The 55,698-nt window shown below is 72.5% G+C and carries 54 protein-coding genes and 1 pseudogene (2 of these 55 only partly in view); 20 read left to right on the top strand and 35 right to left on the bottom strand.

Annotated features, from left to right (window positions below; all coding sequences use genetic code 11):
- The 4 genes from Sspor_RS34470 to Sspor_RS34485 all read right to left on the bottom strand — a co-directional run.
- Positions 1-1,156: the 5' portion of a DUF885 domain-containing protein gene (locus Sspor_RS34470; protein WP_202202586.1), read on the bottom strand. Its footprint begins 548 nt before the window's first position; only the first 1,156 of its 1,704 coding nucleotides appear in the window; the start codon lies at positions 1,154-1,156; the stop codon falls past the left edge of the window.
- Between the two features lie 300 nt (positions 1,157-1,456).
- Positions 1,457-2,905: a GNAT family N-acetyltransferase gene (locus Sspor_RS34475; protein WP_202202587.1), complete on the bottom strand. Its 1,449-nt coding sequence runs from the start codon at positions 2,903-2,905 to the stop codon at positions 1,457-1,459.
- A 103-nt stretch (positions 2,906-3,008) separates the two neighbouring features.
- Positions 3,009-4,577 (bottom strand): alkaline phosphatase D family protein, encoded by a 1,569-nt coding sequence (locus tag Sspor_RS34480; RefSeq protein WP_202202588.1) that lies wholly within the window; start codon positions 4,575-4,577, stop codon positions 3,009-3,011.
- Positions 4,578-4,796: 219 nt separating this feature from the next.
- A complete protein-coding gene (locus Sspor_RS34485) occupies positions 4,797-5,648 on the bottom strand; it encodes an alpha/beta fold hydrolase (RefSeq protein ID WP_202202589.1) in 852 nt (283 codons plus the stop codon).
- A gap of 287 nt (positions 5,649-5,935) precedes the next feature.
- On the opposite strand from Sspor_RS34485, the gene Sspor_RS34490 reads away from it, so the two are divergent.
- Positions 5,936-6,706: a GntR family transcriptional regulator gene (locus Sspor_RS34490; protein ID WP_202202590.1), complete on the top strand. Its 771-nt coding sequence runs from the start codon at positions 5,936-5,938 to the stop codon at positions 6,704-6,706.
- A gap of 122 nt (positions 6,707-6,828) precedes the next feature.
- Here the strand turns inward: Sspor_RS34490 and Sspor_RS34495 are convergent, their stop codons facing one another.
- From Sspor_RS34495 to Sspor_RS34505, 3 genes are all read right to left on the bottom strand, one after another.
- Positions 6,829-7,983, bottom strand: coding sequence for an ROK family transcriptional regulator (locus Sspor_RS34495; RefSeq protein WP_202202591.1), 1,155 nt, complete (start codon positions 7,981-7,983; stop codon positions 6,829-6,831).
- Positions 7,984-8,082: 99 nt separating this feature from the next.
- On the bottom strand, positions 8,083-8,733 hold the full coding sequence (locus Sspor_RS34500) for a response regulator (protein ID WP_030388177.1): 651 nt from the start codon (positions 8,731-8,733) through the stop codon (positions 8,083-8,085).
- Positions 8,734-8,737: 4 nt separating this feature from the next.
- Positions 8,738-9,913: a sensor histidine kinase gene (locus Sspor_RS34505; RefSeq protein ID WP_202202592.1), complete on the bottom strand. Its 1,176-nt coding sequence runs from the start codon at positions 9,911-9,913 to the stop codon at positions 8,738-8,740.
- A gap of 108 nt (positions 9,914-10,021) precedes the next feature.
- Between Sspor_RS34505 and Sspor_RS34510 the strand changes: the two genes are divergently transcribed.
- Genes Sspor_RS34510 through Sspor_RS34520 form a run of 3 tightly spaced genes read left to right on the top strand, consistent with a single transcriptional unit; the run spans position 10,022 to position 12,201 of the window.
- Positions 10,022-10,933 (top strand): ABC transporter ATP-binding protein, encoded by a 912-nt coding sequence (locus tag Sspor_RS34510; protein ID WP_202202593.1) that lies wholly within the window; start codon positions 10,022-10,024, stop codon positions 10,931-10,933.
- A gap of 37 nt (positions 10,934-10,970) precedes the next feature.
- Positions 10,971-11,720 (top strand): ABC transporter permease, encoded by a 750-nt coding sequence (locus Sspor_RS34515; protein ID WP_202202594.1) that lies wholly within the window; start codon positions 10,971-10,973, stop codon positions 11,718-11,720.
- Between the two features lie 40 nt (positions 11,721-11,760).
- Complete coding sequence (locus Sspor_RS34520) at positions 11,761-12,201, top strand: hypothetical protein (RefSeq protein WP_202202595.1); 441 nt, start codon at positions 11,761-11,763, stop codon at positions 12,199-12,201.
- On the opposite strand, the gene mug is transcribed toward Sspor_RS34520, so the two are convergent.
- From mug to Sspor_RS34545, 5 genes are all read right to left on the bottom strand, one after another.
- A complete protein-coding gene (mug, locus tag Sspor_RS34525; protein WP_202204040.1) occupies positions 12,198-12,761 on the bottom strand; it encodes a G/U mismatch-specific DNA glycosylase in 564 nt (187 codons plus the stop codon). The two genes, Sspor_RS34520 and mug, sit on opposite strands and share 4 nt — an antisense overlap.
- Complete coding sequence (gene purB / locus Sspor_RS34530) at positions 12,758-14,191, bottom strand: adenylosuccinate lyase (protein ID WP_030008636.1); 1,434 nt, start codon at positions 14,189-14,191, stop codon at positions 12,758-12,760. Before purB ends, mug begins: the two co-directional genes overlap by 4 nt.
- 71 nt (positions 14,192-14,262) lie before the next feature.
- Positions 14,263-15,042: an SGNH/GDSL hydrolase family protein gene (locus Sspor_RS34535; protein ID WP_202202596.1), complete on the bottom strand. Its 780-nt coding sequence runs from the start codon at positions 15,040-15,042 to the stop codon at positions 14,263-14,265.
- 65 nt (positions 15,043-15,107) lie between these two features.
- Complete coding sequence (locus Sspor_RS34540) at positions 15,108-16,133, bottom strand: hemolysin family protein (protein WP_202202597.1); 1,026 nt, start codon at positions 16,131-16,133, stop codon at positions 15,108-15,110.
- Complete coding sequence (locus Sspor_RS34545; RefSeq protein ID WP_202202598.1) at positions 16,130-17,464, bottom strand: hemolysin family protein; 1,335 nt, start codon at positions 17,462-17,464, stop codon at positions 16,130-16,132. The genes Sspor_RS34540 and Sspor_RS34545 overlap by 4 nt, the downstream gene beginning before the upstream one ends.
- Positions 17,465-17,801: 337 nt before the next feature.
- On the opposite strand from Sspor_RS34545, the gene Sspor_RS34550 reads away from it, so the two are divergent.
- A protein-coding gene (locus Sspor_RS34550; protein ID WP_371589749.1) for an IS5 family transposase occupies positions 17,802-18,631 on the top strand; the annotation gives its coding sequence in 2 pieces (ribosomal slippage) (positions 17,802-18,140 and positions 18,143-18,631; 828 coding nt in all).
- A 162-nt stretch (positions 18,632-18,793) separates the two neighbouring features.
- Here Sspor_RS34550 and bioD read toward each other — a convergent pair.
- Genes bioD through bioB form a run of 3 tightly spaced genes read right to left on the bottom strand, consistent with a single transcriptional unit; the run spans position 18,794 to position 22,121 of the window.
- A complete protein-coding gene (gene bioD, locus Sspor_RS34555) occupies positions 18,794-19,546 on the bottom strand; it encodes a dethiobiotin synthase (protein ID WP_202202599.1) in 753 nt (250 codons plus the stop codon).
- A 9-nt stretch (positions 19,547-19,555) separates the two neighbouring features.
- Positions 19,556-20,878: an adenosylmethionine--8-amino-7-oxononanoate transaminase gene (locus Sspor_RS34560; RefSeq protein WP_202202600.1), complete on the bottom strand. Its 1,323-nt coding sequence runs from the start codon at positions 20,876-20,878 to the stop codon at positions 19,556-19,558.
- Positions 20,871-22,121, bottom strand: a complete 1,251-nt coding sequence (gene bioB, locus Sspor_RS34565) for a biotin synthase BioB (RefSeq protein WP_202202601.1) — start codon at positions 22,119-22,121, stop codon at positions 20,871-20,873. The genes Sspor_RS34560 and bioB overlap by 8 nt, the downstream gene beginning before the upstream one ends.
- A gap of 157 nt (positions 22,122-22,278) precedes the next feature.
- Between bioB and Sspor_RS34570 the strand changes: the two genes are divergently transcribed.
- Entirely contained in the window at positions 22,279-23,460 is a 1,182-nt protein-coding gene (locus Sspor_RS34570) for an 8-amino-7-oxononanoate synthase (RefSeq protein WP_202202602.1), read from the top strand.
- 83 nt (positions 23,461-23,543) lie between these two features.
- Here Sspor_RS34570 and Sspor_RS34575 read toward each other — a convergent pair whose 3' ends face one another.
- Both Sspor_RS34575 and Sspor_RS34580 read right to left on the bottom strand, forming a co-directional pair.
- Positions 23,544-23,765, bottom strand: a complete 222-nt coding sequence (locus Sspor_RS34575) for a DUF397 domain-containing protein (protein ID WP_202202603.1) — start codon at positions 23,763-23,765, stop codon at positions 23,544-23,546.
- Between the two features lie 12 nt (positions 23,766-23,777).
- Complete coding sequence (locus Sspor_RS34580) at positions 23,778-24,662, bottom strand: helix-turn-helix domain-containing protein (RefSeq protein ID WP_202202604.1); 885 nt, start codon at positions 24,660-24,662, stop codon at positions 23,778-23,780.
- Between the two features lie 196 nt (positions 24,663-24,858).
- Here Sspor_RS34580 and Sspor_RS34585 point away from each other — a divergent pair, with 196 nt between their 5' ends.
- The gene (locus Sspor_RS34585) at positions 24,859-25,308 is read left to right on the top strand and encodes an ATP-binding protein (protein ID WP_202202605.1); all 450 of its coding nucleotides are present in this window, start codon (positions 24,859-24,861) and stop codon (positions 25,306-25,308) included.
- Between the two features lie 75 nt (positions 25,309-25,383).
- Here the strand turns inward: Sspor_RS34585 and Sspor_RS34590 are convergent, their stop codons facing one another.
- A complete protein-coding gene (locus tag Sspor_RS34590; protein WP_202202606.1) occupies positions 25,384-25,776 on the bottom strand; it encodes a VOC family protein in 393 nt (130 codons plus the stop codon).
- A gap of 314 nt (positions 25,777-26,090) precedes the next feature.
- Here Sspor_RS34590 and Sspor_RS34595 point away from each other — a divergent pair, with 314 nt between their 5' ends.
- The 7 genes from Sspor_RS34595 to Sspor_RS34625 all read left to right on the top strand — a co-directional run bounded on the left by Sspor_RS34595 (position 26,091) and on the right by Sspor_RS34625 (position 32,597).
- Positions 26,091-26,393, top strand: a complete 303-nt coding sequence (locus Sspor_RS34595; RefSeq protein ID WP_202202607.1) for an urease subunit gamma — start codon at positions 26,091-26,093, stop codon at positions 26,391-26,393.
- A 16-nt stretch (positions 26,394-26,409) separates the two neighbouring features.
- Complete coding sequence (locus Sspor_RS34600; RefSeq protein WP_202202608.1) at positions 26,410-26,721, top strand: urease subunit beta; 312 nt, start codon at positions 26,410-26,412, stop codon at positions 26,719-26,721.
- Positions 26,714-28,435, top strand: a complete 1,722-nt coding sequence (locus Sspor_RS34605) for an urease subunit alpha (protein ID WP_202202609.1) — start codon at positions 26,714-26,716, stop codon at positions 28,433-28,435. Before Sspor_RS34600 ends, Sspor_RS34605 begins: the two co-directional genes overlap by 8 nt.
- A 16-nt stretch (positions 28,436-28,451) precedes the next feature.
- Positions 28,452-29,126, top strand: a complete 675-nt coding sequence (locus Sspor_RS34610) for an urease accessory protein UreF (RefSeq protein WP_202202610.1) — start codon at positions 28,452-28,454, stop codon at positions 29,124-29,126.
- 62 nt (positions 29,127-29,188) lie between these two features.
- Complete coding sequence (gene ureG, locus Sspor_RS34615) at positions 29,189-29,884, top strand: urease accessory protein UreG (RefSeq protein WP_202202611.1); 696 nt, start codon at positions 29,189-29,191, stop codon at positions 29,882-29,884.
- Between the two features lie 65 nt (positions 29,885-29,949).
- Complete coding sequence (locus tag Sspor_RS34620) at positions 29,950-30,741, top strand: urease accessory protein UreD (RefSeq protein ID WP_372499808.1); 792 nt, start codon at positions 29,950-29,952, stop codon at positions 30,739-30,741.
- Positions 30,742-30,923: 182 nt separating this feature from the next.
- Positions 30,924-32,597: an alpha/beta hydrolase gene (locus tag Sspor_RS34625; protein ID WP_202202612.1), complete on the top strand. Its 1,674-nt coding sequence runs from the start codon at positions 30,924-30,926 to the stop codon at positions 32,595-32,597.
- A gap of 36 nt (positions 32,598-32,633) precedes the next feature.
- Here the strand turns inward: Sspor_RS34625 and Sspor_RS34630 are convergent, their stop codons facing one another.
- The 6 genes from Sspor_RS34630 to Sspor_RS34655 form a co-directional block, all read right to left on the bottom strand.
- Positions 32,634-33,344, bottom strand: a complete 711-nt coding sequence (locus tag Sspor_RS34630; RefSeq protein ID WP_202202613.1) for a lysophospholipid acyltransferase family protein — start codon at positions 33,342-33,344, stop codon at positions 32,634-32,636.
- 84 nt (positions 33,345-33,428) lie between these two features.
- Entirely contained in the window at positions 33,429-33,587 is a 159-nt protein-coding gene (locus Sspor_RS34635) for a hypothetical protein (RefSeq protein ID WP_189973553.1), read from the bottom strand.
- 32 nt (positions 33,588-33,619) lie between these two features.
- On the bottom strand, positions 33,620-34,582 hold the full coding sequence (locus Sspor_RS34640; protein WP_202202614.1) for a cytochrome c oxidase assembly protein: 963 nt from the start codon (positions 34,580-34,582) through the stop codon (positions 33,620-33,622).
- Positions 34,583-34,684: 102 nt separating this feature from the next.
- A complete protein-coding gene (locus Sspor_RS34645) occupies positions 34,685-35,710 on the bottom strand; it encodes a 6-phosphofructokinase (protein WP_161292904.1) in 1,026 nt (341 codons plus the stop codon).
- A 215-nt stretch (positions 35,711-35,925) separates the two neighbouring features.
- The gene (locus tag Sspor_RS34650; RefSeq protein ID WP_030841891.1) at positions 35,926-36,654 is read right to left on the bottom strand and encodes a type 1 glutamine amidotransferase; all 729 of its coding nucleotides are present in this window, start codon (positions 36,652-36,654) and stop codon (positions 35,926-35,928) included.
- Between the two features lie 20 nt (positions 36,655-36,674).
- Complete coding sequence (locus Sspor_RS34655) at positions 36,675-37,913, bottom strand: MurT ligase domain-containing protein (protein ID WP_202202615.1); 1,239 nt, start codon at positions 37,911-37,913, stop codon at positions 36,675-36,677.
- Between the two features lie 123 nt (positions 37,914-38,036).
- On the opposite strand from Sspor_RS34655, the gene def reads away from it, so the two are divergent.
- Positions 38,037-38,603 carry a peptide deformylase gene (def, locus tag Sspor_RS34660; RefSeq protein WP_202202616.1) on the top strand — a complete coding sequence of 189 codons (567 nt, stop codon included), beginning with the start codon at positions 38,037-38,039 and terminating at the stop codon, positions 38,601-38,603.
- Between the two features lie 97 nt (positions 38,604-38,700).
- Here def and Sspor_RS34665 read toward each other — a convergent pair whose 3' ends face one another.
- Complete coding sequence (locus tag Sspor_RS34665) at positions 38,701-39,345, bottom strand: TetR/AcrR family transcriptional regulator (RefSeq protein WP_202202617.1); 645 nt, start codon at positions 39,343-39,345, stop codon at positions 38,701-38,703.
- Between the two features lie 215 nt (positions 39,346-39,560).
- Here Sspor_RS34665 and Sspor_RS34670 point away from each other — a divergent pair, with 215 nt between their 5' ends.
- Positions 39,561-40,790, top strand: a complete 1,230-nt coding sequence (locus Sspor_RS34670) for an acyl-CoA dehydrogenase family protein (protein WP_202202618.1) — start codon at positions 39,561-39,563, stop codon at positions 40,788-40,790.
- 105 nt (positions 40,791-40,895) lie between these two features.
- Complete coding sequence (locus Sspor_RS34675) at positions 40,896-41,528, top strand: GNAT family N-acetyltransferase (RefSeq protein ID WP_202202619.1); 633 nt, start codon at positions 40,896-40,898, stop codon at positions 41,526-41,528.
- A 67-nt stretch (positions 41,529-41,595) separates the two neighbouring features.
- Here Sspor_RS34675 and Sspor_RS34680 read toward each other — a convergent pair whose 3' ends face one another.
- Positions 41,596-42,033 (bottom strand): SRPBCC family protein, encoded by a 438-nt coding sequence (locus Sspor_RS34680; RefSeq protein WP_202202620.1) that lies wholly within the window; start codon positions 42,031-42,033, stop codon positions 41,596-41,598.
- Positions 42,034-42,188: 155 nt separating this feature from the next.
- Between Sspor_RS34680 and Sspor_RS34685 the strand changes: the two genes are divergently transcribed.
- On the top strand, positions 42,189-42,374 hold the full coding sequence (locus Sspor_RS34685; RefSeq protein ID WP_202202621.1) for a DUF5999 family protein: 186 nt from the start codon (positions 42,189-42,191) through the stop codon (positions 42,372-42,374).
- Positions 42,375-42,526: 152 nt separating this feature from the next.
- On the opposite strand, the gene Sspor_RS34690 is transcribed toward Sspor_RS34685, so the two are convergent.
- Positions 42,527-44,623, bottom strand: coding sequence for an ATP-binding protein (locus tag Sspor_RS34690; RefSeq protein WP_237404154.1), 2,097 nt, complete (start codon positions 44,621-44,623; stop codon positions 42,527-42,529).
- Positions 44,624-44,685: 62 nt separating this feature from the next.
- Positions 44,686-45,651, bottom strand: coding sequence for a fibronectin type III domain-containing protein (locus Sspor_RS41195; protein ID WP_272934855.1), 966 nt, complete (start codon positions 45,649-45,651; stop codon positions 44,686-44,688).
- Positions 45,652-45,884: 233 nt separating this feature from the next.
- Between Sspor_RS41195 and Sspor_RS34700 the strand changes: the two genes are divergently transcribed.
- Positions 45,885-46,079 carry a hypothetical protein gene (locus Sspor_RS34700; protein WP_202202622.1) on the top strand — a complete coding sequence of 65 codons (195 nt, stop codon included), beginning with the start codon at positions 45,885-45,887 and terminating at the stop codon, positions 46,077-46,079.
- A 187-nt stretch (positions 46,080-46,266) separates the two neighbouring features.
- On the top strand, positions 46,267-47,775 hold the full coding sequence (locus Sspor_RS34705; protein WP_372499807.1) for a hypothetical protein: 1,509 nt from the start codon (positions 46,267-46,269) through the stop codon (positions 47,773-47,775).
- Between the two features lie 32 nt (positions 47,776-47,807).
- Here Sspor_RS34705 and Sspor_RS34710 read toward each other — a convergent pair whose 3' ends face one another.
- The 7 genes and pseudogenes from Sspor_RS34710 to Sspor_RS34740 form a co-directional block, all read right to left on the bottom strand.
- On the bottom strand, positions 47,808-49,451 hold the full coding sequence (locus Sspor_RS34710; RefSeq protein ID WP_202202624.1) for a DUF6297 family protein: 1,644 nt from the start codon (positions 49,449-49,451) through the stop codon (positions 47,808-47,810).
- Entirely contained in the window at positions 49,442-50,242 is an 801-nt protein-coding gene (locus Sspor_RS34715) for an ATP-binding cassette domain-containing protein (protein ID WP_202202625.1), read from the bottom strand. Before Sspor_RS34715 ends, Sspor_RS34710 begins: the two co-directional genes overlap by 10 nt.
- Before the next feature lie 43 nt (positions 50,243-50,285).
- Positions 50,286-51,426 (bottom strand): annotated as a pseudogene (locus Sspor_RS34720) (LLM class flavin-dependent oxidoreductase).
- 11 nt (positions 51,427-51,437) lie between these two features.
- Entirely contained in the window at positions 51,438-52,499 is a 1,062-nt protein-coding gene (locus tag Sspor_RS34725; RefSeq protein WP_202202626.1) for an LLM class flavin-dependent oxidoreductase, read from the bottom strand.
- Positions 52,496-53,884 carry an NtaA/DmoA family FMN-dependent monooxygenase gene (locus Sspor_RS34730; RefSeq protein WP_202202627.1) on the bottom strand — a complete coding sequence of 463 codons (1,389 nt, stop codon included), beginning with the start codon at positions 53,882-53,884 and terminating at the stop codon, positions 52,496-52,498. The genes Sspor_RS34725 and Sspor_RS34730 overlap by 4 nt, the downstream gene beginning before the upstream one ends.
- A 25-nt stretch (positions 53,885-53,909) precedes the next feature.
- Positions 53,910-55,103 (bottom strand): LLM class flavin-dependent oxidoreductase, encoded by a 1,194-nt coding sequence (locus tag Sspor_RS34735; RefSeq protein ID WP_237404155.1) that lies wholly within the window; start codon positions 55,101-55,103, stop codon positions 53,910-53,912.
- Between the two features lie 127 nt (positions 55,104-55,230).
- Positions 55,231-55,698 carry the 3' portion of a GNAT family N-acetyltransferase gene (locus tag Sspor_RS34740; protein ID WP_202202629.1) on the bottom strand. 276 nt of this gene lie beyond the right edge of the window, so the window shows 468 of its 744 coding nt (coding positions 277-744); its start codon lies off the right edge, out of view; it ends in the stop codon at positions 55,231-55,233.

Genomic DNA, 55,698 nt, shown 5'->3' on the forward strand with positions numbered 1-55,698 from the left:
GGTACCAGGTCGACACCAGGTCGTACACGGGGAAGCGGGTCAGGCCCATCGTGGGCAGCCAGGTGCGGCCCGGACGGGAGAAGTCCTCCGACGGGGACGTGTAGTACGGGGCCGCGGGGCCGCCCGGCGGGGCGATGCGGGACTCCACCTCGCGGACGCGCTCGGCCAGTTCGAAGTGCGTGCCGTCGAGGTTCGCGATGGCCTCGTCCATCAGGCCCTGCAGCCAGGCCTGGACCTCCTCCACGCCCTCGATGTGCGTGCCGTGCTCGTCGAGGTGCTTCAGCGCCTCCCAGGGGCCTGCGCCCGGGAGGATCTTGGCCGCCTCGGACTTCATCTCGGCGAGCAGCCGGTGGTACTCCGACCAGCCGTAGGCGTAGGCCTCTTCCAGGTCCAGGTCGGTGCCGTTGAAGAAGCGGGCCCAGCGGGAGTAGCGCTCGCGGCCCACGGTGTCGGGCCTGCCCTCGACGGCCGGGGCGTACACCGAGCTCATCCAGTCGCGCAGTTCGACGACGGCGGCGGTCGCGCCGGCCGCTGCGGCGTCCAGTTCGGTCCGAAGGGACTCCGGGCCGGCGGAGACGAAGCCCTCGAAGAAGGCCGCCTCGGAGCCGTCCTGGCCGGCCCAGGTGGTGAGCTGGCCGATCATGGTGGCGGTGGCGCGGGGGCCACCGTACAGGCCGCGCTCCAGGCCGAGTCCGAGGCTCTCGCGGTATCCGCCGAAGGCGGCGGGTACGGCGCGCAGGCGCTCGGCGATCGCCGCCCAGTCCTCGTCGGTGTCGGAGGGGGTCAGGGAGAAGATCTCACGGACCGAGTGCGCGGGGCTGTGGATGTTGCTGACCGCGCACAGGTCCTCGTCGGCCTCCAGGACGGCGAGCTCGGCGGTGAGGCGCTCGCGCAGCAGCCGGGCGCAACGGCGTTCGGCGTCGCTGTCGGCGCCGGGCGCCGACTCGGCGGCGTCGAGGCGCGCGAGGGTCTCGCGAATGAGCTCGGCCACGGCCGCGCGGCCCGCCGGGGAGAAGTCCGGGAGCTTGCTCGAACTCGCGGCGACACCCAGGTAGGTGCCCGTGATCGGGTCGAGGGCGATGAGGTCGTCGACGTACGCGTCGGCCACCTGGCGGGGCAGCCGCGGAGCACTGCCGTTGTGGAGGGTCTCTGACATGCGGACATCTTCGTATGCGGGACGGGTTCTCGTCATCACCGATTGCCGTCGGACTGCTGACGCGGGCTGGGGAGGCATCGGTATTGTGTACGGAAAATCCTCAACGACCCTGCTGTAGAGGCGAATTCGCATACTCAGGGTGGTGGTCGCCCGGGGGCGGGGCGTTGCAGCTTGGCTGGATTTCGACGGAGCCCGGCGGGGCCCGATCGAGTACGGCGGGGCCTGGTCGAGTACGGCGGAGCCCGCCCGGGCCGGACCCGGTCAGGGGCGCGGTCCGGGCGGGTCGCCCCGGGGACGGCTTCAGTGGCGGTGCCGCGGGGCCGACTGCTCGTGCGGGAGCTCGCGGCGAAGCTCGTAGGGCAGCCGCGAGCCGACAGGGGTCGCGTCCAGCCGGGCCGTGATCACCAGGGTGCCCTCCTCGATCTGGTAGTCGAGGGGGAGGCCGAGGCCGCGCATGGCGGCGACCATGCCGGTGTTGGAGGCCTGGGTGACGGCGTACACGCTGTCGCACCCGGCCTCGACGGCCATCGCGAGGAGTCGGCGCAGCAGTTCGGAACCGATGCCGCGGCGCTGCCAGTCGTCCTCGATGAGCAGCGCGACCTCGGTCTCGTCGCCGTCCCACAGCAGGTGGCCGAGGGCGACGAGCTTCCCGGAGGCGGTGGTCGCGGCGAGGGTACGGCCGAAGCGGGGGCTGAGCAGGTGCCCGAGGTAGCGGTCGGCGTCGTTGACCGGGCCGTGGTAGCGCAGCGACAGGGTGCGCTCGGAGCAGCGGTCGTGCATGGCCCGGGCGGCTGCCTGGTCGGAGCCGTCGGCGCGGCGCACGGTGATCTCGTTGCCCTCGGGCAGGGTCAGCACGTCCTGGCTGCGCGGGACCCGGGGGCCGAGGCGGGCATCGAGCTCGACGAGGGCGCGGGCCCGGGCGAACTCGGTCGGGGTGAAGGGAAGGTAGGGCCGCTCCACGGTGATCGCACCGCCGGAGGGGTCGCGCAGCCGCATGACGGTGGCCTCCAGGACCCCCTCGACCGGGGCGTCCGCCCCGGCGTTGGGCCGGCCGGAGAGGGTGGTCGCCGGGATCGAGTGGATCGTGCAGCGGCCGAGCAGCTGGCGCAGGGCGAGGGGCAGCTCGGCGGCGTCCAGGGCGGTGCGGGTGGCGAGGCCGAGGACGCGCGTCGGGGTGTCGACCAGATCGTGGGCGTCGGCGCGCTCGATCCAGGTGCTGTGGCCGCCGGCCCGGGAGACGGCCCGGGTGAGGTCGGCGGAGGGCAGTTCCTGCGGGGCGCGCAGCAGGAACTCGTCCACCGTGCCGCCCTCGGGGAGCGGGTGGGTCTGGAGGGTCAGGATGTCGACACTGTTACGGGCGAGGGTGGTGCAGAGGGCGGCCAGCGAGCCCGGCTCGTCCCGTACGGTCGTACGCATCCGCCAGAGCGTGGTGCTGCTCGCGGTCGCGGTCGCGGACGTGGACGTGTCGGAGCCCGTCGACGGGAGCGGTTCCGGATCGGTGGGGGCCGTGCTCCGCGGCGGGGGCGCATGGCTGTGTCGCCGGGCCCACCAGGTGTGGAAGGCCGCCGTCACCAGGAGTGTGACGGCCGAGGCCACGAGCAGGATCGGGCCCCTCGGGCCGTGCACGACAAGATTGGCGATGGCGTCGGCGACCGCGACGGCGCAGAACATTGCGGCGAGTTCGACGACGTCGCGGCGCCAGTGGTGACGGTGGGAAGGGTGGGCGGAGGCGGGGTTACGGTCAGTCATGCACACCACTGTGGCCCAGGGGTGTTGCGTGATCACGAACGATCTGTGACCGCCTGGTTAAGTGTCCATCTGGCCGATTTCATCCAGTTGTCCGGCCGGGGCGTCACTGGCCCACACGCCCGGGCTGGAGCGTCCGGGTGAAGAGTACGCCCCCTCCCTGGCGGCGCAAGCGGACGGTGAGCTCCCCGCTGCCGCCGTCGATGTCGACCTCGCCGTAGTACGGAGGGTTCTCGGACGGTGACATGTTGGCGAAGGGAGCCGACTGCACGTAGGCCGTCTCCGGGCCGAAGGTGGCATCGAGCCGCCCGGCCGGGAAGCCGCCGGCGCCGATGGGGCCGGACACGAACTCCCAGAACGGTGCGAAGTCGGTGAAGGCCGCCCGCTCCGGCGCGTAGTGGTTCGCGGCGGTGTAGTGCACGTCGGCGGTGACCCAGACGGTGCCCGTGATGCGCTGGTGCTTGATGTGCCTCAGGAGTTCGGCGATCTGCAGCTCGCGGCCGAGCGGGGCGCCCGGGTCGCCCTGGGCGACGGCCTCGAAGTTCGCGGCCCCGTCGGGGACGACGATGCCCAGCGGCATGTCGGCGGCGATGACCTTCCAGGTGGCGCGGGAGCGGGACAGCTCGCGCTTGACCCAGGCCAGCTGCTCGGGGCCGAGGATGCCGATGGGGTCCTCGGTCTGGGTACCGGGGGAGTTGGCGTTCCGGTAGGTACGCATGTCGAGCACGAAGACGTCGAGCAGCGGGCCGTACCGCATCACCCGGTACATCCGGCCCTCGGCGCGGCCTCCGCGCAGGTCGGTGACGGGGAAGTACTCGCCGAAGGCCTGGCGGGCCCGGGCGGCGAGGATGTCGGCCTCCTTGACGGTGTAGCGGGGGTCGTCGATCAGCTGGCCGGGGTACCAGTTGTTGCGCACCTCGTGGTCGTCCCACTGGGCGAGGACCGGGACCTGGGCGTTGAAGCCGAGGAGGTTGCAATCGAGCAGGTTGTAGCGGAAGTTCCCGCGGAACTCGGCGAGCGTCTCGGCGACCTTCGCCTTCTCCTCGGTGGTGACGTTGCGCCAGAGGCTGCCGTCGCGCAGGGGCGCGGTGGCGCCGATCGGCCCGTCGGCGTAGATCGTGTCCCCGCTGAAGAGGAAGAAGTCGGGGTTGCGCTGCCGCATCTCCTCGAAGACGCGGTAGCCGCCGAGATCGGGGTTGATGCCCCAGCCCTGGCCCGCCAGGTCGCCCGACCACAGGAAGCGTACGTCGTGGCGGCGGGAGACGGGGGTGGTGCGGAAGGTGCCCTGGACCGGCGAGGAGCTGCGGCGGGGGTCGTCGGGGTCGGTCAGGACGACCCGGTAGTGGATCTGCTGGCCGGGCGGCAGATCGCGCAGCACGGTGGTCCCGGTGAAATCGCTGGACGGGCCGAGCAGCGGGCCGCGGTGGCGGCGTACGGCGTAGCGGAACGCCTCGCTCGGCGAGGTCTCGACGTACATGCGCGCCAGGCGGTCGGAACGGGTCCACACGGTGGCCGAGTGGGCGGTGATCTCGCCGGACTGGACGCCCCAGAGCGCGTCCGGCCGGCCGGAGCGGGCGAAGGCGGGGACGGCGAGCGCCGGGGCGGCGATCAGTGCGGAGGACAGGGCGAGGGAACCGCCGATGAGGGATCGTCGGGTGTGCGGGATCGATGCCATCGGTACGTCTCCTGAGGCCGGCGAGGACGGGTCGGACCAGCGTGCCGTCGTACACCGGCCCGGCCGCGTCGCCCACGCGAACCGCGGATGAACAGCCGTCAGCCGCTCATTCGTTCGCCTGTTCGTCTGTTCGCCTGTGCGTCCGTTCAGGGTCGGTGTGCGCGGCGGATCCGGTCGATCCGGGACCCGATCCCGCCGACACGGGATCAGGTCCGTCCTTCAGGCGGTCACGAGCCGCGCGCTGCGAGCCGTGTCCAGCACCACCCGGGACACGAGCGCCGGATCGTCGTTCATCGGCACGTGGCCGCAGCCCGGGAGCCGGACAAGCCGGGCTCCGGGGACGGTGTGCTTGGCGCGGACGCCCTGGCGGCGCAGCAGCAGCCGGTCGCGGGTGCCCCAGGCGATGGTGACCGGCAGGCCGGGCACGTCGTCGGCGAAACGTACGGAGCTGCCGGCGGCCAGCGTGTCCTCGAATCCGGTGGCATCGCGCAGGGCGAGGGTCTCGGCGACGACCGCCTCGGCCGGGCGGCGGGCCGGGCGGGCGTAGATGGTGCCGGTGAGTGCGGCGCGGCCGACGGCGGTGCGCGAGAGCCTTCGGACGGCCGGCAGGGGCAGCGCCTTGGCGCCGGCGCGCATCGCGAGGAGGGTGGCGAAGGCGTAGCGGCGCTCGGCCTCGGTCCAGAACCCGGCGGGGGAGAGGGCGGTGACGGAGCGGACGAGGTTGCTCCGGCCCATTTCGAGGGCGAGCAGACCGCCGAGCGAATTGCCCGCGACGTGCGGGCGTTCGACGCCGAGGGCCGTGCAGAGCGCCCCGAGGGCCGGGGCCACGGTCCCCAGGGAGTACGGAACGCCCTGGGGCAGGGGCTCCGAGGCGCCGAAGCCGGGCAGGTCGACGGCGATCACGTCGTGCTCGGCGGCCAGGATGTCGATGACCGGGTGCCAGGCCTGGAGGTGATGGCCGATGCCGTGCAGCAGGAGAAGGGGTTCGCCGGCGCCTTTGCGCTCGTAGGCGATGGTGGTGGGGCGGGGGCCGAGCGGCGAATCGATCGTGAAGGAGACCGTGGCGGTCATGCTGCTCCTCGTCGGTTGGACGCGTGCGAGACGGGATGTCAGTAATGCCTACGCCATGATTACCGTCCGGTAGCCCTTGACTACAAGCCTTCCGTGCCCACGAGAACATCCCGTGAACGGCTTGATACATATGCCCGTTCTGCCCGGCAAAGGTACGAGCATTGGTCTTGACCAAGGGGGTGTGCCGTCCTATCGTCGCAGGGATAGTGCAGGAACCTTTAATAAACAAAGGCGCGGAACTGCCGCTGGAACACACGGCGAGTGCAGCGATGGCAGGAGGAGTCAGGGTGGGGACCACGCAGCTCGAAACGGCACCGGAGCCGAAGTACTGGCACCTCAAGACCGTCCTCAGCGAGGCACTCGACCAGGACTTCGCCGTCGGCGAGGTGCTGCCCAACGAGCGTGAGCTCGCCGCCCGTTTCGGTGTCGCCCGTGCGACGCTGCGTCAGGCGCTTGAGCAGCTGGAGCTCGAAGGCCGCCTGCAGCGCCGCCGTGGTGTGGGCACCACCGTCGCCCCGCCGCGCGTCGGCGTCGCCGTGGGCAGCGCGCAGCACAGCTGGCCCGGCGAGAGCGTCGACGGCTGGGAGCCGCTCGACGCGGCCGAGACCCTGCCGACGGCCGCGGTGCTGAAACTCCTCGGTACCGGTGGCGCCTTCGCCGCCGACCAGCCGGTGCACACGGTGCGCCGTACCCGGATGAACCACGGCCAGGCCGTCGCCGCCGAACTGCTCTACGTCCCCGCCGCATCGGTACCCGGCCTCCCCGCCATCGAGGCCCCGGCCGGACCGGCCCGCGCCCGCGCCGTCCTGCGTGAACTGCAGCGGCTGGTGCTCGACGGCCAGGACCGCTCGGTGGAGCTCGGCTCCGCCCGGGCCGACGACGCCAAGGAACTGGACCGCCTGCCCGGCGCCCCGGTGCTCCTGGTCACCACGCGTTACTTCACCACCGCGGGCACGGCGGCCGTCTCGGTGGCCACCTACCGCGCGGACACCTGCCGCCTCACCTTCGGCGACTCGGGCGACGTCGAGATCACCCACGAGCCGCGCGTCGCCTCCTGACCCCGCACGGGGCCGTCCCGGGCCCCGAGTGCTCGGACCATGCGTACATGTGGCTGCGGCCCGGCCCCCCAGCAGCTGGGGGGCCGGGCCGCAGCCACATGTACGGGAGGCGCGGGGCGGGGTCAGCGGCGGGCCGTGACCGTCTTCTCCACCGCGAAGAGCTCCTCCTCGACGTGGTCCAGCGCGAGCCGGAGGGCGCCGGTCGCCACCGCTGCCTCGCCGAGCATCGACTGGGCCACCCGCGGCGGGCGCAGGCAGTAGCGCTCCAGCTCCTGGCGGAGGGGCTCCAGGACCCCGTCGAGGCCAGCCGCCCAGCCGCCGACGACCACCAGCTCCGGGTCCATCGCCAGGACCAGCGCCGCCACGTCGTGTACCAGCCGCTGCAGGAACCGCTCCACGGCGGCCACCGCCCGCTCGTCGCCCCGCTCGGCCATCGCGAAGACCTCGGCCACGGCGGCCTCGTCCAGCGGATGCAGCGGCTCGCCGGTGGTCGACAGCAACCGCTCGGGCGTGACCTCGCGGCCCAGCAGGTGCAGGGCGCCGATCTCGCCGGCCGCACCGCCGAAGCCCCGGTGCAGCCTGCCGCCGATCAGGGAGCCGGCGCCGGGGCTGAGCCCGGCCATCACGAACACCATGTCGCCGGTGTCCCGCGCGGCACCCTTCCAGTGCTCGGCGACCGCTGCCGCGTTGGCGTCGTTCTCCACCTGGACCGGGCAGCGGAAGGAGCGCCGCAGCCGTTCTCCGAGCGGCAGCCCGGTCCAGCCGGGCAGCGCGGTGCCCAGACGGACCGTGCCGTCCGCCTCCACGATCCCGGGGCTGCCGACGCCTACGGCCCGCAGCGAGTCCCGCGGCACTCCGGCGCGGCGCAGCAGGTCGGCGACGGCCGCCCGTACCCGCTCCAGCCGCTCATCGGCGGACGCCGTCTCCGAGACGTCCTTGGTACCGGCACCGATGACGCGGCCGTCCAGCCCGGACAGCAGCACCGCGATCCGGTGCGAGCCGATCTCGATGCCCAGCAGGTGCCCCGCCTCGGTGCGGAAGCGGAACCGCCTGGCCGGTCGGCCCTGGCGCCGCGCCCCCTCCTCCGCATCCGCCTCGACGACGAGCCCGGTCGCGATCAGCCCCTCCACGACACCCTCGACGGTCGGCCGGGAGAGCCCCGTCAGCCGCGTGAGGTCGGTGAGGGTCGGAGAACCGGCCGTCCGCAGTGCGCGCAGCACCACGGCGGAATTGATCCGCCGGAGCAGAGAGGGGTCCCCGCCGGTCAGCTGCCCCAACGTGTGTCCTCCCAGGTAGCGAGCTTGTCAGCCGGATCGTACTGCCCGCCCGGTGCGTCGGCGAGAAGCAGCCCCCATCGGCCGGAAGCAGACCTTCCCTCATGCGGGGGAGACGAACCCCGACTCGTACGCCGTGATCACCGCCTGCGTCCGGTCCCGCGCCCCCAGCTTCGCCAGGATCGCGCTGACGTGGGACTTGACCGTCTCCGTGCCGATGATCAGCTCGGCGGCGATCTCCACGTTCGTCAGCCCGCGTGCCATCAGCCGCAGGACCGCCTCCTCCCGCTCGGTCAGGGCGGCCCGCTCCAGCACCGCCCGGGCCTGCCGGTTTCCGTACTCCGCGGCCAGGGCCCGCACGGCCGCCGGGAAGAGCAGGGTCTCGCCCTCCGCCACCAGCCGTACCGCGTGCACGATCTCCGAAGGCCTGGCCCGCTTCAGCAGGAACCCGTCCGCCCCGGCCCGCAGCGCCTGATAGACGTACTCGTCGTTCTCGAAGGTGGTCACCACGAGGATCTTCGGCGGGGAGTCCACCGTCCGCAGCACCGCACGGGTCGCCTCGATCCCGTCGAGGAGCGGCATCCGCACGTCCATCGCCACCACGTCCGGACGCAACTGCCGGACCAGGGGGATCACGGAGGCCCCGTCGGCCGCCTCACCCACCACCTCGATGTCGGGCTGGGCGTCCAGGACGGCGCGCAGACCCGCACGCACCAGGGGTTCGTCGTCGACGAGCAGTACGGTAACCGGCATCCGGTCAGCGTATTCGCTCCAGCGGCAGCCGGGCGCGCACTCTCCAACCGCCCCCGCACAGCCCGGTCTCGGCCTCCCCGCCGAGCAGCGCGGCCCGCTCACGGATCCCGCGCAGCCCGCTTCCGCCGCCGACCGTGACCGAAGGGCGTTCCGGCAGCGGGTTCGTCACCTCCAGGTCCAGCCGGCTCGCGGTCATCTCCACCCGCACCCGCACCGGCACCGGACCGCAATGGCGCAGCACATTGGTCAGCGCCTCCTGCAGGATCCGGTAACCCTCCCGGGTGACCGGCTCCGGCAACTTCTCCAGCGGACCCGTCAGTTGCGCGTCCACGACAGAGCCGGAGGCCCGGGCCGAATCCAGGAGCCGGTCGGCCTCCGCCAGCGTCGGCCACTGCGACGGGCGCTGTCCCGACTCCCGCAACACCCCCAGCACCCGCTCCAGATCCTCCAGCGCGGCCCGGCCCGTCTCCTCGATCGCGCACAGCGCCCGATCGGTGAAGGCGGGATCACCGGCGGCGCGTGCCGCTCCCGCCTGCACGACGGCCACGGTGAGCGCGTGCCCGATGGAGTCGTGCAGTTCCCGCGCGATGCGGGTGCGCTCCAGCAGCTGCTCCGTACGGGCCTCCAGCGCGGTCAGCCGCTCGGTGGCGGACGGGCTGAGCAGGCGGCCGGCAGCCGTGGTGATCAACTCGCCGAGCAGGGCCACGATGGCGATGAGGACGACCAGCGGCACGGGCACGAGCAGCGCGGAGGCCCAGCGCCCGGGCACGAACGGCACGAAGTACTCCGGCCCCGGGGGATGCCCGATCGCGATCGCCACCAGCTCCACAGCCATGCCCGACAGCCAGACCGTGGCGCCGAATGCACCGACCGCGACGACCATCCGTGTCTCCAGCCACAGCACGGTGCGCCAGCGGTCTCCCCAGTGCGCCGACGGAGCGAGACTTATGGCGCCGTCGGAGGAGCCGCGGTCGTACGGGGTGAGCAGGAACTGCGCCTGAAGACCTTCCGCCAGCCGTACCCAGGGCACCAGCCCGAACGGCAGGACGAGCAGCAGTGGCACCCAGGGCCACCGGGGCATGATGAACATCCATACCGCAAGCAGCAGAAGCGGCACGCACAGGTGCAACCAGCGTGAGTAGGTCACCGGTTGGAACGGGGCGCGCAGCAGTCGGTTCATGAGCCCATGGTGGCAGCGCCGCGTCCAGGGCCGTCTCCCCCACGTGGGGGAGACGCCACCCTCGCACGGGGGAGGGAAGGGGGTGGGGCCGGCGGCGAGTCTTGAGCCATGAACAGCATCGAGATCCGAGAACTCACCAAGCGATACGGCCCCCGATATGCGGTGGACGGCCTCACCTTCGACGTCCTGCCCGGGCGGGTCACCGGATTCCTGGGTCCCAACGGCGCGGGGAAGTCCACGACGATGCGCCTGCTCCTGGGCCTGGACCGGCCCACGTCCGGCACGGCCACCATCGGAGGCCGGCGGTACCTGGACCTCCCGGACCCGCTGCACCAGGTGGGCGCCCTCCTGGACGCCCAGGCGGCCCACGGCGGGCGCACCGCGCACGACCACCTCCGGCTGCTGGCCGCGGCGGGCCGTATCCCACTGCGCCGGGTGGACGAGGTACTGGAGCAGACGGGCATGGCCTCCGTCGCGAAGCGGCGGATCACGTCCTTCTCGCTCGGCATGCGCCAGCGCCTCGGTATCGCCGCCGCGCTCATCGGGGACCCCGGAGTGCTCCTGCTGGACGAGCCCACCAACGGACTCGACCCCGAGGGCATCATCTGGATCCGCGAGCTGATGCGTTCCCTCGCCGCCGAGGGACGCACCGTCCTCGTCTCCAGCCATCTGATGTCGGAGACCTCGGCGCTGGCCGACCACCTGATCGTGCTCGGCAACGGCAAGCTGCTGGCCGACAGCTCGATGGAGGAGTTCATCGACGCCCGCAGCACCCCGAGAGCACTCCTGCGGACCTCTGACCCGGGCCGGCTGCGGGCCGCGCTGGCCCTTGACGGCTTCGAGCTGGTGGCCGCGGACGACGGGCGATGGACCGTCGCGGGCATACGGGCCGAGGAGCTCGGCTGCCTGGCCGCCCGCGAAGGGGTTCCCCTGCTGGAACTGTCCGACGGGCGCGCCTCACTGGAGCAGGCCTACCTCGACCTCACCGCCGATCACGCGCAGTTCAGCGCGGCCCACTGACCGTCCACCCGCTCACCTGCCTTCAGGAGGATCCGCCATGAGCACCGCTCTGCCCACAACCCCCGTACTGCACTCGGAATGGATCAAGATCAGGTCCCTCCGGGGCACCCTCTGGTCGCTGATATCCGTGCTCGTCCTCACGGTGGGCATCCAGGTGCTGGCGGCGGCGGCCCTGGGCCGGGGCGAGGAGGACGGCATGGGGGAGGATCCGCTCCTCGCGGCCTTCTACGGACTCAACTTCGGGCAGATAGCGGCCATCGCCTTCGGGGCCACCGCCTTCTCCGCCGAGTTCCACAACGGAGCCCTGCGCACCAGTCTCACGGCCGTGCCCGACCGCACGCGGTTCTACCTGTCGAAGATCGCGATGCTGGGCGTGCTCGCCCTCGTGGCCGGCCAGCTCGCCGGACTGCTGACCTTCGTGGCCGGACAGGCCGTCATGGGGCGAGGCGCCCTGCGACTGGGCGACCCCGGTACTGTGCGGGCCGTCGTCGGATGCGGCCTCTACCTGATGCTCATGACGCTGTTCGCGGCCGGGCTCACGGCGGTGCTGCGCAGCGGGGTGGCTGTCCTGGGCATCCTCATACCCTTCGTCGTCATGGTGTCCTTCATCGTGGGTGCGGCGGCGACCGGGGTGGGTCGGTTCATGCCGGACCGTGCCGGGCAGGCGATGATGCGCGGCGAGCAGTACGGCGACCTCGGTCCGTGGGCCGGGCTGGGTGTGCTGGCGCTGTGGTCGCTGACCGCGGTTCTGGGCGGCTGGCTGGCGGTGTGCCGCCGGGACGCATGACGCCGGGCCAGTTGTCAGTGCCCCTCGGGATACTGACGGTATGACCACGGCAGAGCACCTCGACACGATCGACCGGCTCCGGGAGAAGGAGTTCCCGCCCGAGCCGGTCCGGACCGGAGGAAGCAGCAGCGGCCCGGGATTCCACCTGGTCCAGCTCGCCCGGACACGGGACTTCTGGGACGACGACGGTGCTGCGGGCCGGATCGAGGAGGCCGACCAGATCGGTGCCGAGTACGGGGCGCTCGCGCAGGCCGCGACCGACCGGTGGGGGGAGCCGCAGATCTTCGGCCTGGGGACGCTGAGGGACCGCGGGTTCGCCGGGGAGGAGATACCGCAGCCGTGGGACGAGCTGGGCAGCAGCACCGACCACGTGCACCTGTGGCGGGCCGGCGCCCACTGGATCGTGCTCTACGTGGCGCAGTGGGCCTGCGACGGCGCCTACCAGCTGATGGCCGGGGTCACCGTCACCGACCCGCCTTAAGGTGCCTGGCCTTCGGGGGTGTCGGCGGCTTCGGCGGCGGTGCGGAGGCGGGCGTACTCCTGGGCCATGGACTCGGCGGTCCAGTGGGCGTTGAGACCGCTGGGGTTGGGCAGGGCCCAGACGCGGGTGGAGCCGATGGTCCGTTCCTGGGGGCCGATCTGCGCCTTCCTCTCGCCGAAGGCGGTGCGGTAGGCCGTGACACCGACCACTGCCAGCCACTGGGGGCGCAGCAGTTCCACCTTGGCCGTCAGGATGCGGCCGCCCTCGCGGAACTCCTCGGCGCTCAGTTCGTCGGCGCGGGCCGTGGCCCGGGCCACGACGTTGGTGATGCCGAGACGGTAGGTCAGCAGCTCTTCCTGCTCCGCGGGGTCAAGCCGGCGGGGGGTGAAGCCCGAGAGATGCAGAACAGGCCAGAAGCGATTGCCGGGGCGGGCGAAGTGGTGGCCCGTCGCGGCGGAGAGGAGACCCGGGTTGATCCCGCAGAACAGCACACGCAGACCGCCCGCGACCACGTCCGGGAGGACGCGGTCACGGGCGGCGTTCAGCTCGTCGGGCGTCAGAGGATCGACCCCGGCGCGTACCCGGCGGCCTCCGGGTGCTGCTTGGCGATCGCCTCGATACGGGAGACCACCACCGCGACCTGGTCGCCCGCGGCGCCCGTGAAGGACAGCTTGTCGGCCATCAGCGCGTCGAGCTGGGCCCGGTCCAGTGGCATCCGCTCGTCGGCGGCCAGCTTGTCCAGCAGCTCGTTGCGCTCGGCGCCCTGCTCGCGCATGGCGAGCGCGGAGGCCACCGCGTGCTCCTTGATGACCTCGTGGGCGGCCTCGCGGCCCACCCCGGCCCGCACCGCGCCCATCAGGACCTTGGTGGTCGCCAGGAAGGGCAGGTAGCGGTCCAGCTCGCGGGCGACGACGGCGGGGAAGGCGCCGAACTCGTCGAGGACCGTCAGGAAGGTCTCCAGCAGGCCGTCGAAGGCGAAGAAGGCGTCCGGCAGGGCCACGCGGCGGACCACGGAGCAGGAGACGTCGCCCTCGTTCCACTGGTCACCGGCCAGCTCGCCGGTCATCGAGGCGTAGCCGCGCAGGATGACCATCAGGCCGTTCACACGCTCGCAGGAGCGGGTGTTCATCTTGTGCGGCATCGCGGAGGAGCCGACCTGGCCGGGCTTGAAGCCCTCGGTCACCAGCTCGTGGCCGGCCATCAGGCGGATGGTCTTGGCGATCGACGAGGGGGCGGCGGCCAGCTGCACCAGCGCGGTGACCACGTCGTAGTCGAGCGAGCGCGGGTAGACCTGGCCGACCGAGGTGAAGGCCTGGGCGAAACCGAGGTGGGCGGCGATCCGCTGCTCCAGGTCGGCGAGCTTGGCGGCGTCACCGCCGAGCAGGTCGAGCATGTCCTGGGCGGTGCCCACGGGGCCCTTGATGCCGCGCAGGGGGTAGCGGCCCAGCAGGTCCTCAAGACGGTCGTAGGCCACGAGCAGCTCGTCGGCCGCGGTGGCGAAGCGCTTGCCCAGCGTGGTGGCCTGCGCGGCCACGTTGTGGGAGCGACCGGCCATGACCAGCTCGGCGTGCTCGCCGGCCAGCTTGCCGAGGCGGGCGAGCACGGCGACCGTGCGGTCCCGCGCGAGTTCCAGCGAGAGCCGGATCTGCAGCTGCTCGACGTTCTCGGTCAGGTCGCGGGAGGTCATGCCCTTGTGGACGTGCTCGTGACCGGCGAGGGCGTTGAACTCCTCGATACGGGCCTTCACGTCGTGGCGGGTGACCTTCTCGCGCTCGGCGATGGAGGCGAGGTCGACGGTCTCGAGGACGCGCTCGTAGTCGGCGAGGGCCTCGTCCGGGACCTCGATACCGAGGTCCTTCTGGGCGCGCAGCACGGCGAGCCACAGCCGCCGCTCCAGCGTCACCTTGTACTCGGGGGACCACAGGACGGCGAGCTCCGCGGAGGCGTAGCGGCCGGCCAGGACATTGGGGATGCGGGGCTTGGCAGTCACGTGGAGGGATTCTACTTGGGCCACGGCTGTGTGTTTACGCAGGTAGGGCCACCACTCAGGATTGTGCCTTGCTACGAGGCGGTGTCCCCGTACGGCAGCAGTTCGGGGCGCTTGGCCGGGCGGCCGTCGCCGGAGGAGCGGCCCGTGAGGCGGCGGCCGATCCAGGGCAGGAGGTGCTGCCGGGCGAAGCTCAGGTCCTGGGCCCGGCGTACGGTCCAGCCGGGGGGAGCGGTGGCGGCCAGTTCGGTGCGCCAGTCCAGCTCGGCGGGCAGGTCCAGCGCCTGCCACACGGCCTCCGCCACCCGGCGGTGGCCCTCGGCGGTCAGGTGCAGCCGGTCGACGTCCCACATCCGGGGGTCGGCGAGCGCGGGGGCCCCGTAGAGGTCGACCACCACGGCGCCGTGCCGGGCGGCGAGCTCGTCGATGGTGGCGAAGAGCTCTTCCATGCGCGGCCGGAAACGCTCCATCACCGGTCCGTTGCGTCCGGGGGAGCGCATCAGGACGAGGCGCTTGCAGGAGGGGGCCAGGAGTTCCACGGCCGACTCCAGGTGGGCGCGGACCCGGCCCATGTCCACCTTGGGGCGCAGGGCGTCGTTGAGCCCGCCCACGAGCGTCACCACGTCGGCGCCCATCCCCGCGGCCACCGGGACCTGGTCCTCGGCGATCTGGCCGATCAGCTTGCCGCGGACCGCGAGGTTCGCGTACCGGAAGCCCGGCTCCCGGGCGGCGAGACGGGCGGCCAGCAGATCGGCCCATCCGCGGTAGGAGCCGTCCGGCAGCAGGTCGGACATGCCCTCGGTGAAGGAGTCGCCGACCGCGACAAAACTGGTGTAAGAGGCATTCATCTCCATGGCGCAGTGATGTTACCGCGCGGTACCGCGGCCCCGCAGGGCCGGGGACCCCACGCCTCGAAGGATCAGGCGGACGCGGGCCTGCCGAACAACTCCCGCAGTACGTCCTCCATCGTCACCAGACCCGTCATGGCGCCGTCCGCCCCGAGGACCGCCGCCAGGTGCGTACGGCTGCGGCGCATGGCGGTCAGCACGTCGTCCAGCGGGGTCTCCGCCCGCACCTGGGCGATCGGCCGCAGCGCCGTCACCGGGAACGGCTCGTCGCGCTCCTCGTCGTCCGCGTCCAGGGCGTCCTTCACGTGCAGGTAGCCCAGGATCTTGTGCTGCGCGTCGATCACCGGGAACCGGGAGTACCCGGACTCGGCCGACAGCAGCTCCAGCCCGGCCGGAGTGATGCCCTCACGGGCCGGGACCACCTGGTCCGCGGGCAGCACCACATCGGTCACGGGCCGCCGGCCCAGCTCCAGGGCGTCGTGCAGGCGCTCGCTCGCCCGGTCGTCGAGGAGCCCCGCGTCACTGGAGTCCTTGACCATCCGCGCCAGCTCGTCGTCCGAGAAGGTCGCCGCGACCTCGTCCTTCACCTCCACCCGCAGCAGCCGCAGCAGGGTGTTGGCGAAGGCGTTGATCGCGAAGATCACCGGTCGCAGCACCTGCGTGAGGGTCACCAGCGGCGGCCCCAGCAGCAGCGCGGTGCGTACGGGCTCGGACAGCGCCACATTCTTCGGCAGCATCTCGCCGAAGAGCATGTGCAGGTACGTCGCCAGCGTCAGCGCCACCACGAAGGAGACCGCGTGGGTCACGCCCGTCGGCACGCCGACGAGGTCGAACAGCGGGGTCAGCAGATGCGCGATGGCCGGCTCGGCCACCACACCCAGCACCAGGGTGCACAGCGTGATGCCCAGCTGGGCCGCCGCCATCAGCGCCGACACGTGCTCCAGGCCCCACAGGACGGCGCGGGCCCGCCGGTCGCCCTGCTCGGCGTACGGTTCGATCTGGCTGCGCCGGACCGAGATCAGCGCGAATTCCGCGCCGACGAAGAAGGCGTTGACGACGAGGGTCGCCAGGCCGATCAACAGCTGGATGACGGTCATCGGGCCTCCTCCGTTCCCGCGGTGGGCTCGGCCGGGGCGTGCAGCAGCACCCGCGCGGCCCGTCGCCCGCCGGCGTCCACCACGTCGAGCTGCCAGCCGTTCAGGTCCATGCGGTCTCCGACCTCCGGGATCCGGCCGAGCACGGTCGCTATCAGGCCGGCCAGGGTCTCGTACGGACCGTCCGGCACGCGCAGTCCGATCCGCCGGAGCTGGTCGGTGCGGGCCGCGCCATCGGCGGCGTAGAGCAGGCGCCCGGAGTCGTCCGTACCGGCCGGGGCCAGGTCCGGGGTCTCGTGCGGGTCGTGCTCGTCACGGACCTCGCCGACGACCTCCTCGACGATGTCCTCCAGCGTGGCCACTCCGGCCGTGCCGCCGTACTCGTCGATGACCACGGCCATCGTCTGCTTGCCGGACAGCCGGTCCAGCAGCCGGTCCACGGTCAGCGACTCCGGTACGAGGAGGGGCTCGCGCAGCAGTTGCGACACGGGACGGCGGCGGCGCTCCGCGGCCGGCAGGGCCAGGACGTCCTTGATGTGGACGATGCCGACGACTGTGTCGAGGCTGCCCCGGTAGACCGGGAACCGGGACAGGCCGGTGGCCAGCGTCGCGTTCGCCACGTCCTCGGCGGTGGTCTGCACGTCGAGGGCGGTCACCTGCACGCGCGGGGTCATCACGTTCTCCGCGGTCAGGTCGGCGAGGTTCAGGGTCCGGACGAACAGCTCGGCCGTGTCCTTCTCCAGCGCGCCCGCCTTGGCGGAGTGCCGCGCGAGGGCGACCAGCTCCTGCGGGGTGCGCGCGGAGGCCAGCTCCTCGGTCGGCTCCATGCCGAAGCGGCGCACCAAGTGGTTTGCGGTGCTGTTGAGGTGGCTGATCAGCGGTCTGAAGGCCCGGCTGAAGACCCGCTGGGTGGTCGCCACGCGCTTGGCGATCGCCAGCGGGGAGGAGATCGCCCAGTTCTTGGGCACCAGCTCGCCGACGACCATCAGGACGACGGTCGAGATCGCGGTGCCGAGGATCAGGGCGGCGCTGGAGGCGGTGCCGGCCGACAGGCCCATCGCCTCGAAGGGGCCCTGGAGCAGGGCGGAGATCGACGGCTTGGAGATCATGCCGATGACCAGGCCGGTGACGGTGATGCCGAGCTGGGCGCCGGAGAGCTGGAACGTCAGGGTGCGGACGGCGGCGAGGGCGCTGTCGGCGCCGCGCTCGCCGCGCTCGACGGCCCGTTCGAGCTCGCTGCGCTCGACGGTCGTGAGCGAGAACTCCGCCGCGACGAAGACTCCGCAGGCAAGGCAGAGCAGCAGTGCCACGACGAGCAGGAGCACCTCGGTCATCGGTCGATCACCTCCGTCCCATGGTCGGCCAGGAGGAGGGGGACCGCGCGATGTCGCGCACGCGTATGTCGTGGACCGGGAGGCTCGCCCATGGGCGGACGCTCACACCTTTCGCTCAAGAGGGACCTTTCACCACATGGTAAAGGACGAGCAAAGGGAACGGATCATTCTTTTGGCGGAGCCGCAACGAGCGGGTGCACCGGGTGCGCGGCGCGGTGGGGCTACCGGCCCGAGGAGCGGTGGACGCGGTGGGTGAAGCCGTTTCGCTAGAGCGTGTCTCTTTGATGGGTTGGTCAGTTGATCGGATGTGTCTGTCCGATTAGTGATCACTGATGCGATGTGGGGCCGGATCGAGCCGCTGATGCCGGCCGATCCGGTCCGCGGCCGGCGGTGGGCCGACCACCGCCGCACCCTTGAGGCCATCGCTTGGAAGTACCGCACGAGCTCGCCCTGGCGGGACCTGCCCGACGAGCTCGGGTCGTTCCAGACCGCTCACAAACGACTGCTCAGATGGGCCGTCGACGGCACCTGGGAGAAAATCCTCGCCTCCGTCCTGGCAGCGGCGGACGCCGACGACGACATCGACTGGACCGTGTCAGTGGACTCCACGGTCGTCCGGGCCCACCAGCACGCGGCCGGCGCACGCAAAAGGGGGCGGCCCGCTCCGGCGAGCCCTCCGATCACGCGCTCGGACGCTCACGCGGCGGGCTGAGCACCAAGGTTCACCTGGCCGCGGACGGTGGGGCACGGCCGCTGGCATTCACCGTCACCGCAGGCCAGGCCGGTGACGCACCCGCCTTCGAGACGGTGATGGCCCGCATCCGGGTGCCCCGCAGAGGCACGGGCAGGCCGCGGACCCGCCCCTTCGTCGTTCTGGCCGACCGGGCCTACTCCTCCCGAGCCATCCGCAGCCACCTGCGACGCCGGGGCATCCGCGCGGTCATCCCGCAGCCGTCCGACCAGATCGGCCACCGCCTGCGGCGAGGCCACCGAGGCGGCCGCCCGCCTGGCTTTGACCGAGAGGTCTACAAGCAGCGGAACACGGTCGAACGCTGCATCAACCGGCTCAAGCAGTGGCGCGGCCTGGCCACACGAACCGACAAGCTCGCCATCGCCTACCAGGCCGCACTCCACCTCGCCGGCATCCTCATCTGGACCCGACGCTGACCAAAGAGACAGAACCTAGCCGCGGGTGCCCGTGCCCGTGCCCGTGCCTGGGCCGGTGGGTGCGGCCGTCCGTGGTCGGGCGGCCGCACCTCAAGGACTCGGGGCTCCGCCCCGGACCCCCCCTCAAACGCCGGCGGGGCTGAGAGAGCGGGGCCCCGCGCCTCACACGCTGGCGGGGCTGGGTTCGGTGAAGGGCTGGGGGGACCAGGTGGAGAGGAAGGATTCCGCCGACCAGGTGCCCGACAGGGTCGGGGCCAGCCAGGACGGGGCCGCCGTGCGGAAACGGTCCGGCGCGAGGTTCCCGGAGCCCTCCGGCACCGCGCCCAGCAGCGGCAGGCCCGAGGACTTCGACAGGTCCGCCAGGTTGCACCGCGCCGCGAGGTCCGGGCTCTGCGGCCAGCTGCCGACCACCACGCCCAGCGGGGTCAGGTCCCGCGCCCGCAGGGCCTCCGCCGTGAGGGTGGTGGAGTTGAGCGTGCCGAGACCCGCCGGGGCGACGATCAGCGTCGGCGCGCCCAGCAGGCGGGCCGCGTCGGCCAGCGTGTTGCCCGCCTCGTCGAAGCGGACGAGCAGCCCGCCCGCGCCCTCCACCAGGACCAGGTCGTGGTCCAGCGAGAGCCGTTGGGCGGCCTCCGCGATCTGCGCCGGGGCGAGCGTCGCCAGCCCCGAGCGGCGGGCCGCCGTGTCCGGGGCCAAGGGCTCCGGATAGCGGGCCAGTTCCACCGCCGTGACGGAGGGCCCGGCCAGCCGGACCGCCTCCGCGGCGTCCCCCGGCTCCTGCGGGCCCACACCCGTCTGCGCGGGCTTGAGCACCGCCACCGAGCGCCCGGCGGCGACCGCGGCAGCCGCGATCGCCGACGTGACCACCGTCTTGCCGATCTCGGTGCCCGTCCCGGACACCATCAGTACGGTCATCGCAGCATCTCAGCCTTCCTGCGCCGCCGCGCACACCGCACGGCAGATACGGGCCACGTCCTCGTCGTCGGTCACGAACGGCGGCATCACATAGATCAGGTCCCGGAACGGCCGTACCCACACGCCCTCGCGCACCGCCGCCCGGGTGGCCGCCACCACGTCGATCTCGTGGTCGAGCTGGACCACGCCGATGGCGCCCAGGACGCGTACGTCCCTCACCCCGGGGATGCCGGCCGCGGCCGACAGGCCCTCGCGCAGCCCCGCCTCGATCCGCTTGACGTCGGTCGCCCAGTCCCGGCCGAGCAGCAGCTCGATCGAGGCCAGGGCCACGGCCGTGGCCAGCGGGTTGCCCATGAAGGTCGGCCCGTGCGCCAGCACCGGGACCTCGCCCTGGGAGATGCCGTCCGCCACCCGCGGCGTGCACAGGGTGGCCGCCAGGGTGAGGTAGCCGCCGGTCAGCGACTTGCCCAGGCACATCACGTCCGGGGTGATCCCCGCGTGATCGGCGGCGAAGAGCGCGCCCGTACGGCCGAAGCCCGTGGCGATCTCGTCCAGGATCAGCAGGACCTCGTACTCGTCGCACAGCTCGCGCAGCACCCTCAGGTAGCCGGGGTGGTGGAAGCGCATGCCGCCCGCGCCCTGCACCACCGGCTCCACGATGACCGCGGCCAGCTCGTCCGCGTGCGCGGAGACCGTCGCGCGCAGGTGGTCGGCGTACGCCGGGTCCACGGGCGCGTCGAAACCGCCGGGCGGCGCGTCCGCGAAGACCTGCCGCGGGAGGTGACCCTGCCACAGCTCGTGCATCCCGCCCTCGGGGTCGCACACGGCCATCGGCTGCCAGGTGTCCCCGTGGTAGCCGCCGCGCCAGGTCAGCAGCCGGGTCTTGCCCGTCCGCCCCAGCGAACGCCAGTACTGCAGGCACATCTTGACCGCGACCTCGACGGACACCGAGCCCGAGTCGGAGAGGAAGACGTGCTCCAGCCCCGCCGGGGTGATCTCGACGAGCTTCGCGGCGAGCCGGACGGCGGGCTCATGGGTGAGCCCGCCGAACATCACGTGCGACATCAGACCCAGCTGCGCGGTGGCCGCCTCGTTGAGCACCGGGTGGTTGTAACCGTGGATCGCCGACCACCACGAGGACATGCCGTCGACCAGCTCTTCGTGACCGTGTCCCTGGGACGGGTCGGCCAGCCGCAGTCGCACCCCCGAGGCGGAGGCGATGACCAGCGGCTCCTGCCGCCCGGGCATCGGACCGTACGGGTGCCAGACGTGCTGCCGGTCCAGCGCGAGCAGTTCCGCGCCGGCCGACAGCGGAGCACGCTGGTCAGGCATTGGGCGCGACGTCCGTCCCCGCGCCGCGCCGGCGGACCGCCACCAGCTCCGGACGGACCTCGCCGGCCTCGGCCTGGACCGGTGCGGGCGTCCGGGCCGCCGGCGCGTGGCCGGAGCAGCCGCCGCAGGCCGAGCCGCAGCCCGCGGCCTCTTCGCCCTCGGCGGGCGCGCCCGAACCGCAGAGCGAGGCGCCGCCGTTCGAACCGCAGCCCCCGCCGGTGGCGGCGGCCGCGACGTCGGAGCGGTGCGCGGGAAGGGTCGACGTACCGGCGCCCTCCACCTCGAAACCGGCGTCCGCGATCATGTCGAGGTCGGCCTGACCTGCCTGGCCCTCACTGGTCAGGTAGTCGCCGAGGAAGATCGAGTTGACGATGTGCAGGGCCAGCGGCTGCATCGAGCGCAGGTGCACCTCGCGCCCGCCCGCGAGGCGGACCTCGACGTCGGGGCAGACGAACCGCGCCATCGCGAGGATGCGCAGGCAGCGCTGCGGGGTGAGGTTCCACTCCTTGGCCAGCGGGGTGCCCTCGAACGGGATCAGGAAGTTGACCGGCACCGAGTCCGCGTCCAGCTCGCGCAGCGAGAAGACGACGTCGACCAGGTCCTCGTCGCTCTCGCCCATGCCCGCGATCAGACCGGAGCACGCGGACAGACCGGCGCCGTGCGCCTTCTGGACGGTGTCCACGCGGTCCGCGTAGGTGTGGGTCTTGGTGATCTGCCCGTACGTGGCCTCGGAGGTGTTGAGGTTGTGGTTGTAGGCGTCCGCGCCCGCGTCCCGCAGCCGCTCCGCCTGGCCGTCCGAGAGCAGGCCGAGGCACGCGCAGACCTCGACGCCCTCGTTCTGCTCCTTGATCGCCGCGATCGTCTTGCCGACGCGGTCCACGTCCCGGTCCGTCGGCCCGCGGCCGCTCGCGACCAGGCAGACCCGCTTCGCGCCGCCCGCGACACCGGCGGCGGCGGCCTGGGAGGCCTCCTCGGGCTTCAGCCACGTGTACTTGAGGATCCCGGCCGTCGACCCCAGGCGCTGGGAACAGTAGGAGCAGTCCTCGGGGCACAGGCCCGACTTCAGGTTGACCAGGTAGTTCAGCTTGACGCGACGCCCGAACCACTGGCGGCGCACCTTGCCGGCCGCGGCCACCACGTCGAGCAGTTCGTCGTCAGAAGTCGCCAGTACGGCGAGCGCTTCTTCGCGGGTCGGCAGCTCGCGCCGCAGCCCCTTGTCCACCAGGGTGTTCAGCAGGTCCATGGACCAGATCCTGTCCCACACCCCCGCTCCCGGCCAAGGAGAGATCGCACAACATGGCCGGATGGGTGTGTGTGTATCACCACACCTGGCGCAGCGGCCCCGCGAGCTAGGGTCGGGGCAGGTCTGTGGACTGCCGACAAAACACGAGGACGTGCCGATGCCCCAGCTCACTCCCGACCCGGTGGACGTCTTCGCGTGGATCGACGACGCGGAGCGCGCGCGGGAGGAGGCCGGCCTCGTCCGTACGCTGCGCCCCCGGCCGCCGGTGTCGCCGCTGCTGGACCTCGCGAGCAACGACTACCTCGGCCTGTCCCGGCACCCCGAGACCGTCCGGGGAGCGCAGGAGGCGGCCGAGCGCTGGGGCGCCGGAGCCACCGGTTCCCGGCTGGTGACGGGTACGACCGAGCTCCACACCGAGCTCGAGCGGGAGCTCGCCGCTTTCTGCGGTTTCGAGGCCGCGCTCGTGCTGTCCTCGGGATACGCGGCCAATCTCGCCGCCGTCACCGCGCTCAGCGGCCGGGGCACGCTGGTCGTGTCCGACGCCGGGAACCATGCCTCGATCGTCGACGGCTGCCGGCTCTCGCGCGCCGAGACCGCCGTGGTCCCGCACGCCGACCCGGACACCGCCCGCAAGACGCTCGCCGCGCACGAGGGCCGGGCCCTGCTGGTCAGCGACTCGGTGTTCTCCGTGGACGGGGACGCCGCCCCGCTCGCCGAGTACGCCGCCGCCTGCCGGGACGAGCGCGCGGCCCTGGTCGTCGACGACGCCCACGGGCTGGGTGTCCTGGGCGAGGGCGGCCGCGGCGCGCTGCACGCGGCCGGGCTCGCGGGCGCGCCCTATGTGGTCGCCACCCTGACCCTCTCGAAGTCCCTGGGCAGCCAGGGCGGAGCCGTGCTCGGCCCGGCCAGGGTGATCAGGCACCTGGTCAACACCGCGCGCACCTTCATCTTCGACACCGGACTGGCCCCGGCCGCCGCCGGAGCGGCGCTGGCGAGCCTGCGCCTGCTCCAGCGCGAACCGGAGCGCGCGGACCGCGCCCGCGAGGTGGCCGCCCAGCTGTTCGGGCGGCTCACCGCGTCCGGCCTGACCGCGGCCCGGCCGGACGCGGCCGTGGTGTCGGTACGGGCCCCGTCGGCGTCGGCGGCACTGCGCTGGGCCGCCGACTGCCGCGAGGCGGGTCTGTTCGTGGGGTGCTTCCGCCCGCCGTCGGTGCCGGACGGCATCTCCCGGCTGCGGCTGACCGCCCGGGCCGATCTCACGGGGGACGAGATCGATCGGGCGGTCGGGACGATCCTGGCGACCGCACCCGCGGGAGCCACGGACGGCCAGGGCCGGTAGGCCGTATCGGCCGGGGTCCCGGGCGTTTCCCGTGTGCTGGGCGTTCCCGGGTCCAGGGCGTTCCCGGGGGGTTCCGGACGGGGCTACGCGTGCGCGCCGGCCCGTACCGAGGCGAGGAAGCCGGTCCAGGCGGGCCCGGTGAAGAGCACGGCCGGGCCGTCCGTCCGCTTGGAGTCACGGACGGCCAGCAGACCGCCGTCCAGGACGGCCGCTTCCACGCAGTTGTTCATTCCGGTGCTGCGGCTGCTCCGCCGCCACCGCGCGCTGATCAGAAGTCCGCTGTTGGATAAGGGGGTTGCGGACACGGGGGTGCCTCCTTACGCGTCGTCAGCGAGTGAGCTGATGAGATCCGACGAGTCCTGGGGCGGGAGGGCGTGCGCCTGGATGGTGCGGAACGCGGCGCCGTACGCCTCAAGGTCTTCCTTCCGCTCCAGATAGAGGCTACTCGTCAAATGGTCGAGTACCACCACATCCAGATCAGCGATGTCCGGAAATGAAAAAATGACGAACGGTCCGGTCAGGCCGAGATGCCCTCCGACGCTGAACGGAAGTACTTGCAGGCGTACTTGCGGCAGTTTCGACACCTCCGCCAGGTGTCGCAATTGCTCGGCCATCACCCCGGGGCCGCCGATCTGCCGGCGCAGCACCGCCTCGTCCAGTACGGCGCTCAGCTCCAGCGGGGGATCGGCCCGCAGCACCGACTGCCGGGCCAGCCGTACGTCGACCAGCGCGTCCACCTTCGGCTCCGGCAGCCCGCCCAGCGCGGCCCGGGTCACGGCCCGCGCGTACCCGGGGGTCTGCAGCAGCCCCGGCACCACGGACAGCTCCACCGTGCGGGCCGATCTGGCCCCCGCCTCCAGGCTGATGAAGTCCCGGTACTCCTGCGGCAGCAGCCCCCGGTAGTCGTGCCACCACTGGCGCCCGCGCCCGGTGTCGCCCGATGGCCCGGGGCCGGCGGCCGAGGCCGACAGCGCCTCCAGCAGCGCGCGCTGCTCCGGGCTCACGATCTCCCCGTAGGCGTCGAGCAGGAGCCGGATGTCCTCCGGCTTCACGCCGCTGCGGCCTGTCTCGATGCGGCTGATCTTCGACTGGTGCCATCCCATGATCCGGGCCGCCTCACCACTGGTGAGTCCGGACCGGTCACGCAGGGCACGCAGTTCCTCGCCGAGCTTGCGTCGGCGCACCGCGGGACCGTGCTGCACACCCGCCTCCTTCCACCGGCACAGCTCGCACCAGTCTGCCGTCCAAATACGCTCTTCCGTAGCAGAGTTCACCGCAACGAGCGACAGATATATGCATATCTTGGGGGAAAGGCAGATGTGACGGCACGATGGGTGGCACTCTGGCGTCCAGCACAGATCCGGGGCTTTTCGCCCCGGTGGGAAAGGGACCGTCGCCATGGCAGATCACCAGGAAGCATCCGTCACTCTGCCGAGCGATCCCGCCTCGGTCGCCACTGCCCGGCGCTATGTCGCGGAGGTACTGGGCGAGTGGGGACTCCCCGATGACGCCGACACCGCGGACAGCGTCCGGCTGATCGTCTCGGAACTCGCCACCAACGCCGTGCAGCACACTTTCGGCCAGTCGCCCACCTTCACCGTCGACGTCCGGCTGGAGCGCCAGGAGTGGTTGCGCGTCGGGGTGACCGACAGCCATCCGCGCTGGCCCAAGCGGCTCCCGGCCGCCGTCCAGCAGGACAACGGCCGGGGCATGGTCATCATCCGCTGGCTGACGGCGGAGGCCGGCGGCCGGCTCTCGGTCACCCCGACCGAGGACGGCGGCAAGACGGTGTGGATCGCGCTGCCCTGGAGCGTCGGGGCCCCGGCGCGGAGCGCCACCGGCCGCTGACCTGCGGGACCGCGGCCCGGACCCGGACGGAGGCCCGGAGCCGGACGGGGGCTCGGCCCCGGAGGCGGCTGCCGCTCAGGCGAGGCCGCGTTCGACCGCGCTGCGTTCGATGCACAGCTCGTTGCCCTCGGGGTCGGCGAGCACGACCCAGCCCGCGACACCGTCCGCGTCGCGGCGGTCGTCCACGAGCTTCGCGCCGAGCCCGATCAGGCGCTCGACGGTCTCGTCCCGGGTGCCGGCGGGCGGCTGGATGTCCAGGTGGACCCGGTTCTTCACGGACTTGGCGTCCGGGACCCGGATGAACAGCAGGCCCGGCACCTCGGGCCGGCCGGACTCCAGCATGACCTCGTCGTCCCCCTCGACGTCGTCGGGGTGGAAGGTGAAGCCGGTCACCGCGGACCAGAACTCGGCGACCCGGTAGGGGTCGAGGGCGTCGAAGGTGATGTGCCGGACGGGGTTGACGAACATCTGTCTCCTCGATGGGGAATCCGCGTGCGGAGCCGTATACGGAATCGGGCCCGCGGCGCACCGGAGTTGAACCGGGTACCTGCCCGAAACGTGGGTTAACTCAGCGGTAAAGCAGAGCGCTTAGCGTGGCGGCCACGTTCGACCGCCAATGATCATCCATGATCCGGTAAAGCCGTGGTGGTCGGGGCGGAAAGTCTTGCCCGGCGTTGGGCAAGACTCGGTCGGTTCGGATATGCGCAGGTCAACAAAGTGTTGAAGCTCGATAGGGTCGCCCCGCTCCATGTTGATCTTGTCCCGGAAGCTTGGTGATACGAGTGCAACTGACACCGCACGAGCAGGAAAGACTGCTCATCCACGTGGCCGCGGACGTGGCCGAGAAGCGACGGGCGCGCGGGGTCCGCCTCAACCATCCGGAGGCGGTCGCGCTGATCACGTCGCACCTCCTGGAGGGGGCCCGCGACGGCCGGACCGTGGCCGAGCTGATGGCCTCGGGCCGCACCGTCCTGACCCGCGAGGAGGTCATGGAGGGCATCCCCGAGATGATCCACGACGTCCAGGTCGAAGCGACCTTCCCGGACGGCACCAAGCTCGTCACGGTCCACGACCCGATCGTCTGAAACGGAGTACCCCCGCATGATCCCCGGCGAAATCGCCTTCGGGGACGGCCCGGTACCCCTCAACGAGGGCCGTCCCGTCACCCGTCTCACCGTACTCAACGCCGCCGACCGGCCGGTCCAGGTCGGCTCCCACTACCACTTCGCCGAGGCCAATCCCGGCCTCGACTTCGACCGCCCCGCCGCCCGCGGGCTGCGTCTCAACATCGCCGCCGGTACGGCCGTCCGCTTCGAGCCGGGCATCCCGGTCGCGGTGGAACTCGTACCGCTGGGCGGACTGCGTACGGTGCCGGGGCTGCGCGGCGAGACCGGAGGGCCGCTCGATGGCTGAGCTCTCCCGGCAGGTGTACGCCGACCTCTTCGGGCCGACGGCCGGTGACCGGATCCGGCTCGCCGACACCGACCTCTTCGTCCGGATCGAGGAGGACCTCAGCGGCGGCCCCGGGCGGGCCGGCGACGAGGCCGTCTTCGGCGGCGGCAAGGTCATCCGCGAATCCATGGGACAGGCCCGTACCACCCGGGCCGAGGGCGCCCCCGACACCGTGATCACCGGGGTCGTCGTCCTCGACCACTGGGGCATCGTCAAGGCCGACCTCGGCATCCGCGACGGCCGGATCTGCGGCATCGGCAAGGCGGGCAACCCCGACACCATGGACGGGGTCGACCCCGCCCTGGTCATCGGACCCGAGACCGAGATCATCGCCGGCAACGGGAAGATCGTCACCGCCGGCGCCATCGACGCCCACGTGCACTTCATCTCCCCGACGATCATCGAGGAGGCGCTCGCCTCGGGGATCACCACCCTCGTCGGCGGCGGCACCGGACCGGCCGAAGGGAGCAAGGCCACCACCGTCACCCCCGGGCCCTGGCACCTTGCCCGGATGTTCGCGGCGCTGGAGGCCTACCCGGTCAACATCGGCCTGCTCGGCAAGGGCAACACCATGTCCCGCGAGGGGATGTACTCCCAACTGCGCGGCGGCGCCCTTGGATTCAAGATCCACGAGGACTGGGGGGCCACCCCCGCCGTCATCGACGCCTGCCTCCGGGTGTGCGAGGAGACCGGCGCCCAGGTCGCCATCCACACCGACACCCTCAACGAGGCCGGCTTCGTCGCCGACACGCTCGCCGCCATCGCCGGGCGGACCATCCACTCCTACCACACCGAGGGCGCGGGCGGCGGGCACGCCCCCGACATCATCACCGTGGTCTCCGAGCCCAACATCCTGCCCAGCTCCACGAACCCCACCCGGCCGCACACCGTCAACACCGTCGAGGAACACCTCGACATGCTGATGGTCTGCCACCACCTCAACCCGGCCGTCCCCGAGGACCTCGCCTTCGCCGAATCGCGGATCCGCCCCTCGACCATCGCCGCCGAGGACATCCTCCACGACCTCGGGGCCATCTCGATCATCTCCTCCGACTCCCAGGCCATGGGCCGCGTCGGCGAGGTCGTGCTGCGCACCTGGCAGACCGCCCACGTGATGAAGAAGCGCCGCGGCTTCCTCCCCGGCGACGGCCCCGCCGACAACCACCGGGCCCGACGCTACGTCGCCAAGTACACGATCAACCCCGCCGTGGCCCAGGGGCTCGCCCGCGAGATCGGCTCGGTCGAGACCGGCAAACTCGCCGACCTCGTGCTGTGGAACCCGGCCTTCTTCGGAGTCAAGCCCGAACTCGTCATCAAGGGCGGCCAGATCGCCTACGCGCAGATGGGCGACGCCAACGCCTCCATCCCCACGCCGCAGCCCGTCCTGCCCCGGCCCATGTTCGGCAGCCACGGCCGCGCGCCCGGCCTGAACTCCCTGAACTTCACCGCGCAGGCCGCCCTCGACGACGGACTGCCCGAACGGCTCGGACTGGGCAAGCAGTTCGTGGCCATCGAGAGCACCCGCGAGCTGAGCAAGGCCGACATGCGGAACAACGACGCCCTGCCGAGGGTCGAGGTCGACGCCGACACCTTCACCGTCACCATCGACGGGGAGGCCGTGGAACCGGCGCCCGCGGCGGAACTGCCCATGGCCCAGCGCTATTTCCTGTTCTGAGAAGAGGTCCCTGCCGATGAGCCGCGCCGCGCTGCTCGTCCTCGCCGACGGCCGCTTCCCTGCCGGGGGCCACGCCCACTCCGGCGGGGCCGAGGCCGCCTGCAAGGCGGGCCGGATCCATGACGCCGCCACCCTGGAGGACTTCTGCCGGGGCCGGCTGCACACCGCCGGCCTCACCGCCGCCGCGCTCGCCGCGGCCGCCGCCCTCGGGCTCGACCCGGCCGTGCTCGACGCCGCCGCCGACGCCCGTACCCCCTCGCCGGCGCTGCGCACCGCGACCCGGCGGCTCGGGCGGCAGCTGATGCGCGCCGCCCGGGCCACCTGGCCCGCCGCCGAACTCGACGCCCTGGCCGCGGCGTTCCCGCGCGGCGCCCACCAGCCCGTGGTGCTCGGCGTCACCGCCCGGGCGGCCGGGCTCGGGCCCGGGGACGCCGCGCACGTGGCGGCGTACGAGAGCGTCGGCGGGCCCGCCACCGCGACCGTGCGGCTGCTGGGCCTGGACCCCTTCGAGGCGAGCGGGGTGCTGGCCCGGCTCGCCCCCGAGCTCGACGCCGTCGCGGCCCGGGCGGAGCGGGCCGCTCTGAGGGCCCGCTCGCAGGGCCCGGACGCGCTGCCCGCGGCCTCCTCCCCGCTGCTGGACATCTCGGCGGAGGTCCATGCCGACTGGCCGGTCCGCCTCTTCGCTTCCTGACCCCCTGACCTCCCGACGTCCCGACCTCCTGGCCTCCTGGCCTCTTGAAGGAGACACCCCCCATGCACCTCGACCACGCCGTGGCCCACCCCCACCGGCACACCCACAGCGCCGATCCCCTTCGGCCGGACGGCACCCGGCGGGCCCTGCGCATCGGACTCGGCGGACCCGTCGGCTCCGGCAAGACGGCCACCGTCGCCGCCCTGTGCCGTGCGCTGCGCACCGAACTGTCCATGGCCGTCGTCACCAACGACATCTACACCCGCGAGGACGCCGAGTTCCTGCTCCGCGAGGCCGTCCTGCCGCCCGAGCGGATCACCGCCGTCGAGACGGGGGCCTGCCCGCACACCGCCATCCGCGACGACATCTCCGCCAACCTGGAGGCCGTGGAGGAACTGGAGGACGCCTTCCGGGACAACGGCCGACTGGACCTGATCCTCGTCGAGTCCGGCGGGGACAACCTCACCGCCACCTTCTCCCGCGGACTCGTCGACGCCCAGATCTTCGTCATCGACGTGGCCGGCGGGGACGACATCCCCCGCAAGGGCGGCCCCGGCGTCACCACCGCCGACCTCCTCGTCGTCAACAAGACCGACCTCGCCCCCCACGTCGGCTCCGACCTCGACCGGATGGCCCGCGACGCCGCCGCACAGCGCGGCGAACTCCCCGTCGCCTTCCAGTCGCTGCGCGGCCCCGAAGGGGTCGGCCCGGTGGCCGCCTGGGTGCGCGAGCGGATCGCCGCCTGGTCCCCGCGGTGAGCGGCACGACCACCACCGGCACGACCACCAGCACCGGCACGGCGCCGGCGCCCGCGGCGCCCCCGGTGCCACCGCCGCCTCTGACGCCCCCGACGCCCCCTGCGGGCCTGCGGGCCACCGCCCGCATCCACGCCGTGGCCGACGGGCGGGGCGGCACCGCCCTGCCGCTGCTCGCCGGGGAGGGGCCGCTCGCGCTGCGCCGCACCCGCTCGTCGTCGGGGGCGGAGGCCGGGGTCATGCTGGTCGGCGCGATGACCGCCCCCCTCGGCGGCGACCACCTCACCGTCGAGGCCACCGCCGGTCCCGGGGCCCGCCTCGCCCTCGCCTCGGCGGCGGCCACCCTGGCACTGCCCGGCCGGTCCGGCGAGCCCGCGCGCTACGACGTGCACCTCACCCTGGAGGACGGTGCGTCGCTGCGGTGGCTGCCCGAGCCGCTGGTCTCGGTGCGCGGCAGCGACCTGAGGGTGCGCACCCGCGTCCGACTCGCCCCCACGGCACGGCTGGTGCTGCGCGAGGAGCAGGTACTGGGCCGCACCGGGGAGGCCCCGGGCCTGCTGCGCAGCCGCCTCACCGTCGAGAGCGGGGGCCGCCCGCTGCTGGACCAGGAGCTCGCCTGCGGTCCCGGCGCGCCCGGCGGCTGGGACGGTCCGGCGGGCCTGGCCGGACACCGGGCGCTCGGCCAACTCCTCGTCGTGGACCCGGCCTTCGCCGCGCAGCCGCCCGCCGCGGCGGTGCTGGGGGAGTTCGCGGCGGTGACACCGCTGGCCGGTCCGGCCGTCCTGGTGACGGCCCTGGCCGCGGACGCCCTGCGGGTGCGCGAGCTGCTCGACGCGGCCTGCCGTACCTACGGGTGGTGAAAGCGGGACGCATCAGACACCGCTCAGCGGTACACGCCTCGCCGGTTATCGGGTTGGCAAAGAAGTCGATCCGACCCTGTCGCCGGGTCCCGCCCAGACGACAGGATCCCCCTGCACGCCGACGACCGAACCCGACCAACCCGGCCGCCCACGGCGGCACCTGACGCAGGGGGAACAACCACGTGATACGCAACGCGGCGCTGGGGAGCGCCGCCACACTGATCACCGGCACACTCGCGGCGAGCCTGCTGCTGGCCCCGCCGGCCGCGGCGACCTCCGCCGGCAGTGACGGCAGGCTGCCGGAGGCGCTGGGCGTTCAGATCGCCGCCGCCCGCGCCGCCCGTGCCGGGATCGACTGGAAGGACTGCCCGGCGGACTGGGGCTTCGAGAAGCCCATCCAGTGCGGCTGGGTGAAGGTTCCGCTCGACTACGCGAAGCCGTACGGCAAGACCATCGACATCGCCGTCGACCGGATCGGCAGCACGGGGACCAAGGAGGAGCGCCAGGGCGCGCTCGTCTACAACCCCGGCGGCCCCGGTGGTTCCGGCATGCGCTTCCCGCGCCGCGTCACCACCAAGAGCCCGCTGTGGGTCAACACCTCCAAGGCCTACGACTTCGTCGGCTTCGACCCGCGCGGCGTCGGCCACTCGGCGCCGATCTCCTGCATCGACCCGCAGGAGTTCGTCAAGGCCCCGAAGGCCGACCCGGTCCCGGACACCGAGGCCGACAAGCGCGCCCAGCGCAAGCTCGCCGCCGAGTACGCGGACGGCTGCAAGGAGCGCAGCGGCGAGATGCTGCCGCACATGACCACGCCGAACACCGCGCGCGACCTCGACGTGGTCCGGGCCGGCCTCGGCGAGAAGAAGCTGAACTACCTCGGCGTGTCCTACGGCACCTACCTGGGCGGGGTCTACGCGACCCTCTTCCCGACCCACGTGCGCCGCATGATCGTCGACAGCGTGGTGGACCCGTCGCAGGACAACATCTGGTACGAGGCCAACCTCGGCCAGGACGTCGCCTTCCAGATGCGCTGGAACGACTGGCAGGACTGGGTCGCCAAGAACGACGCGGCCTTCCACCTCGGCGACACCCGCGCCAAGGTCGAGGCCCGCTACCAGAAGCTGCGCGCCAAGGCCAAGGCCGCCCCGCTCGGCGGGGTCGTCGGACCGGCCGAGCTCATCGGCTTCTTCCAGGGCGCCCCGTACTACGACTCCTCCTGGGTGCCCGTCGCCCAGACCTGGGCGGCGTACGAGGCCGGTGACGAGCAGGCGCTCGTCGACGCCATCGCCCCGGACATGACGGACGTCAAGGGCAACGCGGCCGCGGAGAACGGCAACGCCGTCTACACCGCGGTCGAGTGCGCCGACGCCAAGTGGCCCACCAGCTGGTCCAAGTGGGACCGGGACAACACCAAGCTGCACCAGAAGTACCCGTTCCTGACCTGGTCCAACGCCTGGATGAACCTGCCCTGCGCCACCTGGAAGGCCAAGCAGAGCACCCCGATCGCCGTCGGCGCCAAGCGCGGGCTGCCGCCCGTACTGATCGTCCAGTCCGAGCGGGACGCGGCCACGCCGTACAAGGGTGCGGTCGAGCTGCACCGCAGCCTCGCCGGCTCGCGTCTGATCACCGAGAAGGGCGCCGGCTCGCACGGTGTCACCAGCCTGGTGAACCCCTGCATCAACACCCGGGTGGACAGCTACCTGCTCACCGGCAAGGTCGACGCCAAGGACGTGACGTGCACCCCGCACGCCACCCCCGTGGCACCGGCCCCGGCCGCGGCGAAGTCCCTGTCCTCCGACGCCCCGGCCGAGTCCTCGGTCCTCCCGGCGCCGGAGGAGCTCCCCGCCGTCCGGTAAGGACCGGCGGGAACGAGCGGACGAGCGGGAGAGGGCTCAGCGCGCGGTGCGCCGGGCCTTCTTCCGCTGTTCCTCCTCCTCGGCCTTGACCTCGGCCGCGTACCGGTCGACGTACTCCTGGCCCGACAGCCCGAGGATCGCGTACATGATCTCGTCGGTGACCGCCCGCAGGACGGCGCGCTCGCCCTCCATCCCGGCGTACCGGGAGAACTCCATCGGCTCGCCGAAGCGGATCGTCACCCGGCGGATCTTCGGGATCTTCTTCCCGGGCGGCTGGATCTCGAAGGTGCCGACCATCGCGCAGGGGATCACGGGCACCCCGGCGCCGAGGGCCATCGCGGCCACCCCCACCTTGCCCTTGTAGAGCCGCCCGTCGTGCGAGCGCGTCCCCTCCGGATAGATCCCGAGCAGCTCCTCCTTGGCCAGCACGCCCAGGCCCTCGCGCAGGGCCGCCTGTCCGGCGTTCTTGCCGGAGCGGTCCACGGGGATCTGCCCGGCGCTGCGGAAGAAGAACGCGGTGAGCCGGCCCTTGACCCCGGGGCCGGTGAAGTACTCCGCCTTCGCGAGGAAGGTGATCCGCCGCTTGAGGATGGCGGGCATCAGGAAGTGGTCGGAGAAGGACAGGTGGTTGCCCGCGACGATCGCGGCACCCTCGGCCGGGATGTTCTCCAGACCCTCGATCCGCGGTCTGAACAGCAGCCGCAGCAGGGGGCCGAGCAACACGTGCTTGAGCAAGTGGTAGAACACCAGGCCGCTCCCGTCGATATCCCGTTGTCACGTCCAGTTTACGGACGGTGAGCCGTGGGATGCAGGGGGCGGAGGGGACCTTGCTCAGACATTGCGCGTGGCGGCCATCCCGGCGGTCAGCAGCCCCAGCACCACCCAGCCGAACCACAGCCAGCCGTTGCTGCCGAGGGCCACGGAATACGCGGCGACGGCCACCAGGGCGGCGAAGGTCATGACTGCCATCGCCTTAACGGATCCGGTCATGCCCCATGGTGGCGCGCGAAGGCGGTGTCGCGCTACTGGCCACGCGCTTGGAGCGACGCCAGATACGCGTTGTACGCCTCCAGCTCCTTGTCACCGCTGCGGTCCTCGGCCCGGTCGGACCGGCGCGCGGCCCGCTGTTCGGAGTGGTACCACTGGTAGACGAGGGCGATCAGGACCAGGACCGAAGGGATCTCGCTGAAGGCCCAGGCGATGCCGCCGCCCCACTGCTGGTCGAGCAGCGGGTCGATGCCGAGGGACGCCGGCGGGTTCGCGTACGTCTTGATCATCGGCTGGCTCGCCATCATCAGGGCGATGCCGAAGAAGGCGTGGAAGGGCATGCCCGCGAACAGCTCCAGCATCCGCATCACGTAGCCCGGCCGGTGCGGGCCCGGGTCGATGCCCATGATCGGCCAGAAGAAGATCAGGCCGACGGCGAGGAAGTGCACCATCATCGCGATGTGCCCGGTCCGGCTCTCCATCAGGAAGTCGAAGAGCGGCGTGAAGTACAGGGCGTAAAGGCTCGCGATGAACATCGGGATCGTGAAGGCCGGGTGCGTGATCACCTTCATGTACCGGCTGTGCAGCAGCATCAGCAGGAGCTCGCGCGGCCCCTTGTGACCGCGGGCGGCGGGCGGCAGCGCGCGCAGCGCCAGCGTCACCGGTGCGCCCAGCAGCACCAGGATCGGGGTGACCATGCTGATCACCATGTGCTGCACCATGTGCACGCTGAACATGACCATGCCGTAGTCGTTCAGCTTGGTGCACATCACGAGGAGCACGGTCAGCACGCCCACGGTGAAGGCGGTGGTCCGGCCCGGCGGCCACGCGTCCCCGCGCCGGCGCAGCCGCAGCACGCCCCACCCGTACAGGGCGAGCGCGGCCAGCGAGCCGATCAGGAAGAAGGCGTCGAAGGAGAACTCCAGCCCGCGCCCGAGAGTGAACGGCGGCAGGTCCATGTCCATGTGCATGTCCATGCCGTGCCCGCTGTGATCCATCTGTTCACTCCCTTGACCGTGCTGCCCCACCACACTAGTGCCGCCCCCGCACGCTCGTGCGCGCGGGGGCGGCCCAGGGCAAAAGGGACACGCGAAAGGGCGTTACAGAACGGTCTGCGCCTCGTCGTACCGCTCGGCCGGAACCGTCTTGAGGGTCGAGGTCGCCTCGGAGAGCGGCACCATCACGATGTCCGTCCCGCGCAGCGCGGTCAGCATGCCGAACTCGCCCCGGTGCGCCGCCTCCACCGCGTGCCAGCCGAAGCGGGTGGCGAGGACCCGGTCGTACGCGGTGGGCGTACCGCCGCGCTGGACGTGGCCCAGGATCACCGGCCGGGCCTCCTTGCCCAGGCGGTTCTCCAGCTCCACGGCGAGCCGGTTGCCGATGCCGGCGAACCGCTCGTGGCCGTAGATGTCCTTGCCGCGCTCCTCGAAGTCCATCGAGCCGGGCTTGGGCTTGGCGCCCTCGGCGACCACGACGATCGCGAACCTCTTGCCCGCCGAGAAGCGCTCGCCGACGATCTCCGTCAGCTCGTCGATGTCGAACGGGCGCTCCGGGACGACGATCGCGTGCGCGCCGGCCGCCATACCCGAGTGCAGGGCGATCCAGCCGGTGTGGCGGCCCATGACCTCCACGACCATCACGCGCTGGTGGGACTCGGCAGTGGTCTTCAGCCGGTCCAGCGCCTCCGTGGCGACCCCGACGGCGGTGTCGAAGCCGAAGGTGACGTCGGTGGAGGCGATGTCGTTGTCGATGGTCTTCGGGACCCCGACGATCGGCAGACCGGCCTCGGAGAGCAGGTGCGCGGCCTTCAGGGTGCCCTCGCCGCCGATCGGGATGATCGCGTCGAGGCCGAGGTCCGCGACATGGCCGCGGGCGCGCTCCACACCGTCGCGCAGGTGCGCGGGCTGGACCCGGGAGGAGCCGAGGATGGTGCCACCGCGGGCGAGGATGCCTCCGACGGCGTCGAGGTCGAGCTTGCGGTAGTCCGCCTCCAGCAGGCCCTTCCAGCCGTCGAGGAAGCCGATCACCTCGTCGCCGTGGTCGACGACGGCACGGTGCACGACGGAGCGGATGACGGCATTGAGACCGGGGCAGTCGCCACCGGAAGTGAGCACACCTATGCGCATGGCAGGAACGGACCTTTGCAACGTGGGCCGACGACCGGACCACGTCGTCCGGTTGGAACTACGGCCACCCTACAAGCGGTGGAGAGGTGGACTGAACCATCCTCCACATGCTGGTCGTACTCGTCGTGCGAAACCACGTCGGCCCGGTTCCCCCTAGGGAAAACCGGGCCGAACAGATGATGGCGGGGCCGCCCCGATGAGCGGTCCGCGGGGCGCTACGCGGGCTGCGTCGCGGCGGCGATGCGCTCCGCGCGCAGCGCCTCGTACCACCGGTCGTCTATGGCCGGCAGCGCGTTCACGTCGAGGGCCAGCTTCAGCAGCAGGTCCGCGATCTGAGGGTTGCGGGCCATCACGGGACCGTGCATGTACGTGCCGAACACCGTGTCGTTGTACGCGCCTTCGGTGCCGTCACCGGTGCCGTTGCCACGGCCCATGGTCACCCGGGCGAACGGCTTGGCCGTCGGGCCGAGGTGGGTCACGCCCTGGTGGTTCTCGAAGCCCGTCAGCTGCGGCAGGCCCAGGCGCGGGTCGATGTCCGCGAGGACGTCGCCGACGCACCGCTCGCCCTCGCCGCGCAGGGTGACGACGTCCAGCAGGCCGAGGCCCTCCTGGCGCTGGCCCTGGTCGTTGACGAACTCCTTGCCGAGGATCTGGTACCCGGCGCAGACGGAGAAGACGATCGCCCCGTTCGAGACGGCCCGCTCCAGACCGCCGTCACGCAGCAGACGCTCCGCGGCCAGGCGCTGCGGCCGGTCCTCGCCGCCACCGATCAGGTAGATGTCGCCCGAGGTGGGGATCGGCTGGTCGCTGCGCACGTCCACGCGCTGCACGTCCAGGCCGCGCTGGCGGGCCCGGCGCTCCACCACGAGGGCGTTGCCCTGGTCTCCGTACGTGCTCAGCAGGTCCGGGTAGACCCACACCAGACGCAGGCTGTTGTCGCTCATGCTCTTGTCCTTTATGGGTACTAGTTGCCGACGCGGCGGCGCACGTCCTGGAAGGCGGTGTAGTTGGCGATCAGCTCGATCTGTCCGGGCGGCGCGAGCTGCACGGCCTCGTCGAGGGTCTCGCACACCCGGAACTCCAGGCCCGCCACCTCCAGGCGGACCGCGAGGTCCAGCTTGCGGTCACCGATCACGAAGATCGGGTGTCCGGCCAGGCGCGGGTAGTCCACGTCCCACAGCCAGGAGGTGTCCGTGCCGTCGGCGCCGCGCGCGTTCACCGAGAGGATCACCGGGGTCGGCGGGGGATCGATCAGCGAAAACGTTTCGAGCCAGCCCGCCGGGTTCTTCGCGAGCAGCAGCCGCAGCTCACGGCCCTGGAAGGTGACCACGTCGTAGCGGCCGGCGACGGCCTGCACCTGGTACATCCGCTCCAGCGCGACCTGCGGCGGGACGCCGAAGACGGCGGCCACGGCGGCCGAGGTCGCGGCGTTGGCCTTGTTGGCGCGGCCGGGCAGCTGGAGGTGGATCGGCCAGGCCGAGCCGTGCGGGTCCAGGACGTGGTCGCCGGAGAGCACCCAGGTCGGGGTCGGGCGCCGGAATCCGCACTCCCCGCAGAACCAGTCGTCGCCGGGGCGCTGCATGACGCCACCGCAGGAGGGGCACGACCAGGCGTCGTCCTTCCACTCCTGGCCGGCCGCCACCCACACCACGTTCTGGGAGGAGGAGGCGGACCACACGATCAGCGGGTCGTCGCAGTTGGCGACGATGACCGCCTTGGAGCCCTGGAGGCCCTCGCGCCACTTCTCCGCGAGCATGCGGGTCTCGGCGGCGCGGTCCAGCTGGTCGCGGGAGAGGTTGAGCAGGGCGATCACCTTGGGGGTGACGTCCCGGGCCACTCCGGCCAGGTATTTCTCGTCGACCTCGATGACGCCGTACTTCGCGTCCGAGCCACCGGCCAGCGCGGAGGTGATGCCGGCCGGCATGTTGGCGCCGAGGGCGTTGGAGACGACCGGACCGCTGGCCCGCAGGGCCTCCGCGATCAGCCGGGTCGTCGTGGTCTTGCCGTTCGTCGCGGAGACGAGGACGACATCGAGATGTTGCGCCAGCGCGCCGAGAAGATCGGGGTCGAGCCTGAGTGCGACCTTGCCACCGATCACCGATCCGCTTCCGCGTCCCGCGGCCCGCGACACCGCCGCCGCGGCCTTGCCCGCCGTCACGGCCAGCTTGGCCCGCGGCGAAAGCGGCTCCGTGTTGCCTGCCATCGTCCCTTGTCCTCCTTGCGTCGGTCGGCCCCAGCCTATCCAGTACCGGCCGGAGCCTTGACCGCGGCGCCCCCGCCCCGCCGCGGATCTCCTCATATAGTCGCCCGTCGTAGGGTTGAGGCCATGCGACAGCGCCTCATCCCCGGTACCACCGGCCTCGTCCGCACCATGAGCCTGCTGGGTGATCCGGTGCTCCGTTCCGCGTGCGCGGAAGTCACCGCATTCGGCCCGGATCTCGACCGGCTCATCGAGGACATGTTCGCCACGATGTACGCCGCCGAGGGGGTCGGGCTCGCCGCGAACCAGATCGGCGTCGGACAGCGGGTGTTCGTCTACGACTGCCCCGACGACGAGGAGGTCCGACACGTCGGGCACATCGTCAACCCGCGGTTGGTGAGCGCCGACGGGGACGAGTTCCGCGGGCCGGAGGGATGCCTGTCCCTGCCGGGGCTGGAGGCGGGGACGGTCCGCTTCGACCACGCGGTGGTGGAGGGCGTGACGTCGGACGGGGCGCCGGTGCGGATCTCGGGGACGGGGTTCTTCGCGCGGTGCCTCCAGCACGAGTGCGACCACCTCGACGGGACGGTGTACGCGGACCGCGTGACGGGCCTGCGGGCCCGCCGCCTGCGGCGCGCCATCCGGAAGACCCCCTGGGGAGCCAAGGGTATGTCCAGCCTCGCCGGCGCTTGAGGCGCGGGGTCCGGGGCGGCGCCCCCGGAAACCCGTCTCCGCCGGGCACCGGGCTCCGCCCGGACCCCGCCTCAAACGCCGGCGGGGCTGGGTCTGGCTAGAAGCCCGGGCCGTCCTCGCGGTTGCCGGCGTTGGCCAGGCGGCCCCAGAGGAGGTCGGTGAGGCCGGCGACCAGGTCCGCGCGCTCGCAGGGGCGTTCGCCCAGCCACCAGTCGCCCGCCGCGTGCATCATGCCGACGATGCCGTGGCCCCAGATCCGGGCGAGGCGTTCGCCCCCCGGGCCGAGGTCCACCCGCTCGCCGATCACCTCGGCCAGCTCCTCGCCGAGCCTGCGCAGCAGCGGTGCCGAGTGCAGGCCGACGTCGAAGCCGCGTTCCGCGCTGTGGGAGTCCTCGGCCGGGTGCATGAGGAAGCGGTAGACCTGCGGGCGGGCCTCGATGGCGGCGAGATAGGTGTCGAGGGTCGCCTCCACCCGGCGGCGCCGCTCGGCGGGGGCGTCGAGCGCCGCCCGCAGCGAGTCGAGCAGGGCGTCGGTGTGCCGGACGGCCAGGGCCTGGTAGAGGCCCGCCTTGTCCCCGAAGTGCCGGTAGAGGATGGGCTTGGTGATGCCGGCCTCCGCCGCGATCGCGTTCATGGAGGCCTTGGGGCCGTCCCTGAGCACGACCCGGTCGGCGGCTTCGAGCAGCTCCCGACGGCGGCGTTCGGCCGCTCCCGGCTCGCCGGCCTGCTGAGTGGTCTCCATGACGTGTTTCTCTCCCCGCCCTTGCGATGTGCGTGACGCCCACGCAACGTAACACCCCGCACACCCTGTCGATCGACTCGGCGGTCGCCCCGTCCGCGTCACGGCCGGTGCGGGCGGTGCTTGACAGTGCTTACTCGCCAGTAACAGACTGTGGTCTTCGCGTAGGTTACCGCTAGTAACTTCCGCAGGGACGAGTACAGACAGGTGGAGGGGACATGGCGGAGTTCACCATGGAGCTGAACGACGACCAGAAGCAGGTGCGGGACTGGATCCACGGCTTCGCCGCCGATGTGATGCGACCCGCGGCCGCGGAATGGGACGAGCGCGAAGAGACTCCCTGGCCCGTCATCCAGGAGGCCGCCAAGGTCGGGATCTACTCGCTGGACTTCTACGCCCAGCAGTTCTTCGACCCGACGGGCCTCGGCATTCCGATGGCGATGGAGGAGCTCTTCTGGGGCGACGCGGGCATCGCGCTGTCCATCGTCGGCACCGGACTCGCGGCCATCGGCGTCGTCGCCAACGGCACCGAGGAGCAGATCGGCACCTGGATCCCGCAGATGTACGGGACCCCGGACGACGTGAAGGTCGCCGCCTTCTGCTCCTCCGAGCCGGACGCGGGCTCCGACGTCGGCTCGATGCGCACCCGCGCGGTCTACGACCAGGCCAAGGACGAGTGGGTGCTCAACGGCACCAAGACCTGGGCGACGAACGGCGGTATCGCCAACGTCCACATCGTCGTCGCGGTCGTCGATCCCGCACTGGGGACCAAGGGGCACGCCTCCTTCATCATCCCGCCGGACACCCCCGGCCTGTCCCAGGGCCAGAAGTTCAAGAAGCACGGCATCCGCGCCTCGCACACCGCCGAGGTGGTCCTGGAGGACGTGCGGATCCCCGGCTCCTGCCTGCTCGGTGGCAAGGAGAAGCTGGACGAGCGCCTCGCGCGGGCCCACGAGCGCGCCCGCAGCGGCGGGGGCGAGCGGGTGAAGAACGCGGCCATGGCCACCTTCGAGGCCTCCCGCCCGGCGGTCGGCGCGATGGCCGTCGGCACCGCGCGCGCGGCGTACGAAGTGGCCCTCGACTACGCGAAGACCCGTACGCAGTTCGGCCGCCCGATCATCGACAACCAGGGCGTGGCCTTCCAGCTCGCCGACATGCGCACGCAGATCGACGCGGCCCGGCTGCTGGTGTGGCGCGCGTCCTGGATGGCGGTGGCGGGCCGGCCGTTCGAGTCGGCGGAGGGCTCGATGTCGAAGCTCTTCGCGAGCGAGGTCGCCAAGAAGGTCACCGCCCAGGCGGTCCAGATCCTCGGCGGCAACGGCTTCACCCGTGAGTACCCGGTGGAGCGCATGCACCGGGACAGCGCCATCTACACGATCTTCGAGGGCACCAGCGAGATCCAGCGCCTGGTGATCGCCCGCACGATCTCCGGGATGCCGATCCGCTAGGACAGACACGTACAGTGCGGTGGCAGGGGAGTCCGGGCCGGCCTTCGGGTACCGGCCGGGGACTCCCCGCCTCATGTCCGCAGGCGTGTCCCGGGAGGTGGCCGGATGTGGGAGACCGCACGGTCGTGGGTCGAAGGATGGGCCGTGTGCCGGGGGATGCCCGCGCCGGTGGACGTGCCGTGGGGACTGCGGATCGGGGCCGGAGCGCCGTCCCGCGCGGTCCGTCACGTCCTGCTCGACACCGACGCCGCGACCGCCCGCGAGCTCATCGGCACGATCACCGAACCCGCCACCTGCGTCAAGGCGTTCCTCCCGGCGGGCGAGATGGACCCCTGGTTCTCGTCCGCGTGGGAGCCCACCGAGCCCTGCTTCCTGATGGCCGTCGATCTCCGCCCGTCGCGCGTGCACGTGCCGGACGGGTACACCGTCACCGTCGAGGCCGCCGGCGGTGTCATCCACGTGCGCGTCCTGAGTGCCGACGGGGACCTGGCCGCCTGCGGCCGGACGGGTCTGACCGGTACCGCCTGCGTCTTCGACCAGATCGTCACCGAACCGGCCCACCGGCGCCGCGGCCTCGGGACGGTGGTGATGGGCGCACTCACCGGCGCGGCCGCGGGGAGCGGGGCGTCCGAGGGCATCCTGGGCGCGACCGTCCAGGGCCGGGCGCTCTACGAGGCGCTGGGCTGGAAGGTCCTCGCGCCGCTGAACGGATTCGTGTACGAGCCCGTGCCCCCGTGACCGTCCACGGCGCACCGGCCTCCTCAGGGCCGCAGCAGCCGTGACCGTCCACGGCGCACCGGCCTCCTCAGGGCCGCAGCAGCCGTGTCAGGGCCCGGCCGAAGAGGAGCCGGCCCGCCGCCGCGACCACGGGGTCCAGGGCGCGGGGGAGGCCGCGCAGCCGCAGTTCCTCACGCCACTGGATCTCCGAGCCGCCCGCGGTGAGGGGGCGGATCTCGATCTCCGCCCACCCCGTCACCGTCCGGCCGCGCTTCTCCAGCCGGACCAATCCGTACAGACCCTCCGCCGGAGGCCGCCACACGACGACTTCCATGCGATCGTCGAATGTGATCCTCCTCACGCCCGTGCGCGCCGTGAAGATCGTTCCGACGTGGGTCGGGGGCTCCGTCTCGATGATCGTCCGGGTGAGCGGTACCTGGGCGCCGTGGCGCTCCCAGTCCGTGAGCATCGGCCACGCCTCGACCGGCGGCAAAGACGTGCGGTGAATGATCCGGATAGCGGGCATGAGCGCATGGTAAGCGGGCATACACACCGTGAACTGGACGGCCGAAATGGGTTCCGTCCGGGGGCGGCGATCAGTAATACTCACCGCCACCGTGGATCGCGGATTCGACCGGGTGACCACCGGCGCTCCCGCCCCACTTCGCGAGGAGGTGCGCCATGTGCTCCCACCAGCCACCCTGCCCGACCGCCGACAGCGCCGATCACGACGCCGCCCGCATCGTGGCTCCCCACCCTGAACAGGGCTGGAGCCTGCTGTGCAACGGAGTCGTGGTGTTCGACGACACCGGTGAACTGCTCCCCGACAGCCGCACGGTGGAACCCCGCCGCCCGGCCCTGGTCTGAGCGAGGAGGCAGCATGCGCCAGCAGCTGATCCGTAAGCCCGTCCCGAAGCCTGCCCCCCGAGACCTGGACCTGCGCACACCGTCGGGCAGACCCCTCCCGTACTGACGGGAGCCCAGGATTTAGGCCGTGTTCCGAACCCATCGGCCGAGACTCAGCCGGTGGGGGCGGCCGCGCCGCCCAGGAACGCCGTCTCGTAGGCGGTGTCCCCGATCGCCGCGCGGGCCTGCCGCTCGCCCTGGTCCCGCAGGGCCGTCAGCGAGGGCGAGCCCATCTGCGGCCGGCCCACCGTGCGCCACCAGGCGTGCCCGGTGCCCAGCAGCCGTGCCGCCAGTTCCCCGTCGCCCAGCCCGGCCACGGCGGCGGCCAGCAGGTCCAGGCCGAGCGCGATGCCGAAGCGGTCGCCGAGCAGCCGTTTCCCGGAGAGCATGGCCCGTACGTGCCGGGCCGCCTCCCCGTGGTCACCCAGGCCCAGCGCGGCCACCGCCAGGACGTAGTCCGCGTAGGCCCGCAGCCAGCGCTCGCCCAGCTCCACGCAGGCCTCCCGCAGGGACCGCGCCTCCTCCGTCGCCTCCTCGAAACGCCGCAGGTCGCACAGGGCGTAGCCGGTGGCCAGCTTGCACAGGAGCCAGCCGGCGCCGCTGGTCCGCCCGCCGTGGCCGGCCCGGGCCCGCGGGCCGGCGAGCTTCAGGGCCCGTACGGGGTCGCCGGGCATGAGGACCGAGACCGCGTGCAGATAGGCCGCGCGCAGCTCCCGCTCGGGATCCGCGAGCCGGGCCGCGTCGCGCGTGCACTCCTCGCCGAGCTGCCGGGCCGCGTCCATGTCGCCCTGGAGCATCGCGGTGAGCCCGAGGGCCCACATGGCCTGGTTGTACGCGGCCGCGGTGCGCGGAGCCGCCCGCAGGGCCCGTTCCAGGAAGCCGCGGCCCTCGTGCACGTGCCCGCACGCGAACCAGTAGAACCACAGGGCCCCGCTCATCTCGAGTGCCGCCGTGGGGTCGGCGGTGAGCAGGTGTTCCAGGGCGGTACGCAGCTGCGCGTGCTCGGCGGTGATCCTGCGGTACCAGTCCACCTGCCCCGGGCCCATCCAGCCCCGGTCGCCGGCCTGGGCGAGCGCCGCGTACCAGTGGGCGTGCCGGTCGGTGACGATCCCCACCTCGCCGAGCTCGCCCAGCCAGTCGTGTCCGTACTCGCGGATCGTGTCCAGCATCCGGAAGCGGGATCCGGCCCCGCGTTCCTCGATGCGCAGGACCACGGACTTGGCGGCGAGGCCGGCCAGGACCCGCTCCACCCGGGCGGCGGGCAGCGGCCCGCCCGAACAGACGGCGCGCGCCGCGGCGATGTCGAAGTCACCCGTGAAGACCGAGAGCCGGGCCCACAGCAGCCGTTCCAGCGGCTCGCACAGTTCGTGACTCCAGCCGATCGTGGTGCGCATCGTCTGGTGCCGGCGCGGCAGCGCGGCCCGGGCGTCGGACAGCACGTCGAAGCGTGCGCCGATCCGCTCGGCCATGTGCTCCAGCGTCCACAACCGCAGCCGGGCACCCGCGAGTTCCAGCGCGAGCGGGATGCCGTCCAGGCGCCGGCACACTTCGGCGGCCACCGCCGCCCGCGCGGGGTCGGCGAAGACGGCCGCCGCGCGCGCGGTCGCGGCCAGCGCGCGGGCCCGGAAGAGGGCGAGGGCGTCGCTGTCGGGTCCCTCGCAGGGCAGCGGCCGTACCTCGACGACCTCTTCGGTCGGCATGTCGAGCGGCTCACGGGAGGTGATCAGGATCGTCAACCCCGGTGCCGACTGCAGGAGTTCGCCCACGAGGTGACGGCAGTCGGCCACCAGGTGCTCACAGGTGTCCAGGACCAGGAGCAGTTCCTTGTCGGCCATCCACGCGCACAGCTCCTCGTCGGGAGGGCGCGGGGAGTGGTCGGCGAGGCCGACCGCGTGGGCGACGGTGGCGGTGAGCAGGCTCGGATCGCGCAGAGGCGACAGCTCCGCCCACCAGACGCCGTCGGGGCGTGCCTGGCGGGCGGCGGCGACGGCCCGCAGGGCGAGCCGTGACTTGCCGACACCGCCCACGCCCGTGAGGGTGACCAGTCTTCGGTCGCGCAACAGGGCGTCCAGCAGCTGGAGTTCGTGCTCCCGGCCGACGAAGCTCGCGGGTTCCGGGGGCAGGTTGCCGGGCACCGGGCAGGGGGCCGGTCCGGGATCGCCGTCCGCGGAGTCTGCCTGATTGTCATGGAACGAGTACTCACCGAACACGGATGTATTGTGCGCGATCTTCCGGTCCGGCCGCGCCGTTCAGGCCGGATCGGTGGCTTCTTTCACGCGATGAGTGTGATCCGCCGCTCCGCGGAGAAGGATCCCCAGTTGCCGTCGGGGAGTCTGGCCCGCAGTTTCACGGCCCACACCGTGCCGGGGGGCTCGGTCACCGTGAGCCGGTGTTCCGCCCGGCCGCTGGGCACCGCACCCGCTCCGAACTGGATGACCGTCGTGGGCCGTCCGTTGACGTACAGCTCGTACTCGGCGGTCGCACGGCCGGTGTCCGGGGCGGTCCAGGTCAGGGTGACGGCACCCGGGGAGGCGGTCGCGGTGAATGCGCCGGGGGCCGTACCGGGGCCGTCGCCGGAGGCGGGCGGGGTCGTCACGTCCACCGCCGGGCCGTCGGGGGAGGAGTTGTCCGCCCCGTCGCGGGCCCGGACGGTGAAGGTGTAGACGGTGTCCGGCCGGAGGTTGTCCAGGGTCGTGGCGCTCGCATCCGGTCCGGCGGTGTGGATCCGGACGCCGCCCTGGTAGACGTCGTAGGCCGTGACGCCCGTGTCGTCGGCCGCCGCGGTCCAGGACACCTGGGCGGACCGGGGCCCGGTCGCCCGGGCGGTGGTGGCGGCCGGGGGTGTGGGGGGCGTGCGGTCCTCGGCCTTGGCGGCCGGGGTGGTCACCCGGGCGGCGGGGCCGGGTCCGGAGAGGTTCCCGGCGGCGTCCTCGGCCCGGACCGTGAAGGCGTAGGCCGTCTGCGGGGTGAGGCCGGTGATGTCCACCATGGTCTTCTCGGCGGGGAGTTCACGGACCAGGCGGCCGGCTTCGAAGACCTGGTAGCCGGTCACCCCGTCCCGGTCCGCCGCCGCGTCCCACATGACGTGCGCGCTGGTGGCACTGCCGGCCTGGGCGGTCAGTCCGGCGGGGGCGGCCGGGGCCTCGGTGTCGGGCGCGGTGCAGGCGGTGAGGCCGGCGAAGCCGGTGAGGCCCGCGACGGCCAGGCGGAGGGCGAGCGTGGGGGCGCTGCGTCGCACGGGGTGCCTTCCTCGGCTGTCCTTAATGGTCTAGACATATATGGCACGGCGGGATCGGGCCCGGCAAGACCCCTGCCGCCCCCGTTCGCGCGGTCGGAAGCGGGGCCGGGACGCGGAGAGTTCGCCAAGGCCCCGCCATCCGTCACACACGGTCAACACCCGTACGGCGGACACGTCTTTCACCCGAAGGCACCCCCTCCTGCGCCACCATGGCGGCGAGTAAGGAGGTTTCGATGGTGATTTCCCTCTCGGTGGTCGTCCTGCTCCTCATCCTGGCCTGGATCTTCCTCCGCAGCGGCGGCCTCAAGTTCTCCCACGCCGTGGTCTGCGCGCTGCTCGGCTTCCACCTCGCGAGCAGCAGCATGGCCGCGACCATCCACAACGGCCTGACGGCCACCGCGAACGTGGTGTCCAGCCTCAATCCTTGATCGACTGTTGCGCCTTCGTGAATCATCCGGCCCTTCCATGGACTCCTTCAGCGGTGCGATCTAGCGTCTGGCGGCGGCGCGACATCAGACGCAATGTCAACAACGCTGAAGAGACATGGAGGAAGCCCGGATGTTCCGGAGATCGCTGAACTGCTCCGTGCTACCCGTCGTCGCCGCACTGACGGTGATGTACGGCGGCTCGCCGGCCCAGGCCGAGGAGATACCCAAGGCCCCCGGCCACCGCCTGGTCACCCACTACGACGGCGCCCCCGCGGCCGCCGCCCCGCTGCCCGGCGAGGCGCCGCCGCAGCACCCCTTCCTCGCGCCCAACGGCCGCAGCGGCATGCACGCCGACGCGGCGGGCAGCGCCACCTCCCCCTGGTCGGGGCCGCTCGGCAAGAACCCGAAGGTGACCAGCGAGAAGATCGCCGCCCTCGGCGGCGAGTGCGCGACCGCGACCTTCGACTCGGCCGGCCGGCTCGTCACCGTGTGCGGCACCTTCTCCGGCTTCAAGGTCAAGCTCCTGGACCCCCGGACACTCGCCACGCTCGCGGAACACCAGCTCCCGCAGCGCTCCTCGACGGTCGAGGCGATCACCACGCTCGACTTCGCGAAGATCTTCAAGGACACCTCGGGCGGCGCCTACTTCTACCTCGACGACCAGGACCGGGCCGTGCTGGCCGACTCCCGCCAGCACATCCTGCGCCTCGCCCACTCCCAGAACCCCGACGGCAGCTGGAAGTTCACCGTCGACAACGACTGGGACCTCACCGGGCAGGTCCCGCACGACTGCGTGACCTGGACCAATCTGTGGCCCAGCGGCACCTGCGACCCCGTCACCTCCGTGATGCCCGACTGGGACGGCCGCATCTGGTGGGTCACCCGGCAGGGCCGGGTCGGCACGGTGGATCCGGCGACCTCGCGGATCCGTTCCGTCCACCTGCGGGGCGAGGAGATCCAGAACTCCTTCTCGGTCGCCGAGGACGGTGTCTCCATCGTCTCCGACCACGCGCTGTACAGCTTCCGCGCCGCCGCCGACGGCACCCCCGAGGTGCAGTGGCGCCAGACGTACGACCGGGGCACCTCCGCCAAGCCCGGCTCCGTCAACCAGGGTTCGGGCACCACCCCGGACCTCTTCGGCCAGGGCTACGTCGCGATCACCGACAACGCCGACGACCGGATGAACGTCCTGGTCTACCGGCGGGGGGTGGACGTCCCCGCCGACGGCCGACTGGTCTGCAAGGTGCCGGTGTTCGGCTCCGGTGCCTCGACCACCGACAACTCCCTCATCACCTGGGGCAACAGCATCGTCGTCGAGAACAACTACGGCTACGAGAACCCCACCACCCTGCTGCTGGGCAAGTCCGTCGTGGGCGGAGTGGCCCGCATCGACGTCCGCGCCGACGGCAGCGGCTGCGACACCGTCTGGGAGAGCGCGATCCGCGCCCCCTCCGTGGTCCCGAAGCTCTCCACCGCGAACGGGCTGCTCTACTTCTACGAGAAGGAGCCCAACGCCTGGGGCATCGACGCCTGGTACCTCACGGCCGTGGACTTCCGCACGGGCGAGCGCCGCTGGCGGCAGCTGACCGGCACCGGCCCGCTCTACGACAACAACTGGGCGCCGATCACCCTCGGCCCCGACGGCACCGCGTACGTCGGCGTCTTCAACGGCATCGTCGCGGTCCGCGACAGCTGACGGACGGCCCGCCCGCCGCCAGGTACCGCTGATCAGGACAGGTCACGCGCCTGGCGGCCGACCCGGTGGGCCGACCAGGCGAGCACCGCGGCCGAGCGGGCGGCGAGCCACAGGACCGCGGAGCCGTCCGAGGCGCCGGGTGCGGCGGACACCGTGTGCCACAGCCACGGGGCGACGACGAAGCCGGCCGCCAGGGCCGGGGCGAGCCGCCACAGGACGAAGGGCACGGCGGCGTACCAGTCGAGGGACAGGGCCAGCAGGTCGTAGCGGGGCGCGCCCCGATAGGCGCCGACCAGCGTGCTGCCCACGAGCGACGGTCCCGCCAGGAGCAGGGCCGTCGCGTAGGCGGTGAGGTCACGGGCGGGCGTGCCGGGGAGGTGCGCGACCGACCAGGCGGCCGCGGCCGCCGCCCACAGCAGGAGCACGGGTACCGCCAGGTGTCCGACCGCGAGCACGCCGGGCGGGAAGGGCAGCAGCAGGGCGCGCCGTGGCCGGTCGGTGTCCTGGTAGGCGGGCTCGGCCAGCGCGACCGCCGCCAGGTAGAGGGGTACGACCAGGATCAGGCCCGTCGCCGTGGACCGGAGCGGCCCCACCGGACCGTGGGGGCTCTCGGTGAGCCATCGGGCGACCAGGTGGGTCGCGGCGGCGCCTGCGCTCAGGGCCACGAGGGACGCGGCCAGCCGCCCGGGGTGGCGCAGGAGGACGACGGCGTCCCGCCACACGATCACCGCCCACCGGGACCGCGGCATGCGCAGACGGCCCCGGCGCCGGCCGGCGGACTGCAGGACGAGCGTCAGTGCGCGCAGGTCCAGCAGGGTCGCGCCCTGGGCCGCCCGGCGGCTGGTACGGCCGCGCTGGAGCAACTCGGCCGTCGGGATGGCCGCGGCCGCTCCGAAGGCCGCCCGCAGCGCGACGGCCGCGCACAGCAGGAGGGCGCCGAGCGCCACCGACCAGGCGAGCGGCACCCCTTGGGCCGCGCCGGCCGTCGCCCAGGCGGCCCAGCCCCCGGGGCCGCACAAGGCGGCCAGCGGGGTGACGGACGGAACGGCCGGGCCGGTGAACACGATCGCGCAGCCGATGACGGCCGAACCGGTGCCGAGGGCGCGGGCCCGCCCGGCCAGGGCCGGCCGCACCTCGATCAGCGTTCCCACGGCCACCGCGATCCAGGCCAGGGCCAGATGCGCGCCGAGGGCCACGGGCAGGACCGCGAACCGCGGACGGCCTTCGAGCAGCAGCGCGAGGGCGGCCGCCAGGGTGCCGGTGAGCAGACCCGCGAGGGTCGCGACGACCACGGCACGTGTCAGGCGGGGGCGCAGCAGCCGTCCCCGGTCGCCGGGCAGCGGCAGGAGCCAGGTGATCTCGGCCGTGCCCAGCAGCACCGGGCCGAGCCGTACGCAGAGGGCCGCCTGGGCCGCCCACAGGAGCAGACCCGAGGCGACGAGGACGGTACGGGCGGCGGCGCCTCCGGGGGCGCCGAGGGCGTGACCGACGGCGGGCGCCGACCGCACCAGGCCGGCGAGCACCACGACGGTCGAGACGGCGACGCACACCCACGCCCACACGTCGTCGAAGCGCGGCCGCCCCGGACCGCGGGCCCGCCGGGCACGCGCGGCCTGTGCCATGGCTTCGGCTGTGGCGTCCTCCTCGTCCCTCGCGAGGCCCGTGGTCACCGCCACGGCGACGCCGCCGCCGCACCGGTGACTTCGGAGGGCGTGCCGAGGGCCGCGACGCGTCCCCGGTCCAGGAGCAGGACCCGGTCGGCGGCCTCCTCCACGGTCGCCCGGTCGTGCGAGGCCAGCAGGACCGCAGTGCCGAGCACCTTGGCCGCCCGCAGCGCGGCGGCGAGCCGACGCCGGGCGCCGGTGTCCAGCCTCTGTTCGGGCTCGTCCACGACGATCAGACGGGCCGGCCGCACCAGGACCGCGGCGAGCAGGAGCATCTGGCGCTGTCCCGCCGACAACGCGTCGGGGAACGCGCCGGCCCGGTGGTCCAGTCCGAGTTCCGCGAGCACCCGCTCCGTCGCGGGCCCGGCGTCCTTGCCCATGCCGTGCGCGGTGGCGACCATGCGGATGTGCTCACCGACCGTCAGGTCGGGAAAGCACTCGGCCCCGTCGAGCAGCAGCGCGACCTCGCGCCGGAAGGCGGCGTCCGCCTCGCGCGGTGGCCGGTCGGCGAAGAACACCTCGCCCGCGTCCGCCTGTTGCCTGCCGACGCAGACGCGCAGCAGCGTCGACTTGCCGGAGCCGTTGGCGCCGGCGAGGGCCAGGCAGCGGCCGGCTCGCAGATCGAGGTGCACGTCGTCGAGCACGGCCTCGGCACCGTAGGTGACGCGAATGCCGGTGGCCCGCAGCACGGCCGCCGGCGTCGGCGTCCGCCCCTTCGCCCGCCCGTCGCTCGACTCCCCGTCGCTCGACTCCCCGTCGCGCGGCGCGGAGCCCGGCGGCCGCCTCCGCCGAAATATATTCATCGGGCACGAATATACCCAGGCGGTTCAGCGCCACGGGAGTCCCTCAGGCCGCCGACCGGCGGTGCCACTCCTCGGCGAGCAGACGGTAGGAGTTCACCCGGTCGGCGTGCCCGTGCGTGATCGTGGTGATCAGCAACTCGTCCGCGTCCGTCGCCTCCTGGAGCCGCTCCAGGTGATCGGCGACGGTCCGTGCCGAGCCGACGAACCGGGTCTCGACCCGGTCGGCCACCAACTGCCGGTCCGCGTCGGTCCACGGCAGCGCCCGCGCCTCGGCGGGGGTCGGGTAGGGGATGGCCCCCTCGGCCGTGCGGATGCTGCGCACCCAGGCCCCGTACCCGGTGGCCAGCTCGCGCGCCGTCTCCTCGTCCTCGGCCACCACCACATCGGCGGACACCGTCAGATACGGCCGCTCCAGCTCGGCCGACGGCTTGAACGCGGCCCGGTACCCCTCGGCCGCCTCCAGCACCGCCGCCGGGCTGACGTGGTAATTCGCCGCGAAACGGAGCCCGTTGCGGCCCGCCGTCTCGGCGCTCACCCCGCCGCTGCTGCCGAGGATCCAGACCTGTACGTCGGCCCCCTCGCCGGGGACGGCGTGCGCCTCCACCCCCTCCGGGGAGCGGTACTCGGCCCCGCAGCAGCGCGAGCACGTCGTCGACCTGCTCGCCGTACTCCTGCGGCCGGGCCCCCGGCAGGTTCAGCAGCTTCTGCTGCAGGGTCACCCGTGGATGGTCCAGGAGACCGGCGAAGGAGAAGGGGGCGGGGATCCGCAGGCCGTTCGGGGCGTACCCGTCGACGACCGGGGTGACCGGCGGCCGCGGGTCCGGGCCGCCGGACGGCCGGGGCCGGCCCGCCGAGCGGCCCAGCCCCAGGTCGATGCGCCCGGGATGCAGCGCGTCGATCAGGCCGAACTCCTCGACCGTCGACAGCGCGGTGCGGTGCCCGAGCTGCACCGCGCCGGAGCCGAGCCGGATGGTCGAGGTCGCGGAGGCGGTCAGCGCGAGCACGACCGCCGGGGAGGTCCCGGCGACCCCCGGATTGAGGTGGTGCTCGGCGAACCAGTAGCGGGCATAGCCGAACTCCTCGGCCTGCCGGGCGAGATCGATGCTGTGCCGCAGGGCCTCGGTGGCGGTGGAACCGGAGGAGACGGGGACGAGGTCGAGGACCCCGAGGGGGATGCCGGGCATGGCCGGACTCCTTAAAGGTCGGGGAGGGCGGGGTCGGGGAAGACGGGGTCGGGTATCGCGCGGCGCAGCACCGGGGCGATGTCCGACTGGAAGAGTTCGAGCGAGGCGCGGTGGTCCGCCTCGGGGAGCCCGCCCGCCTCGGCCTGCAGATGCAGGGCCGTGTGACCGAAGGCCTCGTGGTAGCGGTGCACCTTCTCGATGACCTGCTGGGGGCTGCCGATCAGCGCCGAGCTCCGCTCGACGAAGTCCTCCAGGGTCGGGAAGACGGGGGCCGTCCCCAGCTGCTCGTGGAAGGCGAGGTAGCGCGCGAACGCGGGCCGGTACGCCGCGACCGCCTGCTGCGAGGTCCGGGCGGCGTGGTAGCCGGCCGTGCCCGCGCCGACCACCGCCCGCGCCGGATCGTGGCCGTAGTGCTCCCAGCGCTCCCGGTAGTGGCGGATCAGCTCGGCGTAGGGGCCGATCGGGTGGGTGACGTTCGCCGAGAACAGCGGATCGCCGTACCGCGCCGCGAGGTCGACCGACTCCCGGCTCGTGGCGCTGCCGTGCCAGACCCTCAGGGTCCGCTGGTACGGCCTCGGCAGCACCTCGGCACCGCTCAGCGCGGGCCGGAAGCGCGGCTGCGCGCTGACCTTGTCCTCCCGCCAGATCCGGCGGAACAGCTCGTAGCCCTCGGCGTTGCGTGCCCACTGGTCCTCGGGGGTCACCTGGAACAGCTCGCGCTGCGCGGTGCCGTTGCCCTTGCCGATCATCAGCTCCAGGCGCCCGTCGCTGAGGTGGTCGAGCGTCGCGTAGTCCTCGTACGCCCGCACCGGGTCGAGCAGGCTCAGGGTGGTGACGGCGGTGAACAGCCGGATCCGGTGGGTCAGCGCGGCGATGTGGCTGAGCACCACGGGCGGTGAGGAGGACAGGAACGGCCGCTCGTGGCGCTCTCCCACGCCGAAGCCGTCGAAGCCGAGCTGCTCCGCCCGCAGCGCGGCGGCGACCACCCCGCGGAACCGCTCCCGGGTGGGCCCGGGGCCTCCCGTCACCGGGTCCGGGGAGTCCGTGATCAGGGTGATGGCGAGGAACTTCACGAGACCGGGGCAGGGGCAGGGGCAGGGGTGGAGGCAGGGGCCGGAACCGCGAGGCCGAGGTGGTCGCGCAGGGTGGTGCCCTCGTACTCGGTGCGGAAGACCCCCCGCTCCTGGAGCAGCGGTACGACGGAGTCCGCGAAGGCGTCCAGGCCGCCCGGGGTGATGTGGGGGACCAGGATGAACCCGTCGGCGGCGTCCGCCTGCACCAGCGCGTCGATCGACCCGGCGATGGTGGCGGCCGAACCGACGAAGGTCTGGTCGGCGGTGGTCGCGATGACCAGCTCGCGGATCGACAGGTTCTTCGCCCGGGCCAGCTCCCGCCACTGCCGGGCGGTGGCGAGCGGATCGCGGAACTGCCGTACGCTCGCCCGCCCCAGGGCGATGGTGTTCTCCCCGACCAGGGGGTCGGTCTCGGGCAGCGGACCGTCCGGGTCGTAGGCGGACAGGTCCCGGTTCCAGACGTGCTCCAGGAACTTGATCGCGGTCTGCCCGCTGACCTGGAGGCGGCGCACCTCGTGCGCGATCTCCCGGGCCTCCGCGTCGGTGTCGCCGAGCACGAAGGTGGCCGCCGGGAGGATCTTCAGCTGGTCGTGCGTCCGGCCGTGCCGGGCGAGCCGGCCCTTGACGTCCGCGTAGAACTCCCGCCCCGCGTCGAGGGTTCCGTACCGTCCGAAGATCGCGTCGGCGCCGGCGGCGGCGAACTCCCGGCCCTCCTCGGAATCGCCCGCCTGGAAGATCACGGGCCGGCCCTGCGGGCTGCGCGGCACGTTGAACCGACCCTCGATGTCGAAGTGCCGGCCCCGATGGGCGAAGACCCCGGCCCGCGCGTTCCGCAGGAAGGTGCCGGACCCGGCGTCGGCGGCGATCTCGGAGCCGTCCCAGGAGTCGAACAGTTCGGTGGCGGTGGCCAGGAACTCCTGGGCGCGTGAGTAGCGGTCCTCGCGCGGCAGGAACCCGCCGCGCCGGAAGTTCTCGCCGGTGAAGGCGTCCCAGGAGGTGACCACGTTCCAGGCGGCCCGGCCTTCCGAGAGGTGGTCGAGCGTGGCGAACTGGCGGGCCACCTCGTAGGGCTCGTTGAAGGTGGAGTTGATGGTGCCGGTCAGCCCCAGACGATCGGTCACCGCGGCCAGGGCGGCGAGTACCGTGAAGGTGTCGGGCCTGCCGACCACGTCCAGGTCGTATATCTCACCGCCCTGTTCGCGCAGGCGCAGGCCCTCCGCGAGGAAGAGGAAGTCGAACTTGGCGCGCTCGGCCGTCCGCGCGAAGTGGATGAACGAGTCGAAGTCGATATGGCTGCCGGCGGCCGGGTCGCTCCACACGGTGGTGTTGTTGACGCCCGGGAAGTGGGCCGCGAGATGGATCTGCTTGAGCGGCTTGCTGCTCATGGTTCGTCCTTCCGGAGGGTCCGGGTCAGGCGGCGGGTCGGGCAGCGGGCCGTGCGTAGCGGTTGGCCGGGCGCTCCAGCCCGAGCAGGCCGCGCAGCGTGTCCGCCTCGTACGCGTGGCGGAAGGCCCCGCGCCGCTGGAGTTCCGGCACCAGGGAACGGGTGATGGCGGGCAGGTCGTGGGCGATCACGCCCGGCCGCAGCAGGAAGCCCGACAGCCCCGCGGCCCGCCGCTCCAGCAGCAGGTCCGCCAGCTGCCCGGGACTCCCGGTGAAAGCCGTGCCGCCGTCGCCGTGCGGGAGTCCCGCGAGCGCGTCGAGGCGCTCCAGGCGTGCGGCGGCGGCCGGGGCGTCCGCGTCGAGGAACACCGTGAGTTCCCCGAAGAGGTGCAGCGGCTCCGCGGTGGCCCCGGTCGCCTCCCGGGCCCGCCGGATCGCCGCCACGGCGGCGCGCGCACCGTCGCCGTCGTGCGCGGCCACGTACCCGACCTCGGCGGACCGGGCGATGAGCGCGTACGAGGCCTCGCCGGCGCCGGACGCGCTGACGACGGGCTGTCCCTGCGGCGGGCGGGGGGTGATCGAGGGGCCCCTGACGCTGAAGTGGCGGCCCTCGAAGTCGATGTGGTGCAGCTTCTCGCGGTCGACGAACCGGCCCGTGGCCACGTTCCGGATCTCCGCGTCGTCCTCCCAGCTGTCCCACAGCCGCCGGACCACCTCGACGTGGTCGGCGGCCTCCGCGTACAGCTCCCCGTCCGCGAACGGAGCGGTGCGCCGCCCGAAGTGGCTTGCCTCGTGGGCGAGTCCGGACACCTGGATCCGCAGGCCCGCACGGCCGCGGCTGACATGGTCGGGCGTGGCGATCGCCTTGGAGATGTGGAAGGGCTCGGTGTGGGTGGCCGTCACGGCCGGGACCAGCCCGATGCGCCGGGTCAGGGGCGCCACCCGGGCCGCGGTGAGCACCGCGTCCAGCCGCCCGCGGACCCGGTCCGTGCGTTCGTCGGATCCGGTGGGCGAGGAGGACTGCAGGGCGAGGCCGTCCTCGAAGGTGATGAAGTCGAGCAGCCCGGTCTCGGCCTCGGAGGCGAGACCGGCCCAGTAGCGGGCGGTGAAGAGCTCTGCGGGCCGGGCACCCGGCTCGCGCCAGGCGGCCGGGTGCCGGCCCGCTCCGTCGAGAGCGACGGCCAGGTGCAGGGGCGCCGGGGACGATGAGGAAACGGACACGGAGAATGGCGCCTTCCTGCTCGGCGTACGGAAAAGGGAAGTCGATGCGGGATCGGGAATTCGGCCCGTCATCAATTTCTTTCGAAAACGCTACGCCCGATAGCGGTGCCATACAATGACCGCAATATTAAGAGAAGTTGGCAGCGGTGTTGCCCGGGGCCCGGACGGCCAGGAAGAAGGGCCGGCGGCGCAGGGTGAAGCCGATCGACTCGTAGAGCCGGACGGCACGTGTGTTGCCCGCCGCGGTGTGCAGGAACGGGACCTCGCCGCGCTCCCGGATGCCCGCGGCGACGGCCCGCACCAGCCTGGTCGCCAGGCCCTGGCCGCGGTGGTCGGGATGGGTGCACACCGCGCTGATCTCGGTCCAGCCGGGCGGACGCAGCCGCTCCCCGGCCATGGCGACCAGCCGGCCCTGCCGGCGGATGCCGAGGTAGGTGCCCAGCTCGACGGTGCGGGGGAGGAAGGGCCCGGGCTCGGTCAGCCGGATCAGCGCGAGGACCTCCGGCACGTCGGCGGCGCCCAACCGGACCGCCTCCGGGGCCGGCTCGGCGCGCAGTGAGGTGTCGACGAGCTGGACGCCCTGGATCCGCCCGAC

Origin of the sequence: Streptomyces spororaveus (assembly GCF_016755875.1) — a bacterium.
GTDB lineage: Bacteria > Actinomycetota > Actinomycetes > Streptomycetales > Streptomycetaceae > Streptomyces > Streptomyces spororaveus.

Coding starts and splice junctions, on each gene's coding strand:
- Sspor_RS34475 (WP_202202587.1), bottom strand. CDS start 2,905: ATGACTGACCGTAACCCCGCCTCCGCCCACCCTTCCCACCGTCACCAC.
- Sspor_RS34480 (WP_202202588.1), bottom strand. CDS start 4,577: ATGGCATCGATCCCGCACACCCGACGATCCCTCATCGGCGGTTCCCTC.
- Sspor_RS34485 (WP_202202589.1), bottom strand. CDS start 5,648: ATGACCGCCACGGTCTCCTTCACGATCGATTCGCCGCTCGGCCCCCGC.
- Sspor_RS34500 (WP_030388177.1), bottom strand. CDS start 8,733: ATGCCGGTTACCGTACTGCTCGTCGACGACGAACCCCTGGTGCGTGCG.
- Sspor_RS34505 (WP_202202592.1), bottom strand. CDS start 9,913: ATGAACCGACTGCTGCGCGCCCCGTTCCAACCGGTGACCTACTCACGC.
- Sspor_RS34510 (WP_202202593.1), top strand. CDS start 10,022: ATGAACAGCATCGAGATCCGAGAACTCACCAAGCGATACGGCCCCCGA.
- Sspor_RS34515 (WP_202202594.1), top strand. CDS start 10,971: ATGAGCACCGCTCTGCCCACAACCCCCGTACTGCACTCGGAATGGATC.
- Sspor_RS34520 (WP_202202595.1), top strand. CDS start 11,761: ATGACCACGGCAGAGCACCTCGACACGATCGACCGGCTCCGGGAGAAG.
- Sspor_RS34535 (WP_202202596.1), bottom strand. CDS start 15,042: ATGGAGATGAATGCCTCTTACACCAGTTTTGTCGCGGTCGGCGACTCC.
- Sspor_RS34540 (WP_202202597.1), bottom strand. CDS start 16,133: ATGACCGTCATCCAGCTGTTGATCGGCCTGGCGACCCTCGTCGTCAAC.
- Sspor_RS34545 (WP_202202598.1), bottom strand. CDS start 17,464: ATGACCGAGGTGCTCCTGCTCGTCGTGGCACTGCTGCTCTGCCTTGCC.
- bioD (WP_202202599.1), bottom strand. CDS start 19,546: ATGACCGTACTGATGGTGTCCGGGACGGGCACCGAGATCGGCAAGACG.
- Sspor_RS34560 (WP_202202600.1), bottom strand. CDS start 20,878: ATGCCTGACCAGCGTGCTCCGCTGTCGGCCGGCGCGGAACTGCTCGCG.
- bioB (WP_202202601.1), bottom strand. CDS start 22,121: ATGGACCTGCTGAACACCCTGGTGGACAAGGGGCTGCGGCGCGAGCTG.
- Sspor_RS34570 (WP_202202602.1), top strand. CDS start 22,279: ATGCCCCAGCTCACTCCCGACCCGGTGGACGTCTTCGCGTGGATCGAC.
- Sspor_RS34585 (WP_202202605.1), top strand. CDS start 24,859: ATGGCAGATCACCAGGAAGCATCCGTCACTCTGCCGAGCGATCCCGCC.
- Sspor_RS34590 (WP_202202606.1), bottom strand. CDS start 25,776: ATGTTCGTCAACCCCGTCCGGCACATCACCTTCGACGCCCTCGACCCC.
- Sspor_RS34600 (WP_202202608.1), top strand. CDS start 26,410: ATGATCCCCGGCGAAATCGCCTTCGGGGACGGCCCGGTACCCCTCAAC.
- Sspor_RS34605 (WP_202202609.1), top strand. CDS start 26,714: ATGGCTGAGCTCTCCCGGCAGGTGTACGCCGACCTCTTCGGGCCGACG.
- Sspor_RS34610 (WP_202202610.1), top strand. CDS start 28,452: ATGAGCCGCGCCGCGCTGCTCGTCCTCGCCGACGGCCGCTTCCCTGCC.
- ureG (WP_202202611.1), top strand. CDS start 29,189: ATGCACCTCGACCACGCCGTGGCCCACCCCCACCGGCACACCCACAGC.
- Sspor_RS34635 (WP_189973553.1), bottom strand. CDS start 33,587: ATGACCGGATCCGTTAAGGCGATGGCAGTCATGACCTTCGCCGCCCTG.
- Sspor_RS34640 (WP_202202614.1), bottom strand. CDS start 34,582: ATGGATCACAGCGGGCACGGCATGGACATGCACATGGACATGGACCTG.
- Sspor_RS34645 (WP_161292904.1), bottom strand. CDS start 35,710: ATGCGCATAGGTGTGCTCACTTCCGGTGGCGACTGCCCCGGTCTCAAT.
- Sspor_RS34650 (WP_030841891.1), bottom strand. CDS start 36,654: ATGAGCGACAACAGCCTGCGTCTGGTGTGGGTCTACCCGGACCTGCTG.
- Sspor_RS34655 (WP_202202615.1), bottom strand. CDS start 37,913: ATGGCAGGCAACACGGAGCCGCTTTCGCCGCGGGCCAAGCTGGCCGTG.
- def (WP_202202616.1), top strand. CDS start 38,037: ATGCGACAGCGCCTCATCCCCGGTACCACCGGCCTCGTCCGCACCATG.
- Sspor_RS34665 (WP_202202617.1), bottom strand. CDS start 39,345: ATGGAGACCACTCAGCAGGCCGGCGAGCCGGGAGCGGCCGAACGCCGC.
- Sspor_RS34670 (WP_202202618.1), top strand. CDS start 39,561: ATGGCGGAGTTCACCATGGAGCTGAACGACGACCAGAAGCAGGTGCGG.
- Sspor_RS34675 (WP_202202619.1), top strand. CDS start 40,896: ATGTGGGAGACCGCACGGTCGTGGGTCGAAGGATGGGCCGTGTGCCGG.
- Sspor_RS34680 (WP_202202620.1), bottom strand. CDS start 42,033: ATGCCCGCTATCCGGATCATTCACCGCACGTCTTTGCCGCCGGTCGAG.
- Sspor_RS34685 (WP_202202621.1), top strand. CDS start 42,189: ATGTGCTCCCACCAGCCACCCTGCCCGACCGCCGACAGCGCCGATCAC.
- Sspor_RS34700 (WP_202202622.1), top strand. CDS start 45,885: ATGGTGATTTCCCTCTCGGTGGTCGTCCTGCTCCTCATCCTGGCCTGG.
- Sspor_RS34705 (WP_372499807.1), top strand. CDS start 46,267: ATGTACGGCGGCTCGCCGGCCCAGGCCGAGGAGATACCCAAGGCCCCC.
- Sspor_RS34715 (WP_202202625.1), bottom strand. CDS start 50,242: ATGAATATATTTCGGCGGAGGCGGCCGCCGGGCTCCGCGCCGCGCGAC.
- Sspor_RS34730 (WP_202202627.1), bottom strand. CDS start 53,884: ATGAGCAGCAAGCCGCTCAAGCAGATCCATCTCGCGGCCCACTTCCCG.